The sequence below is a fragment of the Blastococcus sp. SYSU D01042 genome (assembly GCF_054050515.1).
The window spans coordinates 277704-334958 of sequence record NZ_JBJGZM010000003.1; the positions used below are offsets into that span (position 1 = coordinate 277704).

The following is a 57255-nucleotide window of genomic DNA, read 5'->3' on the forward strand; positions in this document are numbered from 1 at the left end:
GACCGGAGCCCGTGCCGCAGCCGACGGCACCCCCACCGAGGTCTGGCACCGGATCTCCACGCCGGCCTCCACGATGGGTCCCTGGTTGCCCGAGGGCGCCCTCGGCGCGGCGCTGGCCGAGGGGCTGGCGAGGGTGGAGCAGTCGCTCACCGCGTCGGTCGGCAGCGAGCACCCGTTCGTGCGCGAGGCGGCGGGCCACCTCATGGCAGCCGGCGGCAAGCGGTTCCGGCCGATGCTCGCGCTGCTGGCCGCCCAGCTGGGCGACGCCCGCCGGCCCGAGGTCACCTCCGCCGCGGTGGTCTGCGAGCTCACCCACCTCGCGACGCTCTACCACGACGACGTCATGGATGAGGCGTCCGTGCGGCGCGGGGCCCCCAGCGCCAACAGCCGGTGGAGCAACAGCATCGCCATCCTCACCGGGGACCTGCTCTTCGCGCGGGCCTCGGACCTGCTGGCCGACCTCGGCCCCGAGGCGGTCCGCATCCAGGCGCGCACCTTCGAGCGGCTGGTCACCGGGCAGATCCGCGAGACCGTCGGCGCGCAGCCCGGCGACGACCCGGTCGACCACTACCTCGAGGTGCTGGCGGACAAGACCGGCTCGCTGGTCGCGACGTCGGTGCGCTTCGGCGCCTCCTTCGCCGGCGTCGACGCCGGCCTGGTGGAGGAGCTCACCGCCTTCGGCGAGGAGGTGGGTGTGGCCTTCCAGCTCTCCGACGACCTCATCGACATCGTCAGCGTCGAGGGCGCCTCCGGGAAGCGTCCGGGCACCGACCTGCGCGAGGGCATCGCCACCCTCCCGGCGCTGTTCGCCCTCGCCGGTGACGACCCCGCCGAGGCGCGGCTGCGCGAGCTCGTCGCCGCCCCGGTCACCGACGACGCCGAGCACGCCGAGGCGCTCGAGCTGCTCCGCTCGTCCCGGTCGCTGCAGCGGGCCGCCGGCGTCACGCGCGAGTACGCCGAGCGGGCCCGCGCCCGGCTGGTCGCCGTCCCGGAGGGCGAGGTCCGCGAGGCGCTGTCCGCGCTGTGCGACTACGTGGTGACCCGCACCAGCTGAGGAAGGACCCCCGTGCCCCCCACCGCTCGCAGGCTCGCGGCGGGCCCCTGCACGGGGGCCGTGATGGTGCTGCTGCTCGTGACCGGCTGCCAGGCCTCGCCGGACGACGACGCCCCGCCGCCCCCGGCCACTGCGCCGGAGGGGTCGGCCGCCCTGCAGGTGGAGGTGGTCGTGGACGGTCTCGACAACCCCTGGGACGTCGTCCAGGCGCCCGACGGCACGCTGCTGGTCGACGAGCGCGCCGGGGGCTTCACCGCCGTCCTGCCCGACGGGGCCGTGCGCGGGGTGCGGGCCGACCTCGACGACCTGTTCGTCGACGGGGAGACCGGGCTCATGGGGCTCGCGCTCGACCCGGCCTTCGAGGACAACCGCCGGCTGTACAGCTGCCAGGGCGACGACGCGGGCGCCATCCAGGTCGTGGCATGGACGGTGGCGCCCGACTGGTCGGCGGCCGAGCGGGTCGCCGACCCCCTGGTGGGGGGACTGCCGCTGAACGAGTCGTCCGGCCGGCACGGCGGGTGCCGGCTGCTGTTCGCCCCCGACGGTGCCCTGCTGGTCGGTACCGGCGACACCGCCGACGGGTCCGTGCCGCAGGACCCGGACTCCCTCGGCGGCAAGGTGCTCCGGGTGGATGCGGCCACCGGTGCCCCCGAGGTGTGGACGCTCGGGCACCGCAACGTGCAGGGCCTGGCCGTGCGGCCCGGCGGGGAGCAGGTGTTCGCCGTCGAGCACGGCCCCGACCGCGACGACGAGGTGAACCTGCTGCGGGCCGGCGGCAACTACGGGTGGGACCCCGACGGTGGCGGGTCCTACGACGAGAGCGTGCCGATGACCGATGCGGGCATCCCCGGCGCCGTCCCGGCCGTGTGGTCCTCGGGTACCCCGACGCTGGCCACCAGCGGGGCCACCTTCCTCGACGGGGATGGCTGGAGCGGCTTCGACGGCCTGCTGCTCGTGGCGCTGCTCAAGGGCCAGGGCGTCCTGGCCCTCCGGCTGGACGACGCCGGGGAGGTCGTCGAGGAGTTCCGGGTGCCGGAGCTCGAGGGGTACGGCCGCATCCGGTCGGTGCGCCAGGGGACCGACGGCCTGCTGTACGTCACCACCGACAACGGAGACGGCGGGGACTCGCTACTCCGGGTGACGCCTCGCGCCTGACCTCGTCCGGCGTGCGCGAGCGGCGCGCGACAGCTGCCCGGGGATGCGCCGCGGCCGCCAGGGTCTCGCCTGCTGACTCGCTCGCCCGCCCCGTCGCGGGCTCGACCTGGGGGTTCTCCATGCGCCGCATCCGCGCACTGCTCGTCGTCCTCGCCGCACTGGCCGTGTCCCTGACCGGCCTGTCCAGTGCCTCCGCGGCGCCGACGGCACCGGCTCCGCCACGCGCCCCGGAGATCGGCTTCGTCACGCCGATCGCCTGGACGACGCCGTGGAAGGCCGACAGCGTGCAGGTGCTCGGCACCTACCGCTGCTGGGGCGGCGAGCCGATCCACCTGTGGGTGTCGGTGAAGCAGGGCGGCCCCAACCCCACGGTCGAGGGCAGCAGCACGACCGTCGACGCCTGGTACGACACGAACATCTCCCAGGACGTCGCGGTGACCTGCAACGGCCGCTGGCAGACCAAGCTCGTCACCCTCGGACGGCACCCCGTCGCGAACTACCCCGGCGACTTCGCCGACCCGCAGGTGCCTCCGCCGCCGCCCACCCGGCCGCTCGGCTACCTGAAGAACGGCAAGGCGTGGCTGCAGTTCTGCCTGGTCGCCGGCGAGGAGCCCGGCGGACTGCTGGCCTCGAAGAACACGTGGGTCCAGGTGGTCGGCGCCGGCCGGCGCTGAGGACGGTCGTCGCGAGGGCCCGTCCCGGCAGGGGCGGGCCCTCGCCGCGTGCTCACGGCGCGGCGGGGGCCGTGCGGCCGGCCACCCGTGCGGGGACGGAGGTCCCCTCGGGCAGGAGCGGGCACGGCTGCGGCTCGCCGAGCACCGTGGTCACCGGGAGGACCCCGGCCCACACCGGAGCGGCCAGGTCGCGCTCGTCGTCCCCGGGCGGGCCGGTGCGGATCTTGACGCTGGCCTCCGCGAGGTCGAGCGCGAGCACCGCCGTCGCCGCGAGCTCCCGGCGGTCGGGCAGCCGGGTCGCCGCCCAGGAGCCGGGGGCGAGCTGCTCGGTCAGCACCTCGAGCCCGAGCAGCTTCTCGTCCGGGTCGGTCACCGCCCGGGGCGTCCCGTGCACCACCGCGCACCGGTAGTTGACCGAGTGGTGGAACGCCGACCGGGCGTAGACCACGCCGTCGAGGTGCGTCACGGTGAAGCACACCGGGCCCCCGGTCGCCGCGCGCAGCGTCGCCGCGCCGGTGGAGCCGTGCAGGTAGAGCGTGTCCCCGTCCCGGCCGTACCCGGTGGGCAGCACCACCGGCGCCCCGTCCAGGACCACCGCGAGGTGCCCGACCAGCCCGGCGTCGAGCACCGCGTACAGGTCGGCCCGGTCGGTGCGGGCGCGCCTGGCACCCCGGCGGACGGTGCTCCGGTCGGTGGGGGACAGGGGTGCGGTGCTCGGCATGCGCCCATCGTGCGGTCCTCGGTGGCCTCCCGGAACAGCCAATCCGCTAGCGTTCCAGCAGGCCACCGAGCGTGCGACCCCGACGGAGGAGGACCGTGACCGGCATCCCGCCCGTCGTGCTGGACCGCGGCTCGGGCACCCCGCTCGCCGCCCAGCTCGCCGACGCGCTGCGCGCGGCCGCCGCCGGTGGCGTGCTCCGCCCCGGCGACCGGCTGCCCTCCACCCGCGAGCTGGCCGCGGCGCTGCGGGTGAGCCGCACCGTCACCAGCGCCGCCTACGACCAGCTGCTCGCCGAGGGGTGGGCCGGCGGACGCCGCGGGGTGGGCACCTTCGTGCTGGGCGCCGTGCCGTCGTCCCCGGCGGCCCCGGGACCCCGCCCGTCGGCGGACGCCCCACCGGCCGAGCTCGTGGACCTGCGCGCCGGGTCGCCGTGCTTGGAGGTGCTGGACCGGGCGGCGTGGCGGCGGGCCTGGCGGGCGGCGGGCGACCTGGCCCCCGACGCCCGCCCGGACCCCGCCGGTGACCCGGGCTTCCGGCTGGCCGTCGCCGACCACCTGCTGCGGCACCGCGGCCTGGTGGCCGGGCCCGACGACGTGCTCGCGACGGGCGGCACCTCGGCGGCGGTGGCCGAGGTGGCCCGCCTCCTGCCCGGGGGCAGCCGCGTGGCCGTGGAGGACCCCGGCTACTCGCGGGCGGTGGCCGCGCTGCGCGAGGCGGGCCTCGAGGTCGTCCCCGTGCCGGTCGACGAGGACGGCCTGGTCGTCGACGCCCTGCCGGGCGGGCTCGCGGCGGTGTACTGCACGCCGGCGCACCAGTTCCCGACCGGCCGCCGGATGACCGCCGCGCGCCGGCTGGAGCTGGTCACCCGCGCCCGCACCGAGGGCTGGTGGGTGCTGGAGGACGACTACGACGGGGAACTGCGCTTCGACGTCGCCCCGCTCCCGCTGCTCGGTGCGCTGGGCCCGGACGTCGTGGTGCACCTGGGCACCACCAGCAAGATCCTCACCCCGACCCTGGGCGTGGGCTGGCTGGTCGCCCCGGCGTCGCTGCGCGCCGAGCTGGTGGCCCGCCGGACCGCGACCGCCGTCCGACCGGCGCGCGCCGGGCAGCGGGTGCTCACCGCGCTCGCCGGCTCCGGTGACCTGGCTCGCCACCTGCGCCGGTTGCGCCGGGAGATGGCCGGCCGGCGGGAGCGCGTCCGCGCCGCCGTGCACGCCGCGGGGCACGCCGCCGACGGCGATCCGGCGGGCGCGCACGTGGTGGTGCCGCTGCCGGACGTCGCGGTCGAGCGGGCGGTGCTGGCCGCCGGGGCGGGCCGGGGTCTGGCGCTGGACGGGCTCGGCCGGCACCACCAGGGCGACGTCCCCGGCCGGCGGGCAGGGCTGGTGCTGGGGTTCGCCGCGCCGCGCCGGGAGGAGCTCGACGAGGCGCTCCCGGTGCTCACCGACCTGCTCCGGACGCACCGCGGGCCCGCCTCCCGGTAGGAGACGGGCCCGCGGGGACGCGGTGTTCCCCTACCCGACGGTCCAGGTGTCGCCGCCACCGAGGAGGGAGTCCAGGTCGGCGGTCTGCTGCACCCGGGCGGTGTCGAGCTGCTCGGTCATCATCCCGTCGTACGTCGGCTTCTCCACCGAGCGGAACACGCCCATGGGCGTGTAGCGCAGGTCCTGCGAGGACAGCCGCGACAGCGCGAACGCGTACGCCGGGTTCTCCCGCTGCGCGTCGTGCACCACGATGTCGGCGGCGTCGACCTGGTTGGTCTCGGCGATCCGCAGGCCACCGAAGTCGTCGCGCACCACGCAGGCGGCACCGTCGGGACCGAAGACCAGCGGCTTGCCGTGCTCGAGGGGGATCGACCACTGGGTGCCGGTGGTCGGGTCCTTGAGCAGCTCGAAGGCGCCGTCGTTGAAGATGTTGCAGTTCTGGTAGATCTCGACCAGCGACGTCCCCTTGTGCTCCGCCGCCTGGCGCAGCACGTCGGTGAGCCCCTTGCGGTCGGAGTCCATGGCGCGGCCGACGAAGGTGGCGTCGGCGCCCAGGGCCAGCGAGATCGGGTTGAACGGGTGGTCCAGCGAGCCCATCGGCGTGGACTTGGTGACCTTCCCGACCTCGGAGGTGGGGGAGTACTGGCCCTTGGTCAGCCCGTAGATCCGGTTGTTGAACAGCAGGATCGTCATGTTCACGTTGCGGCGCAGCGCGTGGATGAGGTGGTTTCCACCGATGGACAGCGAGTCGCCGTCACCGGTGACCACCCACACCGACAGGTCCGGCCGCGAGGCGGCCAGGCCGGTCGCGATCGCCGGGGCGCGCCCGTGGATCGAGTGCATGCCGTAGGTGTTCATGTAGTACGGGAACCGCGACGAGCAGCCGATCCCCGAGATGATCACCATGTCCTCGCGCGCGATGCCGAGGCTGGGCAGGAAGCTCTGGACCGCGTTGAGGATGACGTAGTCACCGCACCCGGGGCACCAGCGCACCTCCTGGTCGGTCTTGAGGTCCTTCGCCTTGAGGTCGGTCTTCTTCTCGCCCGACAGCTCCACCGAGGTGGCGACGGCGGCCGAGATCGGGTTCCCCGGCATCCCGAGGTCGTGCACGTGCGTGTCCAGCGTGGTCACTGCATGGCTCCGTTCACTGCGGCGCCGTTCGGTGCCGCGTCGGTGCTGGTGGTGTCGGTGCTGCCGGTGTCGATGGCGTCCTGGATCACCGCGGCGAGCTCGGCGGAGCGGAAGGGCATCCCGCTCACCTGGGTGTGGCTCTGCACGTCGACCAGGTACTTCGCGCGCAGCAGCAGGGCGAGCTGCCCCAGGTTCATCTCCGGGCAGACGACCCGGTCGTACCGGGCCAGGACCTCGCCGAGGTCGGCCGGGAACGGGTTGATGTGCCGCAGGTGGATCTGCGCCACCTTGCGGCCCGAGGCCCGGATCCGCCGGCAGGCGGCACCGATCGGCCCGTAGGTCGAGCCCCAGCCGATCACGGCGACCGACGCGTCGCCGTCCGGGTCCTCGACGTCGGTCGGGCCGATGGAGGCCGCGATGCCGTCGATCTTGGCCTGCCGGGTGCGGACCATGAAGTCGTGGTTCGCCGGGTCGTACGAGATGTTGCCGTTGCCGTCGGCCTTCTCCAGCCCGCCGATGCGGTGCTGCAGCCCCGCGGTCCCCGGCACCGCCCACGCGCGCGCCAGGGTCTCCGGGTCGCGCTGGTAGGGGTGGAACTCCGGGGTGCCGTCGGTGGACGCGGCGTTCGGGCCGGTGGCGAAACCGACCGTGCCCGAGAGGTCCGGCAGGGAGTCGGCCGAGGGCACCGCCCACGGCTCGGCCCCGTTGGCCAGGTAGCCGTCCGAGAGCAGCATGACCGGCGTGCGGTAGGTCAGCGCGATGCGCGTGGCCTCCACCGCGGCGTCGAAGCAGTCGCCGGGCGAGCGGGGCGCGACGACCGGCAGCGGCGCCTCGCCGTTGCGGCCGAACATCGCCTGCAGCAGGTCCGACTGCTCGGTCTTCGTGGGCAGGCCGGTCGAGGGGCCGCCACGCTGCACGTCGACGATGAGCAGCGGGAGCTCGGTCATGACCGCCAGGCCGATGGTCTCGGCCTTGAGGGCCACCCCGGGCCCGGACGTCGTCGTCACGCCCAGCGCGCCGCCGAAGGAGGCGCCGAGCGCCGCCCCGATGCCGGCGATCTCGTCCTCGGCCTGGAAGGTGCGGACGCCGAAGGCCTTGTGCTTGGACAGCTCGTGGAGGATGTCCGACGCCGGGGTGATCGGGTACGCGCCCAGGAAGACCGGGAGGCCCGAGCGCTGCCCCGCCGCCACGATGCCCAGCGCCAACGCCTGGTTGCCCGAGATGTTGCGGTACACGCCCGCCGCCATCGGCGCCGGCTTGATCTCGTACGAGACGGCGAAGGCCTCGGTGGTCTCGCCGTAGTTGTAGCCCGCCCGGAACGCGGCGATGTTGGCCGCGGCGATCTCGGGCTTGCGGCGGAACTGGCGCTCGAGGAAGCGCACCGTGCCCTCGGTGGGGCGGTGGTACATCCAGCTGAGCAGGCCGAGCGTGAACATGTTCTTGCTGCGCTCGGCCTCCTTCTTGCCGAGGCCGGAGTCGGCGAGCGCGTCGAGCGTCATCGAGGTCAGCGGCACCGGCACGGTCTGCCAGCCCTCGAGCGAGCCGTCCTCGAGCGGGTTGGTCGCGTAGCCGACCTTCGCCAGGTTCCGGGGGGTGAACTCGTCGGAGTCCAGGATGAGCAGGCCGCCGCCGGGCAGGTCGGACAGGTTCGACTTCAGCGCCGCCGGGTTCATCGCCACCAGGACGTCGGGGGCGTCCCCGGGGGTCATGATGTCGTGGTCGGCGAAGTGCAGCTGGAAGGACGAGACGCCCGGCAGGGTCCCCGTGGGCGCCCGGATCTCGGCGGGGAAGTTCGGCAGCGTCGACAGGTCGTTCCCGAAGGACGCCGTCTCGCTGGTGAACCGGTTGCCGGTCAGCTGCATGCCGTCGCCGGAGTCACCGGCCAACCGGATCACGACGCGGTCGAGCTCGACCACGCTCTTCACCAGGCCGCCGGGGGCCGAGGTGGCGACCGGGGCGTGCACGTCGTCGAGGGGCGCGCCGTTGGTCGGCGGGGTGCTGGCAGTCATCAGTGGTGTACCTCCACCGGCCGAGGTTACGTGCGCGGAACCGTGCGGGGTACGGATACCCGAAGGCGGTTCCACATTCTGGGTCGACAACCACCCCGGCGGGCTGCGCATTCCTCCCGTCGGGCGCGGGAACGGCTCTCCCCGCGGCACCGTTGGGCAGGTCGTGCAGCGCTGGAACAACGGACTCAAGACCGCCGTCCTGCTCGGGCTCATGGGCGGGCTCATCCTGGCCGCCGGTGCGCTGATCGGCGGCCGCGGCGGGCTCCTCGTCGCCCTCGTGATCGCCCTCGGGGTCAACGGCTACGCCTACTTCAACTCGGACAAGCTGGCGCTGCGGGCCATGCGCGCCTTCCCGGTCACCGAGACCCAGGCGCCGCAGCTGTACGCGATGGTGCGCGAGCTGGCGACCGAGGCGCGGCAGCCGATGCCGCGGCTCTACGTCAGCCCGACCGACCAGCCCAACGCCTTCGCCACCGGCCGCAACCCGCGCAACGCCGCGGTCTGCGTGACCCAGGGCATCCTCGAGCTGCTCGACCGGCGCGAGCTGCGCGGCGTCCTGGCCCACGAGCTCTCGCACGTCTACAACCGCGACATCCTGATCAGCTCGGTCGCCGGCGCGATGGCCACGGTGGTCACGTACCTGGCGCACATGGCGATGTTCGCCTCGCTCTTCGGCGGCCGCGGCGGCGACGACCGGGGCGGCGGCAACGCGCTCGGCGGGCTGCTGCTGGTCTTCCTCGGCCCGCTGGCGGCCGGCCTGGTGCAGATGGCGGTCAGCCGGAGCCGCGAGTTCCAGGCCGACGCGACCGGGGCGGAGCTGTCCCAGGACCCGCTGGCGCTGGCCTCGGCGCTGGCCAAGATCGAGCGGGGCGCCGGCCGGCTGCCGCTGCCCCAGGACGACCGGCTGGTGACCCAGAGCCACCTCATGATCGCCAACCCGTTCCGGGGGCAGGGCATGGCCTCGATGTTCGCCTCGCACCCGCCGATGCCCGAGCGGATCGCCCGCCTCGAGCAGATGGCCCGCGACCTCGGCCAGCGCTGACCGTCAGCGCGCGGGCTGGAACAGCTCGACCGGGTTCCCGCAGGGGTCCTCGACCAGCACCTGCCGCCCGCCGGGGCCGTCGAGGACCTCGTTGCGGAACGGGACGCCGGCCGCGGCCAGCCGGTCCACCTCGGCGTCGATGTCGTCCACGACCAGGTGGATGCGGTTCCAGCCACCCGGGGCCGGGACCCGGCCGTCGGGCATCGGCCGCCCGGCCGAGCTGACCGGGCCGCTGACCAGCAGGCGCAGCGAGCCGCGCACCAGCTCGGCGACGGCGGGGCGGGCGTCGAAGCCCACCTCGAAGCCGAGCAGGTCGCCGTAGAAGGCGACGGCGGCGCCCACGTCGTCGACCAGGTAGCGGACGCTGCCGAGCTCTCGTGCGGGTGCGTTCACGGTGGTGCCTCCTCTGCTGCCGTCACGTCGCGGCGGTCCGCGACGTCATCGGGGTGACGGGTGTCGGCGGGAGGATGTGACGCGTGAGCGGAGAGGCCGGAGCGCAGGGCCGGCTCCTGGCCGAGGAGTTCGAGGCGCACCGCGCGCACCTGCTGGCGGTCGCGCACCGGCTCCTGGGTCCCGGGGGCGAGGCGCAGGACGCGGTGCAGGAGGCGTGGCTGCGCCTGCACCGGAACGGCGCCGACGGGATCGACAACCTCGGCGGCTGGCTGACGACGGTCGTCGCGCGGGTGTGCCTGGACGTGCTCCGGCGCCGGGCCACGCGCCGTGAGGAGCCGCTGGACCTGCACGTCGTGGAGACCGCCGGAGGTCCCGATCCGGAGAGCGAGGCGGTGCTGGCCGACTCGGTGGGCCTCGCGCTGCTCGTCGTGCTCGACGTCCTGACGCCGCCGGAGCGGCTCGCCTTCGTGCTGCACGACCTCTTCGCGGTGCCCTTCGACGAGGTGGCAGCAGTGCTCGGCCGCAGCACCAACGCCGCCCGCCAGCTGGCCAGCCGGGCCCGGCGCCGGGTCCGCGAGGTCGGCCCGGGTGCGGGCGACCCCACGGACTCGGGCCGGCGCGAGGGCGCGGTGCGTGCGTTCCTGGCCGCCGCGCGCGGCGGGGACCTCGGCGGGCTGCTGGCCGTCCTGGACCCCGACGTCGTGCTGCGGGCCGACACCGTCGTCCCGGCGCTGGGCGGGGTCGAGCGGTTGCGTGGCCGCGAGCAGGTCGCCCGGGCGTTCCTCGGCAGGGCGCAGGCCGCGCAGGCCGCGTTCGTCGACGGCGCCCCCGGCGCCGTCTTCACCCCCGACGGTCACGTCCGGGCGGCGCTGGAGTTCGTCGTGCGGGAGGGCCGCATCACCGCGATCGAGGTGGTGTCCGACCCGGCGGTCGTGGAAGCGCTCGACGTCGGCCTGCCCTAGACCGGCCCCGTCCCGGGAGCGGCTGACGACGCTCCCGGGACGTGCGGCTCAGCGGTAGTTGTCGAACTGCAGCGCGACGTCGAGGTCGGCGCCGCGGAGCAGCTGCTGCACCGCCTGCAGGTCGTCGCGCTTCTTGCCGCTCACCCGGAGCTGGTCGCCCTGGATCTGGGCCTGCACGCCCTTGGGGCCCTCGTCGCGGATCAGCTTGGCGATCTTCTTAGCGACGTCGGACTCGATGCCCTGCTTGATGCGGGCGGAGATCTTGTAGGTCTTGCCCGAGGACTGGGGCTCGTCGGCGTCGAGCACCTTCAGGGAGATGTTCCGCTTGATCAGCTTCTCCTTGAAGACCTCGAGGGCGGCGGAGACCCGCTCCTCGGTGTCGGCCTGGAGGGACACGCCCTCCTCGCCGGCCCAGGCGATCGTGGCGTTCGTGCCCCGGAAGTCGAAGCGCTGCGACAGCTCCTTGGCGGCCTGGTTCAGGGCGTTGTCGACCTCCTGCCGGTCGACCTTGCTGACCACGTCGAAGGACGCGTCGGCCATGGGAACTCCCCTCCTCGTGCGGTGGCGGCCCGGGGCTCCGAGATCCGCGACCACAGTCTTGTATTCTGCTCCGGTACCACTGCACGGCGGGTTGCCCGAGTGGCCAATGGGAGCGGACTGTAAATCCGTCGGCTTAGCCTTCGAAGGTTCGAATCCTTCACCCGCCACGCCGGTACGGACGGCCCTCGACCACCCGGTCGGGGGCCGTCCGCCGTTCAGCCCAGCGTCGGGGCCCGCGCACTGGCGGTGGCGGTGCGCTCGAGCTGCTGCCCGCCGAGGAACAGCCAGCCGAACGCGATGTCGACGTACCGGGTGCAGCGGACGGTGACCTCCGCGCCGTCGGTGTCGGCCGACCACGCGTCCAGCGCGGAGGCGCCCGCGGTCAGCTGGTCCGCGACGGCTGCCTGCGCGGTGGCCAGGGTGACGGGGAGCCGGTCGTCGATCCCGCCGGCGTAGACGGCGGCCTCGTCGGCGCGGTTCGCCGCCGCGAGGGCCGCGCCGTCGCACACCGCCTGCACCTCCTGCTGCTCCAGGAAGGCGTCGGAGGCGGCGATCGCGCCGAAGGTCATGAGCGCCGCGACCAGCCAGCAGACGAGCACGAAGGGCAGCGTCGAGCCCCGCTCCGCGTCGCCCCCGCCCTCCCGCACGCCGGGCAGCGTACGAGGACCGGGCCGTCGTCCACGACCTGTGGACAGCACCTGTGGACGCTGTGGACACCCGATCGGGTGGCGGCCCGAGGACGCCGCCGGCCCTGTGGACGGCGGCCGCGCGCGGTCGGCTCCCGCGGCCACACTGCGCCGGTGAGCATCGAGCTGCCCGTCGAGGAGGTCCGCGACCTCGGGCGCGTGCTGGCCGGCCGGGCCGCCGCGGCCGAGGAGGTGCGCCTCCGGCTGGTCGACGACGGCGACGTCGACGGCCCGATGGGGACGGCGGTGGCGCGGCTCCTCGACGGCCACGCCGTCCTCGCCGCGGCGCTGGCGGCCGAGCTGGACGCGCTCGGCGCGGCCGTCACCGGCGTCGCCGATTCGTGGGTCGCCCTGGACGCCGCGCTCCTGCCGGGCGGGCCGGCACGGTGACCGGGCTGCTGCCCGACCCCGTGCCGCTCGACCCGCCCCCGGGGGACCCGCGCGCGCTCGACGACCTGGCGGGCCGGCTGGGACGTGCCGGGGCTCTCCTCGGTGAGCTGGGGGACCAGGTGTCCGGGGACGCCGGCGCCGCGCCCTCCTGGGCCGGCCGGGACGCGACGGCGGCCCGCGACCGGGTGCGGCAGGCCGGCGGTCTCGCGCGCGAGGCGGCCGGAGCGCAGGTGCGCGCCGGCGCCCGCCTGGCGCTGCACGCGGACCGGCTCGCGGACGCGCGCCGGCGGCTGGCCCGGCTGCGGCAGGCGCAGGAGGAGGACTACGGCGCGGCGGCGGCGCGGCTGGGCGGCGTCCTCGACCCGGCCGACTCGGGCGGGGGGCCGGGTGCCCTCGAGGCGCTGCACGCAGCCGAGTCCGCCCGGCGCCGCGTCGCCGGCGCGATCCGGGAGGAGGTCGCGCGGGACGCCGCCGCGACGGCGGCATTGCTGGACGGCTGCGGTCCCCTGGCGGGAGCCGGCGGCTCGGGTGGCCCGGAGGACACCGGCCGGCACCTCGCCGAGCTGCTCCCCGGCTGGGGCGAGGCGGAACTGGAGCAGCGCGGTCGCGACCTGGCCGCCGTCCTCCGGGCCGGCGACGCCGTGGCCGGGGAGGCGGCGGCCCGCGCGCTGCTCCCGCAGTCGGGGGAGGAGGCGGTCGCCGCGGGGGTGCTCACCGGGCTCGGCGCCGCCGGGTTCCGCGACGTGCTGCGCCGGCTCGGTGCGGGTGAGCTGTCCGAGCGCAGCGCCACGGCCCGGCTGCTGTCCGCCGTGCTGGGCGCTCCGGTACCGCCCGCGCACGCCGCCGCGGTGGCCCGCGTCCGCGACGCCCGGCACGTCGACCCCGGCGAGCTCCGCACCCTCGATGCGGACCTCGTGGCGCTGGGCATGGGGGTGGTGCTGGCCGCGGCACGTGCTGACCGCTCGCCCGGACCGCCGCTGACGACCGTCCGGGAGTGGGGGCGGCAGATCATCGCCCGCGAGCGGGCCACGGGTGGCGAGCGGATCGTGGACCGGGTGCGGCTGCCGCCGTCCGACGCGCGGCCGGGCGATCCGGTGCAGGAGGTGCTCGAGCGGCTCTCCCGTGCGGACGCGGCGGGGCCCGCCGCCACCCTGCTCCGGGCGCAACCGACCTGGTCGCTGCTGCTGGCCCGTCCGTGGGACGACGGCGGTGCGTCGCTCGGGGCGGTGGTCGAGCGCGCCGGCGGGGGCCCGGCGCCGGCCGCGGACGTCGCCCTGCGCTCGGGGCTGCGCGCGCTGGCCGCCGGGCTGGGGGACGACGGCGACCCGGCCGCGTGGACGGTCGACCGGGCGACGGCCGCGGCGATCGCACCAGCCCTCGCCGGCGCGGTGGCCGCCCGGCCCGACGTGGTGGTGCGGCCGCTGCAGGCGGCGGCGGACGGGGCGCCGGGACAGCGGTCGCTGCTGCGGGGGCTCGGTCACCTCAGCGCCCAGCCGACCGCGGCCGCCGTGCTCGACCGGGGTCTGGCCGGGGCGGCTCCGGTCGTGACCGCCGGCTGGACGGCGGCGCGGGAGTACGGGCAGCGCCTCGAGCACGCCCTGGACGAGTTCGCGGCGCAGGAGCAGGCCGAGCGGCGGATGCACCTCACCGACACGGTCAAGGAGGCGCTGTCGCTGCTGCCCGGGGGCGGTCGGGTGGTGGTCCCGCTGGTGGCGGTCGGTGCGGTCCTGGCCGACCTCGACGGGACGTGGGACGAGTCGGTGGACCGCGGCGGGCGCTTCACGGCGGCGGACGCCGTCCGCGCGGCCGGCGGCGGGCCCGCGACCGAGCAGGCCTACCGGGACGTGGCGGCGCTGCTCGGGACGCCGCACCCGCCCGCGTCACCGCCGGTCGACTGGCGCGGGCTCGCGGGGGACGTGCTGCCCGGCCGGCGGCGGTCCGCCGACATCCTCGACCGCACCGGCGACACCGTCCAGGACATCGTCGACGACATCGTGGAGGACCGTCGCGAGGGGCCCGTTCCCCCGAAAGACTGACGATGCGTCGATCGCCGCGCACGCAGAGTCACGACACTCATGATCGTCACTCTGTCGTGATCTTCGATGCTTGCCTCGGACGAGTGACGGGCAGCAATGTCCCCAGCGCGGTCCGTACCGAACGACGCCCTGTTCCCGCGCGTAAGTGACTGCCGCAGACCAGTCATTCATGCCTTTGAGGAGACGTCATGGCCAGCAACACGCAGCGTGGGTTCCGGTGGGGTCGCGGCTTCCGGTGGGGCTGCTGATCCACCGCTGAGGAACCGGCCCGCGCCGGCCCTCTCGTAGTCCCTGCGGGGCAGCCGGTCGTCGACCGGCTGCCCCGCGGTCGTTCGGCGGTCGTCCGGGTCATCCGTGCGGCCGCCACGACCTTCTGACCCGTCGGGGTCAGAGACGGGGTCGATCGGCGTCCTCCGCTGTTAGCCTTCGCGCGCCCATCTCCCCAGGGAAACGCAGGTGACAGTGGCCGAGCACGATCCCCGCGCGCCGCAGCGGCCGCCGGTGCTCCGCAGCGTCTGGGCGCCCGCGTGGCTCGCCCTGACGGCTGCCGTGCCGCTGAGCTTCCTCGTGCTGCCCGGGGGGCGCGCCTCCGCGTCCGTGCTGACGGTCCTGGTCGTCTTCCTGGCCTTCGTGGCCGCCGAGTCGGTCGCCCTGCACTTCGAGATCCGCCGGCACAGCTTCGACTGCTCGGCCAGCGAGCTGGCCTTCGTCATCGCCCTGGTCGAGCTGGGTGGTGTGTGGACGGCGGTGGCGCGCGTCGCCGCGGTCGGGCTCGTGCTCGCGGTCCAGCACCTGCCGGCGGCCAAGATCGCCTACAACGTCGCGGTCGCCACCATCGAGGTGTGCGTGGCCGTCGCCCTGCTCGGGGTCCTGCCCGTCGGCGGCATCACCGAGCCGGCCACGTGGCTGTCCTACCTGGTGGCCATCGCCGCCGCCGACGTCGTCGGCGCGCTGCTCGTGATGGGCGCCATCACGGCCATGCACGGGAACCCCGGCCGCTCGATCTGGACGGGTGTGTTCGCGCCGGTCGTACTGGTCGGCCCGGTCGCCGTCCTCGCCGGCCTGTCGATCCTGCTGCTGGTGGACGCGACGGCCTGGACCTGGCTGCTGATCGCCCCGCTGGCCGCGGCGCTGGTGCTGGTCTACCGGCGGTTCGCCACGGTCACGCGGGAGGGGCAGTCCCTCGAGCGCGTCTACGGCTTCGCCCGGCAGGTGGAGCAGGTCGTCGCCGACGAGGCCGGCACGATGCAGATCGTCCGGTCGCTGCGCGAGCTGCTCAACGCCGAGCGGGTGGCGATGTGGCTGCCCGCCTACCTGGACGAGCCGCCCCGCCTGGTGGTGGCCACCGAGAGCGGCGGCGTCTGGTACGACGGCCCGGGCGATCCCGACGACGTCTTCCGCCGGGCGGTCACCGCCGCCGGCGGGCCGATCCTGGTCTCCGCCGGCCGGGCCGACGGCGAGGAGGCCGCCGGCCTCGCCCGCCGCGGGGTGTCCGAGCTGCTCGCCGCCCCGCTGGCGACGGCGGCCGGCGAGCCCGGTTACCTCGAGATCTGCGACCGCAGCAGCGACGTCGTCTCCTTCGCCGACAGCGACCGCGCCGCGATGGACTCGATGCTCACGCACGTCAACGCGGCCATCCGGCACCAGCAGCTGCTCACCCAGATCCGCTACGACGCCGACCACGACCGGCTCACCGGGCTGCCCAACCGGCAGCGGCTGGCCGCCGAGATCGACGCCCTGCTCGCCGCGGACCCGGCCGACCCGGCCGGCGGGCGGGCCGGGCTCATCCTCGCCGCGCTGGGGAACTACACCGAGGTGACCGACACGCTGGGCCACGCCGCCAGCGACGAGCTGCTCATGGTCACCGCCGGCCTGCTGCGCGAGCACGCCCCGCCGCAGGCGGTGCTGGCCCGGATGGAGAGCGAGCGGTTCGCCGTCCTCCTCCCGGGGCTCTCGCTCGCGGCGACCGAGCGCGCCGCCCGCCGGTTGCGCGAGGCGGCCGCCACCCGCGTGCGCGTGGCCGGCCTCGACCTGGAGGTCACGCTGACGATCGGCGTCGCCTCGGCGCCGGTGCACGGCACCGATTCCGGCACGCTCATGCAGCGGGCCGACGTCGCGCTGCTCGCCGCGTCCGACTCCGGCGGCGTGGCCAGCTACCACCCGGTCCTGGACCAGCAGAGCCTGCGCCGGCTGCAGCTGGGCACCGAGATCGAGCAGGCGATGGCCGACGGACAGATCAGCGTGGTCTTCCAGCCGATCATCGACGCGCAGACCTCCGACATCGTCTCGGTGGAGACGCTGGTGCGCTGGGCGCACCCGCGCTACGGGTCGATCTCGCCGGACGACTTCATCCACCTGGCCGAGCAGATCGGCCGGATCGGCGCGGTCACCGACCACGTGCTGGACCTGGCGCTGGCGCGCTGCCGGCGCTGGCTGGACCAGGACATCGCGCTCTCGGTGGCGGTCAACCTGTCCGTGCACTGCCTGACCGAGCCCGACCTGGTCGCCCGCGTGCGCGGCGCCCTGCAGCGGCACGGCGTCCCCGGCGAGCTGCTGACGCTGGAGCTCACCGAGGGCAGCGTGGTCGACGACTCCGTCCGCGACAGCAGCGTGCTGGCCGACCTGCACGACCTCGGTCTGCGGCTGTCCATGGACGACTTCGGCACCGGTTACTCCTCGCTCTCCCAGCTGCGCCAGCTGCCGATCGACGAGGTCAAGATCGACAAGTCCTTCGTGCTCGGCATGTCGACCAGCCAGGGGGAGGCGTTCATCGCCCGCTCGATCATCGAGCTGGCGCACAACCTGGGCCTGCGCGTGGTGGCCGAGGGCGTGGAGGACGAGATGACCCGCAACCTGCTGACCCAGATGGGCTGCGACAAGCTGCAGGGCTTCCTGGTCAGCCGGCCGCTGCCCGACGACCGGCTGGAGAACTGGCTCCTGGCCCGCACCGGCGTCCGGACGGCGACGCCCGGCGCGGCCCACCGCCGGTTGTTCGTCCGCGGCTGAGCCCCGGTCCGGCGGGTCCCTGCGGGAGCCGCGGAGGCGTCGGGTACAGTTCTCGACGGCTCCCCGAGCACGCCCCTTTAGCTCAGTCGGCAGAGCGTCTCCATGGTAAGGAGAAGGTCTACGGTTCGATTCCGTAAAGGGGCTCTGGAACACGTAAGCCGACCTTCCGGTCCAGTCGCCAGACCAGGCCGCAGGTCGTCCCGGCGGTGTAGCTCAGCCTGGTAGAGCAAGCGGCTCATAATCGCTGTGTCACCGGTTCAAGTCCGGTCACCGCTACTCCCGACGGACCCCGCACCCCGGGGTCCGTCGTCGCGTCGGCCCGGCCGGCGCGGCAGCAGGGCCCGGACCCGGGCCCGGCAACGACAAGGCTAGGAGCGCCCCGTGGCAGCCACCGACATCCGCCCGAAGATCACCCTGGCCTGCCAGGAGTGCAAGAACCGCAACTACATCACCCGCAAGAACCGGCGTAACGACCCCGACCGGCTCGAGCTGATGAAGTACTGCCCGCGCGAGCGCAAGCACACGCTGCACCGCGAGACCCGCTGACGGTCCGCGGCTGAGCGAGAGGGCGGGAGCATGGCGCTGGACCGGGCACTGGTCGGGCGCAGCTACCCGCCCTCTGCCGTCTACGAGGTCGGTCGCGCGAAGATCGCCGAGTTCGCCACCGCGGTCGGCGAGCCCTCCCCGGTGCACCGCGACGTCGAGGCCGCCCGCGCCGCCGGGCACCCCGACGTCATCGCCCCGCCGACCTTTGCGATCGTGGTGAGCCTGGAGGCGGCCATGGTCGTCCTCCAGGACCCCGACGTGGCCATCGACTACGACCGCGTCGTCCACGGCGAGCAGCGCTTCACCCACCACCGGCCCGTCCGGGCCGGGGACCGGCTGGTGGCGACGACGACGATCGACGCGGCCCGCACCGTCGCCGGCAACGACCTGCTCACCGCCCGCGTGGACCTCGCCACGGAGGACGGCGAGGCGGTCTGCACCGCGACGTCGATGCTGGTGGCGCGGGCGTGACCGGGGGCGTCCGGCTCGCCGACGTGGCCGTCGGCACGGAGCTGCCCGAGCAGCAGTTCCGCCTCACCCGCGCCGACCTGGTCCGCTACGCCGGCGCCTCGGGGGACCACAACCCCATCCACTGGAGCGACCGGGTGGCGACGTCGGTCGGCCTGCCGGGGGTCATCGCCCACGGCATGCTCACCATGGCGCTCGCCGGCCGCGCGGTCACCGCCTGGACCGGCGACCCCGCCGCGCTGGTCGAGTTCCAGGTCCGCTTCGGCCGACCCGTCGTCGTCCCCGACGACGACGCCGGTGCCGAGCTGACCGTGCGCGGCACCGTCGGCGCGCTGCTCGACGAGGGGCGCGTGCGGGTCGACCTCAGCGTGCTCAGCGGCGGCGAGAAGGTCCTGTCGCTGGCCCGCGCCGTCGTCCGCCTCGGATGAGGGCACCGCGGCGGGTCGCCGCGCTCATCGGGCTCGCCGCCCTCGCGCTGTCCGGCTGCACGTCCTTCGCCGGCACGCTGACCGCGCCCGCCGCGACGACGCCGGACGCCGGCCCCCAGGCCGCTGCCGACCCCTGCGCCGAGCGCGCCGAGCCCGATCCCGACCGCCCGGAGATCGCGCTCGACATGCGCCTGTCCGACGACCTGCGCACCGTGACCGGCACCCAGACGGTGCGCTTCACCCCCGACCTGGCGGTCGACGAGCTGGTCTTCCGGCTGGTGCCCAACGGCCCCGAGCTGGCGGCCACCGGTGCCCGCCTGGTGGTGGACGCGGCCCGCGGCGACGACGTCGAGGGCTCGGGCTACGAGCCGCTGGGCGGCGAGGGGCCGGGCGGGGCCTACGTCGTCGCGCTGGCCGAGCAGCTGGCGGCGGGGGAGACCACCGAGGTGGCGCTGGACTTCACGCTCACGATCGGCGCGGGCGGCTTCGACCGCGTCGGCGCCGCCGAGGAGGTCACCTGGTGGGCCAGCGGCACGCCGCTGCTGGCCTGGGAGCCGGGCACGGGCTGGGCGCGCGACCCGTTCGTCGCCGTCTCGGGCGAGACGACCACCACCCCCGCAGCCGACACCACGATCAGCGTCTCCGTGCCGGGCGACCTCGCCGTGCTCATGACCGGCGACCAGGCGGCGCCCACCGCCCCCGACGCCCAGGGCCGGCGCACCTGGACCTCCACCGAGCCGGCGGCCCGGGACGTCAGCGTCGCCGTCGGCCGGTTCGCCACCGCCGAGGACACGACGCCCGGCGGCGTCCGGGTCACGGTGGGGGTCACGCCCGGGGTCGACGCCGAGCCGCAGGACCTCCTCGAGGCCACGACCGAGGCGATCGAGGACCTCGAGGAGTTCCTCGGCCCGTTCCCGTACCGGACGCTCACCGTGCCGCTGCTGCCCGACTACGGCGGCGGCATCGAGTACCCGAGCTCGATCCTGCAGGCCTCGCCGAGCCGCGAGGTGCTGGTGCACGAGGTCGCGCACATGTGGTTCTACGGGATGGTGGGCAACTCGCAGTTCCGCGACCCGTGGCTGGACGAGGCCTTCGCCACGTGGGCCGAGGCCGTCGTGAACCGCTCCTCGGCGCGGGACCTCGAGCCCGCCCTCGGGGTCGTGGGCGACGTCGGCGACCCGATGGACGCCTTCCGCACCCAGCAGCAGTACGGCGCCCGCGTCTACGGCAAGGGCGGCGCGGCGCTGCTGGAGGCGCGCGAGCGCGCCGACGCGGACGTGTTCGACGCGGCGGTGCGCTGCTACGTCGCCGCCACCGCGTGGGCGGTCGCCACCCCGGAGGACGTCGCCGAGGCCCTCGCGGACCTGCCGGAGGCCCGCGAGGTGCTCGTCGAGGCCGGCGCGCTGGACGCCGGCTGACCGGTCAGGCGGAGGTGGTGAGCAGCCGCTGCATGCGGCTGACGCCCTCGACCAGGTCCTCGTCGCCCAGGGCGTAGGACATCCGCAGGTACCCCGGCGTGCCGAAGGCCTCGCCGGGGACGACGGCCACCTCGGCCTGCTCGAGGACCAGCTCGGCGAGCTCGACGCTGGACCCCGCGGTGCGGCCCCCGATCGACCGGCCGAGCAGCCCCTTCACCGACGGGTACACGTAGAAGGCACCCTGCGGCTCGGGGCAGGCGACGCCCGGGATCTCGCGCAGCATCGAGACGATCAGCTGCCGGCGGCGGTCGAAGGCCTCGCGCATCGCGGCGACGGCGGACAGGTCGCCGGTCAGGGCGGCGACCGCGGCGGCCTGCGACACGTTCGCGACGTTCGAGGTCGCGTGCGACTGCAGGTTCGTGGCCGCCTTGACGACGTCGGCCGGGCCGACGATCCAGCCCACCCGCCAGCCGGTCATCGCGTAGGTCTTGGCGACGCCGTTCACCACGACGCAGCGGTCGGCCAGCTCGGGCACGACGACCGGCATGGAGGGGGCGGTGGCCCCGCCGTAGGTCAGGTGCTCGTAGATCTCGTCGGTGAGCACCCACAGGCCGGCGTCCAGCGCCCAACGGCCGATCTCCTCGACCTGCTCGGCGGGGTAGACCGCACCGGTCGGGTTCGAGGGCGAGCAGAACAGGAGCAGCTTGGTGCGCGGGGTGCGGGCCGCCTCGAGCTGGGCGGCCGAGACCAGGTAGCCGCTCTGCTCGTCGGCGACCACCGGCACAGGCACGCCGCCGGCCAGCCGGATCGCCTCCGGGTAGGTGGTCCAGTACGGGGCGGGGAGCAGCACCTCGTCGCCGGGGTCGAGCATGGTGGCCAGCGCCTCGTAGACGGCCTGCTTGCCGCCGTTGGTCACCAGCACCTGGCCCGCGGTGACCTGCAGGCCGGAGTCGCGCGCCGTCTTGGCGACGATCGCCTCCTTGAGCGCGGGCAGCCCGCCGGCGGGGGTGTACCGGTGCATGGCCGGCTGCCGGGCCGCGGCGACGGCGGCCTCGACGATGTAGTCCGGCGTCGGGAAGTCCGGCTCGCCGGCACCGAAGCCGATGACCGGCTTGCCGGCCGCCTTGAGCGCCTTGGCCTTCGCGTCGACGGCCAGGGTCGCCGACTCGGCGATCCCGGCGATGCGGCGGGAGATGCGGCGCTGCGCGGGCGGCAGCTCGGTGGACGGGGCGGACGACTCCGGCGACACGGTGGTCATGGCCCCTATCGTGTCAAAGGTCGGCGGTTCGCGAGCGGGCCGCCCGCGGCCGGTCCGGGGACGTTGGCCCCGGCGCCGCGCGGTCCCGTACACTCGCCTCCTGGGGCAGTCGACCCCGCCACCGGCGTGCCCCGGAACCTCCCGAGGTCCGGCGCTGCCATGGCGTGGACGGGGTCCTCCAAGGGGTGTAGCTCAATTGGCAGAGCAGCGGTCTCCAAAACCGCAGGCTGCAGGTTCAAGTCCTGTCACCCCTGCCACCGCAGGACGAACGAGCACGGCCGACCGCCCCCGCCGGGGACGGCACCACGACGAGGCGAGCGAGGCGCAGTGAGCGAGAAGCCGGAACGCGAGGACGATGCTCCCGCCGCGTCCGACGCCGAGCTGACCGACGAGCAGCTCGACCGCGAGGCGCCGGGCGTCGACGACGCCGGTGAGCTCGAGGCGGCCGAGGACGCGGTCGCCGCCGAGGCGTCGGCCGAGGAGGACAAGGTCGTCGCCACCCCGGCCCGTCGCCGCGGTGGTCGCATCACCGCCGGCGAGGACGACGACGAGCCGGCCGGGTCGCGCCGTGCCGCCCGGTCGGCGTCCCGCCCCGCCGGTCGCGAGGGCGGCGGCACCCGGTCGCGCGCCGAGGCCGAGCGGGCCCGCGCCGAGGAGATCCGGCAGAAGCGGTCCATCGGCCGCTTCCTGCGCGAGGTCGTCGCCGAGCTGCGCAAGGTCATCTGGCCGGGCCGGCGCGAGCTGATCACCTACACGACCGTGGTCATCGTCTTCGTGGCCTTCATGGTCGCCCTGGTGGCCGGGCTGGACCTGCTCTTCTCCCGGGGCGTGATCGCCGTCTTCGGCTGACCTCCGCCCCGCCCGCACGCCACCTGACAAGGAAGTTGAACCTGTGACCGACCCCCGCGAGCCCTTCGAGACCGACAGCGCGGTCGAAGGCATCGACCTGGACGACGCCCGCTTCGAGCAGCGCGGCACCGCCGACGTCGAGACCGGCGTCGGCGGGACCGGCTCCGCCGAGGGTTCCAGCGACACCACCGACCTGGCGATCGACGACGACGCCGAGCTCGCCCCGGGCGACGAGGTGGCCGACGCGACGCCCGAGATCGAGGCGGGCGACCCCGACACCCTGGCCAGCGACCCGCTCGCCGAGCCGGACACGTCCTCCGACCTGCCCGCCGTGGACGAGGACGAGGACCCGGCCGAGGCCATGAAGAAGGCGCTGCGGATCGCGCCCGGCGACTGGTACGTCGTGCACAGCTACGCCGGCTACGAGAACAAGGTGAAGACCAACCTCGAGGCGCGCATCCAGTCCCTCGACGTGGAGGACTACATCTACCAGATCGAGGTGCCCACCGAGGAGGTCACCGAGATCAAGAACGGCAAGCGCGCGCAGGTCAACCGCAAGGTCCTGCCGGGCTACCTGCTCGTGCGCATGGAGCTCAACGACGAGTCGTGGGGCGCCGTCCGTAACACCCCCGGGGTCACCGGCTTCGTGGGCGCGACGTCCAAGCCCTCGCCGCTGACGCTGGACGAGGTCGTCAAGATCCTGGTCCCGGCCACCGCGCCGCAGGCCGCCCGCACCGGCGGGGGAGAGGCGGCTCCGGCCGCCGCCGCGCCGGCCGCGCTCGTGGACTTCGAGGTCGGCGAGTCGGTCACCGTCATGGACGGGCCGTTCGCGACCCTGCCCGCCACCATCAACGAGATCAACGCCGAGCAGCAGAAGCTGCAGGTGCTCGTCTCCATCTTCGGCCGCGAGACGCCCGTCGAGCTGTCGTTCAACCAGGTCAGCAAGATCTGACGCCTCGCGGCGCCAGCTGATCCACCACCGATAGAAGGAAGTCATGCCCCCCAGGAAGCGGTTGACCGCGGTCATCAAGCTCCAGATCAACGCCGGTGCGGCCACCCCCGCGCCGCCCGTGGGTCCGGCGCTGGGCCAGCACGGCGTCAACATCATGGAGTTCTGCAAGGCCTACAACGCCGCGACCGAGTCGCAGCGCGGCAACGTGATCCCGGTCGAGATCTCGGTCTTCGAGGACCGGTCGTTCACGTTCGTCACCAAGACCCCGCCGGCCGCGCGCATGCTGCTCAAGGCCGCCGGCGTCGACAAGGGCTCGGGCGAGCCGCACAAGACGAAGGTCGCCACGGTCACCCGTGACCAGGTCCGCGAGATCGCCACCACCAAGATGGCCGACCTCAACGCCAACGACCTCGACCAGGCCGAGAAGATCATCGCCGGCACCGCCCGGTCGATGGGGATCACCGTCACCGGCTGATCCTGCTCCACCCCAGAACACGTGGGAGGGCCACGCCTGGCCCGTCAACCACACGATCCCCGGCTCCGTCCGGGCGAGAGGAACCACCATGGCGAAGCACGGCAAGAAGTTCCGGGCCGCGGCCGAGAAGGTCGACCGGGACAACCTCTACTCCCCGCTCCAGGCCGCCGCGCTGGCGAAGGAGACGTCGACGACGTCCTACGACGCCACCGTCGAGGTCGCCCTGCGCCTCGGCGTCGACCCGCGCAAGGCCGACCAGATGGTCCGCGGCACGGTCAACCTGCCCCACGGCACCGGCAAGACCGCCCGCGTCATCGTCTTCGCGACCGGTGACAAGGCCGCCGAGGCCGAGGCCGCCGGCGCCGACGTCGTCGGCTCGGACGACCTGATCGAGCGCATCCAGGGCGGCTTCCTGGACTTCGACGCCGCCATCGCGACGCCGGACCAGATGGCCAAGGTCGGCCGGATCGCCCGCATCCTCGGCCCCCGCGGCCTGATGCCGAACCCGAAGACCGGCACCGTGACCCCCGACGTCACCAAGGCCGTCAACGACATCAAGGGCGGGAAGATCAACTTCCGCGTCGACAAGCAGGCCAACCTGCACCTGGTGATCGGCAAGGCGTCCTTCGACCAGGAGAAGCTGGTCGAGAACTACGCCGCCGCCCTGGACGAGGTCCTGCGGGCCAAGCCGTCCTCGGCCAAGGGTCGGTACGTCAAGAAGGTCACCATCTCGACGACGATGGGCCCCGGCATCCCGGTCGACCCGAACCGCACCCGCAACATGCTCGTGGACGAGCCCAGCCAGTAACGGCGCACGTCCCCGGAGGCCCCGCAGCGCACCGCGCTGCGGGGCCTCCGCGCGTCCCGGGGCGCCCGGCGCCGGCGTCCCTCCGCGAGATCTGCACACTCGGGGGCATCAGCGCTCGGAAGACCCCGAGTGTGCAGATCTCGTGGCCGGCTGCCGGCAGTCCCCGTGCATCGCGTACTCTTGCTCCTGTTCCCCCCAAGACCGTTGGTCGTCGCACGTCCGCGTGCGATCGAAGGTCCCGGAGTTCCGGGCGACCCGCGCAGGAGGACGGTCCGACCGGCAGGCACCCGTGCCCGCCTCTCGCCCCGTGCGCCTGCGCCGGGGCGTTCCTCGTCTCCGGGGCCATCCGATCGCCCGCGTTCGCGCGATGGCCGGTGGTCGCCCGACAGACGAGAGGAGGCCCATGCCCACGCAGGCGAAGGCCGCGGTGATCGACGAGATCACCGAGCGGTTCCAGAACTCGAGTGCGGCGGTGCTCACCGAGTACCGCGGGCTGACCGTGGCGCAGCTGACCGAGCTGCGCCGTTCCCTCGGTGCGGGCAGCAGCTACGCCGTCGTCAAGAACACCCTGACGAAGCGGGCGGCGGACTCGGTCGGTTTCTCCGACCTGGGCCCGCTGCTCAACGGCCCCACCGCGATCGCCTTCATCGAGGGCGACCCGGTCGAGGGCGCCAAGGCGCTCCGCGACTTCGCGAAGGCCAACCCGCTGCTCGTCGTCAAGGGCGGCGTGGTCGACGGACGCACGGTCGACGCCTCCGAGGTCACCCGCCTCGCCGACGTCGAGCCCCGTGAGGTCCTGCTGGCCAAGCTGGCCGGCGCGATGAAGGGCAACCTGACCAAGGCCGCCGGCCTGTTCCAGGCCCCGCTGTCGCAGGTCGCCCGCCTCGCCGCGGCGCTGCAGGAGAAGAAGGCCGCCGACGCTCCGGCCGGCGAGGCTCCTGCTGCCGACGACGCCACTGCTGCTGACACCACCCCCGAGACCGACAGCGCTGCCGCCGACGCGGCCAGCGACGACTGACCCAGAAGGAGATCGACATGGCCAAGCTTTCCAGCGCTGAGCTGCTCGACGCGTTCAAGGAGATGACCCTCCTCGAGCTGTCCGACTTCGTGAAGCAGTTCGAGGAGACCTTCGAGGTCACCGCGGCTGCCCCCGTGGCCGTCGCGGCCGCCCCGGCCGCCGGTGGCGGCGGTGGCGCTGCCGAGGCCGCTGCCGAGCAGGACGAGTTCGACGTCATCCTCGAGAGCGCCGGCGACAAGAAGATCCAGGTCATCAAGGAGGTGCGCGGCCTGACCTCGCTCGGCCTCAAGGAGGCCAAGGACCTGGTCGACAACGCGCCGAAGCCGGTCCTCGAGAAGGTCGCCAAGGACGCTGCGGACAAGGCCAAGGCCGCCCTCGAGGGCGCCGGCGCCACCGTCACCGTCAAGTAAGGGACCTCGCTGTCCCCCGCGCCTCGCACGCTCGGCGCGGGACCCTGCAGCGAAGCCGCGAGAACCCGCCGGTCCACGACCGCCGGGTAGCACCACCCCGCACCACGGCAGGGGCCGTCCTCCGAACGGAGGGCGGCCCCTGCTGCGTCCCGCGGCCCGGCGTCCCCCGGTCGGCGGAAAGACGAGACCCGGGTCACGGCAACCGCGTGACACACGTAACCTCTCCGCGGCGAGGTCGTTACTGACCAGTAGTGCTGCGGCTCGGGACGCTCCCGGCAGCTCGGAGCCGGAACGGGGAGGGTGGACGTGGGCGTCGCAGTCGAGGTCGAGGGCCTGACCAAGTCGTTCGGCAGCCAGAACATCTGGAGCGACGTCACGCTCACCCTGCCGCCCGGTGAGATCTCGGTGCTCCTGGGCCCCTCGGGCACCGGCAAGTCGGTCTTCCTCAAGTCGCTGGTCGGGCTGCTCAAGCCCGAGCGCGGGTCGATCGTCATCAACGACACCGACATCGTCCGGACCAGCGAGCACCGGCTCTACGAGATCCGCAAGCTCTTCGGCGTCCTGTTCCAGGACGGCGCGCTGTTCGGCTCGATGAACCTGTTCGACAACATCGCCTTCCCGCTGCGCGAGCACACCCGCAAGAGCGAGTCCGAGGTCAGGCGCATCGTCCTCGAGAAGATGGACATGGTCGGCCTGCAGGGCGCCGAGGGGAAGCTGCCCGGCGAGATCTCCGGCGGCATGCGCAAGCGCGCCGGGCTGGCCCGCGCGCTGGTCCTGGACCCCGAGATCATCCTCTTCGACGAGCCGGACTCGGGCCTGGACCCGGTCCGCGTCGCCTACCTCAACCAGCTGATCGTCGACCTGAACGCGCAGATCGACGCCACCTTCCTCATCGTCACGCACGACATCGGCACCGCCCGCACCGTGCCGGACAACCTCGGCCTGCTGTTCCGCCGGAACCTGGTCATGTTCGGTCCCCGCGAGCAGCTGCTCACCTCGCAGGAGCCCGTCGTCCGCCAGTTCCTCAACGGCCGGCGCGAGGGGCCGATCGGCATGAGCGAGGAGAAGGACGTCGCCCAGGTCGAGGCGGAGATGGCCGCCCTGGAGGCCCGCGGCGGCGACGCGCACAACGGCGTCGGGCCCAAGGGCGCCTCCGGCGGCGACGCCGTCCCGCCGCAGCTCGAGCCGACCGAGGGCCTGCCCGAGCGCAAGGGCGCGCTGCGCCGCCAGGAGCGGGTGGCCCGGATGCTGCACGAGTTCGACGGCGAGACCGCGGCCGCCATCCGCCGCTCGCTGCCCGAGCACCTGCTCGCGCACGCCGACGCCGGCGTCTTGCGGCCCACGGCCGGCACCGGCGGGCGGCACTGGGCCGCCGAGCCCGACGCCGGGGCGTCGACCGCGACGACCGTCCTGCCGCGCCGGGAGGACCACGGGTGACGGCCACCGAGGAGCCGAAGGCACCGGGGCTGCTCGACGGGAAGTACTCGCCCACCCGGCCGCTGGCCGCGAGCGGCAACCTGTTCGCCTTCGCCCTGGACGTGCTGCGGGCGCTGCCCAAGCGCCCGTTCCAGCTGCGCGAGTTCATCCAGCAGACCTGGTTCGTGGCCAGCGTGACCATCCTGCCCACGGCCCTGGTCGCGATCCCGTTCGGCGCGGTCATCGCGCTGCAGCTGGGCTCGCTGACCCGGCAGCTGGGTGCCCAGTCGTTCACCGGGTCGGCGTCGGTGCTCGCCGTCCTGCGCGAGGCCAGCCCGATCGTGACCGCGCTGCTCATCGCCGGGGCCGGCGGCTCGGCGATCTGCGCCGACCTGGGGGCGCGCAAGATCCGCGACGAGATCGACGCGATGGAAGTGCTGGGCATCAGCCCCATCCAGCGGCTGGTCGTGCCCCGCGTGCTCGCCTCGATGCTCGTGGCGGTGCTCCTCAACGGCCTGGTGAGCGTCGTCGGCGTCGCCGGCGGCTACTTCTTCAACGTGGTGCTCCAGGGCGGCACGCCGGGGGCCTACCTGGCGTCCTTCAGCGCCCTGGCACAGGTGGAGGACTTCTGGTCCGGTGAGCTCAAAGCGCTGGTCTTCGGGCTGATCGCCGGCATCGTCGCCGCCTACAAGGGGTTGCGGGCCGGAGGTGGGCCCAAGGGCGTCGGTGACGCGGTGAACCAGTCCGTCGTCATCACCTTCCTGCTGCTGTTCGCGGTCAACTTCGTCATGACGGCGCTGTACTTCCAGCTCGTCCCGCCGAAGGGCTCGTGATGGCGCTGCTCTCGCCGGTCGACCGGCTGCGCGTCCGCACGCGGCGCATCGTGCGCACCGTCTACGGCCGTCCCATGGCCGCGCTCGAGGACCTCGGCGACCAGCTCGGCTTCTACGGCCGGGCGCTGGCCTGGACCCCGCGCACGCTGCGCCGCTACAAGAAGGAGGTCATGCGGCTGCTGGCCGAGGTCACCTTCGGCAGCGGCGCGCTCGCGGTCATCGGCGGCACGGTCGGCGTCATCGCGTTCCTGTCCTTCTTCACCGGCACCGAGGTCGGCCTGCAGGGGTACGCGGCGCTCGACCAGCTGGGCACCTCGGCGTTCACCGGGTTCCTCTCCGCGTACTTCAACACCCGCGAGATCGCCCCCCTGGTCGCCGGGCTGGCCCTGTCGGCCACCGTCGGCTGCGGCTTCACCGCGCAGATCGGCGCCATGCGGATCAACGAGGAGATCGACGCCCTCGAGGTCATGGGGGTGCCCTCGCTGCCGTTCCTGGTCACCACCCGCATCGTGGCCGGCTTCGTCGCCGTCGTCCCGCTGTACGTGCTGGGCCTGCTCAGCAGCTACTTCGCGACCCGGACCATCACCACCCAGGCCTACGGGCAGTCGCCCGGCACCTACGACCACTACTTCAACCTCTTCCTGCCCCCGCAGGACGTGCTGTGGTCCTTCCTCAAGGTGCTCGTCTTCGCCGTCGTGATCATCCTGAGCCACTGCTACTACGGCTACCGCGCCAGCGGCGGTCCCGCGGGCGTGGGCCTCGCGGTGGGCCGCGCGGTGCGCTTCTCGATCGTGGCCGTGATGGTCATCGACCTGTTCCTGTCGCTGGCCATCTGGGGCTCGACGACGACCGTCCGGATCGCGGGGTGAGGCGGCGGTGAGCAGGAAGATCCGGATGCGGGTGCAGGGCTTGGCGTTCCTCGTCACCATCGCGCTGCTGCTCGGGCTGGCGGTGGCGACCTACAACAAGGCCTTCACCGAGGTGGCCCGCGTGACGCTGGAGACCGACACCATCGGCAACCAGCTGCAGACGGCGTCGGACGTGAAGGTCCGCGGCGTGATCGTCGGCGACGTGCGCGAGATCGACGCGAGCGCCGACGGCGCCACCATCGAGCTGGCCATCAAGCCGGAGTACCTGGACCAGATCCCCGCCGACGTGACCGCGCGGCTGCTGCCCAAGACGCTGTTCGGTGAGCGGTTCGTCGCCCTCGAGATCCCGGAGGAGCCTTCGGGGGAGACGCTGGCCGACGGCGCGGTCATCGGGCAGGACCGCAGCGAGAACGCCATCGAGCTGCAGCGGGTGGTCGACGACCTGCTGCCGCTGCTCCAGGCCGTCGAGCCGCAGGACCTCTCCTACACGCTGGGCGCGGTGGCCGAGGCGCTGCGCGGCCGCGGCGACGCGCTCGGCGCCAACCTGGCGGCGGTCGGCCGCTACACCGGGGAGCTGAACACCGTCCTGCCCGACCTGCAGGCGGACATCTCCGGGCTGGCCGACTTCGCCGACACCTACGAGTCGGCCGCCGACGACCTGCTCGGCGTCCTCGACAACCTTGCCGTCACCAGCCGCACCCTGGTCGACCAGCGCGAGCAGCTGCGGCGCACCTTCACCGTCGGCGACAGCGCGGGCCGGGTCACCGCGGGCTTCCTCGAGACCAACGAGCGGAACCTCATCTCGCTGGCCGAGACCTCGCGGCCGGTGCTGAGCACCCTCGCCGAGTACTCGCCGGTCTACCCGTGCCTGCTCGACGGGCTGGCCCGCTCGGTCCCGCGGTACAGCGAGGTCCTGGGCGGCGACGGCGACCCGTACCTGGATCTGAACCTCACCGTGACGCTGCCCCCGCGCAACCCCTACGTGCCCGGCGACCAGCCGGCGTACATCGACCAGTCCGGTCCGGACTGCCAGGGGCTCGACGACATCGACGCGCTCATCGCCGCGGCCGAGCGCGGCGAGTTCTACTGCCCCAGCCCGCCCGCCGACGGCGTGCAGAGCCGGGACAACCCGTCGACGGGCAACCCGGTCTGCCTCGGCGGCAGCGGGCCCGACGACATCCCCGCGGGTGCGGGCGAGCCCAACCCCCAGGCCGGCACCTCGCTGCCCAGCGGCCTGGCCGGATCGACAGCGGAGCTGGATTTCGTGCGCGGCATCCTCGCCTACCAGACCGGCGCGCAGCCGGGCGAGGTCTCGGACCTGGCGGCCTCCCAGATGGCGCCGCTGCTGCGGGGCACCCAGGTGGCGCTCCGATGAGGGGCCTGGTCGCGCCGCTGGTCAAGCTGGTGGCCTTCGCGCTGGTCACCGTGCTGGCCAGCTACGTGCTGATCACGACGATCACCAACGCGGGGTACGGCGAGCAGGTCGCCTACCGCGCGGAGTTCACCGACGTCGCGGGTCTCGTCGAGGGCGACGAGGTGCGCATCGCCGGCGTGCGCGTCGGCCAGGTCAAGGGCATCGGCCTGACCGAGGCGACCGACCGCCCGCTGGCCGAGGTGGAGCTGGAGGTCGACGCCGACATCCCGCTCCCGGCGACGGTCGAGGCGACCATCCGCTACCGCAACCTGGTCGGCCAGCGGTACGTCGCGCTCGCGGAGGGCGACGGCGCGGGCGGCCGCACCCTGGAGCAGGGCGGGCTGATCCCGGCCGCCCGGACCCGCCCGGCGCTGGACCTGACGACGCTCTTCGGCGGCTTCCGGCCGCTGCTCCAGGCGCTCTCGCCGGAGGACATGAACCGGTTGTCCTTTGAGATCATCCAGGTGTTCCAGGGCGAGGGCGGCACGGTCGAGAGCCTGCTCGGCCACGTCGCCTCGCTGTCGGACTCCCTGGCCGACAAGGACGCCGTCATCGGCAGCGTCATCGACAACCTGTCGACGGTGCTCGGCTCGGTGGCCGCCCGCGACGAGCAGCTGTCGGGCCTGATCGTGAGCCTGCAGCAGTTCGTCACCGGCCTGGCGGGCGACCGCGAGGTCATCTTCGACTCGCTGCAGACGATCGACGAGCTGGCCGTCGCCACCACCGGGCTGCTCGAGGACGCGCGGCCACCGCTCGCGGCCGACATCCAGGCCCTCGGCGACCTCGCGGGCGAGCTGGCCGACACCGGTGACGTGCTCGAGGGCTTCCTCCAGCTCGCGCCGACCAAGATCGACCTGATCACCCGCACGGCGATCAACGGCAGCTGGTTCAACTTCTTCGTCTGCGGGGCCGGCGGCTTCATCACCCTCCCGGTGACCGACCCGCTCACCGGCGAGCAGACCGGCGTGAACCTCCCGGCCGGCGGGCTGGACAACGGCGAGCGGGGGTGCGGCGGCTGATGGCACGCACCTCCAAGCCCTTCCGCGACCGCAACCCGGTCACCATCGGCGCGGTCAGCCTCACGGTGATCGCGGTGCTGGTCTTCCTGGCGTTCAACGCCCAGTCGCTGCCCCTGATCGGCGGCGGCACGGTCTACCGCGCCCAGTTCTCCGAGGCCGCCGGCCTGCGGGCCGGCGACCCGGTGCGGGTGGCCGGCGTCAAGGTCGGGAGCGTGGAGAGCCTCGCGCTCGAGGACGGCGCCGTGACCGCGGAGCTGCGGGTGACCGACGCCTTCGTCGGCGACCGCTCCGAGGCGGCCATCAAGATCGAGACCGTGCTGGGCGCCAAGTACGTCGCCCTGGTGCCGCGCGGGTCCGGTGAGCTCGACCCCGACGACCCGATCCCGCTGGAGCGCACCGCGTCGCCCTACGACGTCGTCGAGGCCTTCGCCGACCTGTCCACCACGGTCGAGGACCTCGACACCGCGCAGCTCGCCAGCTCCTTCGAGGTGCTCGCGGAGACCTTCGCCGAGACGCCGGAGGAGGTGCGCACCTCGCTCGAGGGCCTGGCCCGGCTGTCGGACACCATCGCCTCGCGCGACGCCCAGCTCGAGCAGCTGCTCACCGCGACCCGCACGGTCACCGAGGTGCTGGCCGACCGCAACGGCGAGTTCACCCAGCTGATCGTGGACTCGAACACGCTGCTCACCGAGGTCCAGGAGCGGCGGGCGCTGATCGACTCCATCCTCACCAGCACCCAGGAGCTGTCGCTGCAGCTCTCTGGCCTGGTGGCCGACAACCGCGAGGCGCTCACCCCGGCGCTGCAGCAGCTGGCGACGGTCACCGACATCCTGGCCCGCAACCGCGACAACCTCGCGCAGACGGTGGACAACCTGGCGCCGTTCGTCCGGGTGTTCACCAACACCCTGGGCAACGGGCGCTGGTTCGACAGCTTCGTGGACAACCTGCTGCCCGGCGTCGTCGGCAGCGTCATCTGCGGCGGACCCGGCGTCGTCGGGCTGCCCCTGAGCTGCGCGGAGGGCGACTGATGAGCGGCTCGCTGCAGCGCGGCGTCGCCCTGGCGGCCGCGCTCGTGCTGGTGGTCGCGCTGGGCTGGACCGTCCTGCGCCCGGCCGGCCAGTTCGGGGTGACGGCCTGGTTCGACCGGACGGTCGGGCTCTACGAGGGCTCCGACGTCCGCATCCTCGGCATCGAGGTCGGCGAGATCACCGACGTGACGCCGGTGGGCGACCGGGTGCGCGTGGAGATGATGATCTCCGAGGACTACGACATCCCGGCCGACGCCGCCGCGGTCGTGCTGGCCCCCTCGCTGGTGTCGGACCGCTACGTGCAGTTCGCGCCCGTCTACTCCGGCGGCCCGACGATGGAGCACGGCGCCGAGGTGCCCCTCGAGCGGACGGCCACGCCGGTCGAGCTCGACCGGGTGTACGGCGCGCTGGACGAGCTCTCGGTCGCGCTCGGGCCCGACGGCGCGAACGCGAACGGGGCGCTGTCGGACCTCGTCGACGTCGGTGCGGCGAACCTCGACGGCAACGGCGACGCGCTCAACCGGACGCTCACCGGCTTCTCCCAGGCCGTCGAGACGCTGGCCCGCAACCGCGACGGGCTGTTCGACTCGGTGGACAACCTGCAGACCTTCACCAGCGCGCTGGCCACCATCGACGCCTCGGTGGGCCAGTTCAACACCAACATGGCCGCCGTCGCCGACCTGCTGGAGCAGGAGCGGGCCGACCTCGCCCGGGCCGTCGAGCTGCTCTCCGCGGCGCTCGGCGACGTCGCCGGGTTCGTGCGGACCAACACCGACCTGCTGAGCACCAACGTCGACAAGCTCGCCGACGTCACCCTCGCGCTGGTGCAGCAGCGCGCCGCCCTGGCGGAGGTGCTCGACGTCGCCCCGGCGGCGCTGGGCAACCTCGCGCACGCCTACAACCCCGACTTCGGGACGCTGGACACCCGGGACAACTCCCTGGCCGGCACCAGCCCCGAGGTCATCGTCTGCCAGCTCCTGTCCTCGACCAGCCGGCTCCAGCTCGACCTGGACGTGCTGCCGGCCGTCGGCCTGCAGCTGCCGTTCGTCGAGCAGGTCTGCAGCCGGCTGCTCTCCGGCGACGCGGACGCCGACGGCTCCTACGACGACCTCAACGGCAACGGGGTGCCCGACCTGCAGGAGCTGCTCACGGCCCTGTTCGGCGGCGCGTCGGCGCCTCCCGGCGGCCCGCTGCTCGGCCTGCCGCAGCTCGCGGGGGCCCAGCAGTGACCCGCCCGCTGACGCGCGTGGCGGCGCTCGGCCTCGGTACGGTCCTGCTGGCCGGCTGCGGGGGCTTCCGCGGCGCCTACTCGATCAGCCTCCCCGGCGGTGCCGACGTGGGGGAGGACCCGTACTCGGTCACCGTGCAGTTCCTCGACGTCCTGGACCTGGTGCCGCAGTCCGGCGTCCGGGTGGCCGACGTGCCCGTCGGCCGGGTCGACGAGATCGAGCTGAACGACGACTGGACCGCCGAGGTGACCGTCACCGTCAACGGCGACGTCGAGCTGCCGGCGAACGCCGTCGCGATGATCCAGCAGACCTCGCTGCTGGGGGAGAAGTACGTCGAGCTGGCCGCGCCCGGCACCGAGCCGCCCCGGGGACGGCTGGAGGACGGCGCGGTCATCGCGCTGGACCGGACGAACCGCAACGTCGAGGTCGAGGAGCTGCTCGGCGCCCTGTCGCTGGTGCTCAACGGCGGCGGGCTCACCCAGCTGCAGACGATCGCCTCGGAGCTGGGCCAGGCCCTCGAGGGCCGGGAGTCGGCGATCAAGGACACGCTGGACCAGCTGGACGTCCTCATCGGCGGGCTGGACGAGCAGAAGGCCGAGATCAACCGGGCCCTGGACAGCGTGAACGCGCTGGCCGCGTCGCTGGCCGAGCGCACCGGCACCATCGAGACGGCGCTGGACACCATCGGCCCCGGGCTGGACGTGCTCACCGAGCAGCGCGGCCTGCTGGTGCAGATGCTCGAGAGCCTGTCCCGCCTCGGCGAGGTCGGCACCCGGATCATCGACCGGTCCGCGGCGAACACCGTCGCGGACCTGGAGCTGCTCCAGCCGGTCCTCACCCAGCTCGCCGCCGCGGGGCCCGACCTGGCCGGCTCGCTGGACCTGCTGCTGACCTACCCGTTCCCCGCCAGCGCGGTGATCGGGGACGGCAGCGGCGGGGACGTCCCGCTGAACTACCGGCGCGACCAGCGCACGGGCGGCTACGGCCTGTTCGCCAACATGACCGCCACGCTGGACCTCGACCTCACGCAGGTCCTCTGCCGGTACGTGGTCGACCCGCTGTCCGGCGCGCTGGAGACGCTCGAGCCGCAGGACCTCGCCGGCGACCGGTGCGGCACGCCGGGCACGCCGCCGGCGAACCAGGGCGTGGGCGCCACCGGGGCCGGGGGCGCCGCGCCGGCCGGTGGCACCGCACCCGGCGCGTCGGTCCTCAGCATCCTGCCGGGCGAGATCGTCGGGCAGCTGCCCACCGCCGAGTCCCTGGGTGGCCTGCTCGGCTTCCCCCAGTTCGCGGGAGGACAGCCGTGATCACCCGCACCACGAAGATCCAGCTGCTGGCGTTCCTGACGCTCGCCGTCCTGGCCACCTCCTACCTGGGCTACCGGTACGTCGGCCTGGACCGGCTGGTCCTGGGCAGCGGCTACGAGGTGGCGGCGGAGTTCGAGGACTCCGGCGGCATCTTCGTCAACGCCGAGGTCACCTACCGCGGCGTCGCGGTGGGACGGGTCAGCGACATGGAGCTGATCGACGACGGCGTCCGCGTCGTCCTCACCATCGACCCGGACGCCGAGCCGATCCCGGCGGACGCGGCGGCCGTCGTCGCCAACCGCAGCGCGGTGGGGGAGCAGTACGTCAACCTCGAGCCCGACGACGACGCCGGCCCGTTCCTGGAGGAGGGCTCGGTCATCCCGCGGGACCGTACCTCGGTCCCGGTCCCGGTCGAGCAGCTGCTGCTGAACGTCGACCGCCTGGTGGGTTCCATCGACGAGGAGAACCTGCGCACCGTCGTCGACGAGCTCGGCCGGGCCTTCGCCGGTGCCGGCGACGACCTGGGCCGGCTGATCGACAACGGCGACCTGCTGCTCGCCCGCGCCGAGGAGTCGCTGCCCGAGACGCTGTCGCTGATCACCGACGGGCGCACCGTGCTGGACACCCAGGTGGCCAGCCGCTCGGCGATCCAGCAGTGGGCGGCCGACCTCCGCCTGGTCTCGGACACCCTCGTCGAGAGCGACCAGGACATCCGCGACCTGCTGGTCGACGCGCCCGACGGCGGACAGGCACTGCAGGACCTCGTCGAGCGGGCCGGCCCCGGTCTGGGATCGCTGGTGCGCAACGTCGACATCCTCAACGGCGTCACGATCCCGCGGCTGGACGGCGTCGAGCAGATGCTCGTCACCTACCCCGACGTCGTCTCCGGCGGCTTCAGCGTCGTCCGCAACGACGGCGGGGTGATGCGCGCCCACTTCGGCTTCGTCCTCAACGCCGGCGAGCCGGCGGCCTGCACCAGCGGCTACACGTCGACGGGCGCGGCCGGCAGCCCCGCCGCGGTGGCGGCGCTCGACGTCGACCAGGTGGGCTGTGCGGTCGTGAACGGCGCGGACCCGGACCCCTCCGACGGCGTCGACGAGAACGGGTCGAACATCCGCGGCGAGCAGAACATCGGCCGATCGGGTGGTGTCGGGGGCGCCGGGCCGCAGAGCGGCCTCGCCGGGGCACCTCCGCTCGGTACGGTGATCGGCGGCCTCGTGGACGGGGTCGGCGGCCTGCTCGACGACGTGCTCGGCAACCTGCTGGGCGCCAGCCCCTTCGCGCGCACCACGGGCTGAGGCGCGCATGCCGCCGGTGCAGGAGCGAGACGACGAGGAGACACCCGGGTTGACCAGCGACGCGCGCCCGCTCGTGCGGGAGGACGAGGACACCGCGGTGCCCGCGCCCCCCGGGCGGGACGAGGACACCCCGGCCCCGGGCGACGCCGCGCCCCGGTCGCGCGGGCGGATCAGCCTGCCGCTGGTGCCGGTCCTCGCCGCGCTGCTGGTGGTCCTGCTCGCCGTCGGTGGCTGGCTGTGGCTCACCCGGCCCGAGCCCTCGGCGGTGACGACGGCGGACTACGTCGACGTGCTCCAGGCCGCCCGCTCCGGCGTCGTGGACCTGACCTCGTTCGACCACCTGACGATCGACGACGACATCGCCCAGATCCGGCGGGTGGCCACCGGTGACCTGCTCGACGAGTCGGTGGCCGAGCTCGAGGCGCAGCGCGACCGGTTCACCGAGGTGCAGGCGGTCGTCAGCACCGAGGTCATCGGCGCCGCCGTCACCCGCGCCGACGACGCGACCGGGACGGTGCTGCTGGTCATCCAGGCCACGCAGCGGAGCGCGGCCGACGAGCGGCCGCAGGTCGTCAAGTACCGGATCCAGGTGGAGCTGCAGAAGGTGGACGACCGTTGGCTGCTGTCCGGGATCGCGGGGTTGTGAGGGCATGACCGAGACCCCCGACGACCGCCCCCGCCCGACCCCCCGGTCCCGTCCTGCCTCCACGCCCCGGCCGACGCCCGGCGCGCGCCCCAGCCCCCGCCCGCGGGTGGCCGGCAGCCGCCGCGAGCGGGAGGAGGCCGACCGCCCCGTCCCCGCCGGCACGGATGCCCCCGCGACCGGTCGGGCCGCCGCCCGGGCCGCCCGCGCCGCGGCCCCGGACGGCGTGACCGGCCGCCGGAGCGGCCCGCGCCGCGCGGCGGAGGACAGCGCCCCGGAACGCCGCCGGTTCCCCGTGCTGGTCGCGCTGCTCGCCGTGCTGTGCCTCGCCGCCGCGGTCGGCGTCGGCGTCCTCACCTGGCAGCGGCTGCAGCCCACCCACGTCGACGACGGGATCTTCGCCGCCGCGCGCAGCTCGATCGAGGACCTCTACGCCTACGACTACGAGGACCCCGACGGCAGCCTGGACCGCAAGCTCGCCGTCCTCACCGGCGAGCTGCGCGAGACCTACGAGACCGAGCTCGCGCAGGGCGGGATCCTCGACACCTACGAGCAGGTCTCGGCCACGACCAGCTACGAGGTGCTCGACGTCGGCCTGCAGCAGGTCAACGACGCCCAGGACACCGCCACGGTCGTCGTCTTCGGGCGCTACCTGACGAAGTCCGTCACCAGCGGCAACGGCGCCGCGCCCCCGGGGTCGGAGTGCGAGGTCACCCCGGAGGGGGCGCAGTCCTGCGTGCAGACCATCCAGGTGGGCATGGTCCAGGTGGACGGCGACTGGAAGATCAGCGAGCTCACCCAGCTGACCACCAGCTGAACGGTGCGGGGCCCTCCCCCCGGCGTGGCGGTGGGACCTGTCGGTGGCGGCTGGCATCATGTGTGCACCGCGCCGGTTCGCGGACCGCGCCGCCCCGTGTGGCGCCGGTCGCACCGGTACCCCTGACGTGGACATCGCGCAACAGCAGGGGTAGGGTCTCCTGTTGCGCTGCCCTCTGACTGCCTGCCCGCTGAGACGGGTCACGACGGGTGCCCGGGAACCTACCGGGTGGACCCTCGCTGACACGTCGACCCGGGCGTTTCGCGGCCGTCGCGGACAGCCTCGCCATTACCGACGACGACCCAGGACGACCCGCACCCCCGCCCGCACGTCGTGAGGTCCTTGGAAGGACGCATCTTGGCAGGCTCTCGCCCCACCAGCATCAACCCCAGCACCACCGAGTCCGGCACCACCAGCACCACCCCGGCGCCGCAGGACGGCCCCCGCACCGGCGAGGCCGACCAGGCGAAGATCCCCGGCGCTCCGCTGCGCGTCTCCTTCGCCAAGATCTCCGAGCCGCTCGCGGTCCCGGACCTGCTGGCCCTGCAGACGGCCTCCTTCGACTGGCTGATCGGCAGCCCCGAGTGGCGCGCCACGCTCTCCCCCGAGGAGCAGGAGTCCGCCGTCGGCGGCCTCGCCGAGATCCTCGAGGAGATCTCCCCGATCGAGGACTTCAGCGGCTCGATGTCGCTGTCCTTCTCCAACCCGCGCTTCGAGGACGTCAAGGCGTCGCTCGAGGAGTGCAAGGACAAGGACATGACCTACGCGGCGCCGCTGTTCGTCACCGCCGAGTTCATGAACAACACCACCGGCGAGATCAAGAGCCAGACGGTGTTCATGGGCGACTTCCCGATCATGACGAACAAGGGCACGTTCGTCATCAACGGCACCGAGCGCGTCGTCGTCTCGCAGCTCGTCCGCAGCCCCGGCGTCTACTTCGACAAGTCGCTGGACAAGACCTCGGACAAGGACGTCTTCAGCGCCAAGGTCATCCCCAGCCGCGGTGCGTGGCTGGAGTTCGACGTCGACAAGCGGGACACCGTCGGCGTCCGCATCGACCGCAAGCGCCGCCAGCCGGTGACCGTGCTGCTCAAGGCCCTGGGCTGGGGTGAGGACCGGATCCGCGAGCACTTCCAGTGGTCGCCCACCGTCCTGGCCACGCTGGAGAAGGACCACATCGCCGGGCAGGACGAGGCCCTGCTCGACATCTACCGCAAGCTGCGCCCGGGCGAGCCGCCGACGCGTGAGTCCGCGCAGGCGCTGCTGGAGAACCTCTTCTTCAACCCGAAGCGCTACGACCTCGCGAAGGTCGGCCGCTACAAGGTCAACAAGAAGCTCGGCGTCTCGGTGGCGCAGGGGACCAGCACGCTGACCGAGGACGACATCGTCGCCACCATCGAGTACGTCGTGCGCCTCCACGCCGGCGAGCCCGACCACGGCGTCGACGACATCGACCACTTCGGCAACCGCCGCCTGCGGACCGTCGGCGAGCTGATCCAGAACCAGATCCGGGTCGGCCTCTCCCGCATGGAGCGCGTCGTCCGCGAGCGGATGACGACCCAGGACGTCGAGGCGATCACGCCGCAGACCCTGATCAACATCCGGCCGGTCGTCGCCTCCATCAAGGAGTTCTTCGGCACCAGCCAGCTGTCGCAGTTCATGGACCAGACCAACCCGCTCGCGGGCCTGACCCACAAGCGCCGCCTGTCGGCGCTGGGCCCGGGTGGTCTGTCCCGCGAGCGCGCCGGCATGGAGGTCCGGGACGTCCACCCGAGCCACTACGGCCGCATGTGCCCGATCGAGACGCCGGAAGGCCCGAACATCGGCCTGATCGGCTCGCTGTCCTCGTTCGGCCGGGTCAACGCGTTCGGCTTCATCGAGACGCCCTACCGCAAGGTCGAGAACGGGCAGGTCACCGAGCAGATCGACTACCTGACCGCCGACGAGGAGGACCGCTTCGTCGTCGCGCAGGCCAACAGCCCGCTCGACGCCGCCGGCCGCCTCGCCGAGGAGCGCGTCCTGGTCCGCACCAAGGGCGGTGAGGTCGACTACCTCGCCCCCGAGAACGTGGACTACATGGACGTCTCGCCGCGGCAGATGACCTCGGTCGCCACGGCGATGATCCCCTTCCTCGAGCACGACGACGCCAACCGCGCGCTCATGGGCGCCAACATGCAGCGCCAGGCCGTGCCGCTGCTCCGCTCGGAGGCCCCGCTCGTGGGCACCGGCATGGAGCTGCGCGCCGCCGTGGACGCCGGCGACGTCGTCGTGGCGGAGAAGGCCGGTGTGGTCGAGGACTCCACCGCCGACTACGTGACGGTCATGGCCGACGACGGCACCCGGCAGACCTACCGGCTGCTGAAGTTCCGCCGCTCGAACCAGGGCACCTCGATCAACCAGACCCCCGTCGTCGACGAGGGCCAGCGCGTCGAGGTCGGCCAGGTCATCGCCGACGGCCCGTGCACCGACCAGGGCGAGATGGCGCTGGGCAAGAACCTGCTCGTCGCCTTCATGCCGTGGGAGGGCCACAACTACGAGGACGCGATCATCCTGTCGCAGCGCCTCGTGCAGGACGACGTCCTGTCCTCGATCCACATCGAGGAGTTCGAGGTCGACGCCCGCGACACCAAGCTCGGTGCCGAGGAGATCACCCGGGACATCCCGAACGTCTCCGAGGAGGTCCTCGCCGACCTCGACGAGCGCGGCATCATCCGCATCGGTGCCGAGGTCGTCCCCGGCGACATCCTCGTCGGCAAGGTCACGCCCAAGGGCGAGACCGAGCTGACCCCCGAGGAGCGCCTGCTGCGCGCCATCTTCGGCGAGAAGGCCCGCGAGGTGCGCGACACCTCGCTCAAGGTCAAGCACGGTGAGTCCGGCAAGGTCATCGGCGTCCGCGTGTTCTCGCGCGAGGACGGCGACGAGCTGCCCGCCGGCGTCAACGAGCTGATCCGGGTCTACGTCGCCCAGATGCGCAAGATCTCCGACGGCGACAAGCTCGCCGGGCGCCACGGCAACAAGGGCGTCATCTCGAAGATCCTGCCGCAGGAGGACATGCCGTTCCTCGAGGACGGCACCCCGGTGGACATCGTCCTGAACCCGCTCGGCGTGCCCGGCCGCATGAACGTCGGCCAGGTGCTGGAGACCCACCTCGGGTGGATCGCCAAGCAGGGCTGGGAGGTCAACGGCGACCCGGACTGGGCGAAGAACCTGCCCGAGGCCGCCAAGGCCGCCGCCCCCGGCACCCGGACCGCCACGCCGGTGTTCGACGGCGCCAAGGAGGACGAGATCATCGGCCTGCTCGGCTCGACGATCCCGAACCGCGACGGCAACCGGATGGTGCAGGAGACCGGCAAGGCGCGGCTGTTCGACGGTCGCTCCGGGGAGCCCTTCCCCGAGCCGATCTCGGTGGGCTACGTCTACATCCTGAAGCTGCTCCACCTCGTGGACGACAAGATCCACGCCCGGTCGACCGGCCCGTACTCGATGATCACGCAGCAGCCGCTGGGTGGTAAGGCGCAGTTCGGTGGCCAGCGCTTCGGCGAGATGGAGTGCTGGGCGATGCAGGCCTACGGCGCGGCCTACGCGCTGCAGGAGCTGCTCACCATCAAGTCCGACGACATCCTCGGCCGCGTCAAGGTCTACGAGGCGATCGTCAAGGGCGAGAACATCCCCGAGCCGGGCATCCCCGAGTCGTTCAAGGTGTTGCTCAAGGAGCTGCAGTCGCTGTGCCTCAACGTCGAGGTGCTCTCCGGTGACGGGCAGGCCATCGAGCTGCGGGACACCGACGACGAGGTGTTCCGGGCCGCGGAGGAGCTGGGCATCGACCTGTCCCGCCGCGAGCCCTCCTCGGTGGAAGACGTCTGATCGTGACCGTCGGCCGGCCCCGGGCGACCAGGGCCGGCCGGCTCCCCACATTTCACACAGCAGCGAAGAACTAGCCCCGGAAAGGGGTCATCAACTTGCTCGACGTCAACTTCTTCGATGAGTTGCGCATCGGCCTGGCCACCGGCGACGACATCCGCCAGTGGTCGCACGGTGAGGTGAAGAAGCCCGAGACCATCAACTACCGGACGCTGCGTCCGGAGAAGGATGGCCTCTTCTGCGAGAAGATCTTCGGTCCCACCCGGGACTGGGAGTGCTACTGCGGCAAGTACAAGCGCGTCCGCTTCAAGGGCATCATCTGCGAGCGCTGCGGCGTCGAGGTGACCCGCGCCAAGGTGCGCCGTGAGCGGATGGGCCACATCGAGCTGGCCGCGCCGGTCACCCACATCTGGTTCTTCAAGGGTGTCCCCTCGCGCCTGGGCTACCTGCTCGACCTGGCGCCCAAGGACCTCGAGAAGATCATCTACTTCGCGGCCTACATGATCACCTCGGTCGACGACGAGGCGCGCCACCGCGACCTCCCGACCATCGAGGCCGAGATCAGCGCCGAGAAGTCGAACCTCGAGGGCCAGCGCGACGCCAACGTCGAGGCCCGCCAGCAGAAGCTGGAGGCCGACCTGGCCGAGCTCGAGGCCGAGGGTGCCAAGTCCGACGTCCGCCGCAAGGTGCGCGAGGGCGGCGAGCGCGAGATGCGCCAGCTGCGCGACCGCTCGCAGCGGGAGATCGACCGCCTCGACGAGGTGATGGACACCTTCCGCAAGCTCGAGGTGAAGCAGCTCATCGCCGACGAGGGCCTCTACCGCGAGCTGCGCGACCGCTTCGGTGAGTACTTCGAGGGCGGCATGGGTGCCGCGGCGCTGCAGAAGCTGCTCGCCGGCTTCGACCTCGACGCCGAGGCCGCCTCGCTGCGCGAGACCATCCGCAGCGGCAAGGGCCAGCGCAAGCTGCGCGCGCTCAAGCGGCTCAAGGTCGTCGCGGCGTTCCAGCAGACCCGCAACTCGCCCATGGGCATGGTGCTGGACTGCGTCCCGGTCATCCCGCCGGACCTGCGCCCGATGGTGCAGCTCGACGGTGGCCGCTTCGCCACCAGCGACATGAACGACCTGTACCGCCGCGTGATCAACCGGAACAACCGGCTGAAGCGTCTGCTCGACCTCGGCGCCCCCGAGATCATCGTGAACAACGAGAAGCGGATGCTCCAGGAGTCCGTGGACGCGCTGTTCGACAACGGCCGTCGCGGCCGGCCGGTCACCGGCCCGGGCAACCGCCCGCTGAAGTCCCTGAGCGACCTGCTCAAGGGCAAGCAGGGCCGGTTCCGCCAGAACCTGCTCGGCAAGCGCGTCGACTACTCCGGCCGTTCGGTCATCGTCGTCGGCCCGCAGCTGAAGCTGCACCAGTGCGGTCTGCCCAAGCAGATGGCGCTGGAGCTCTTCAAGCCCTTCGTCATGAAGCGGCTGGTCGACCTCAACCACGCGCAGAACATCAAGTCCGCCAAGCGGATGGTCGAGCGTGCGCGCCCGGTCGTGTGGGACGTGCTGGAGGAGGTCATCACCGAGCACCCGGTGCTGCTGAACCGCGCGCCGACGCTGCACCGCCTGGGCATCCAGGCCTTCGAGCCGCAGCTGGTCGAGGGGAAGGCCATCCAGATCCACCCGCTGGTCTGCACCGCGTTCAACGCGGACTTCGACGGCGACCAGATGGCGGTGCACCTGCCGCTGTCGGCCGAGGCGCAGGCCGAGGCCCGCATCCTGATGCTGTCCAGCAACAACATCCTGAGCCCGGCCGACGGTCGTCCGATCACCGCGCCGACCCAGGACATGGTGCTGGGCCTGTACCACCTGACGACCCTGGTGCCCTCGCGGCACGAGGCCGACGGTGGCCGGCCGGCGGCCTTCGGGTCCGCGGCCGAGGCGGTCATGGCGTTCGACAAGGGCGCCCTGGCCCTGCAGGAGCGCGCGCTCATCCGCCTCGACGAGGTGTTCGGCGTCGACAACGGCAAGGTCAACGAGGCCTGGGAGCAGCCCGAGGACTGGACGCCGGGGGCTCCGGCCCTGGTAGAGACCTCGCTGGGCCGGGTGCTGTTCAACGAGGCCCTGCCCGAGGACTACCGCTTCGTCAACTACCAGGTGCCGAAGAAGGAGCTCGGGGCGATCGTCAACGACCTCGCCGAGCGCTACCCCAAGGTGCAGGTGGCGGCGACGCTGGACGCCCTCAAGTCGGCCGGCTTCCGCTGGGCGACCCGGTCGGGCGTCACGATCGCCATCGACGACGTCGTCACCCCGCCGGCCAAGCGCGAGATCATGGACCGGCACGAGGCCGAGGCCGCCAAGATCGAGAAGCAGTACGAGCGCGGTGTCATCACCGACTCCGAGCGTCGTGGCGAGCTGATCGAGATCTGGACCCGCGCGCGGGCCGAGGTCTCCCAGGCGATGGTGGACAACTTCCCGACCACCAACCCGGTCTGGGTCATGGTCAACTCCGGCGCCCGCGGCAACATGATGCAGATCAGCCAGATCGCCGGTATGCGCGGTCTGGTCGCCAACCCGAAGGGCGAGATCATCCCGCGGCCGATCAAGGCCAACTTCCGGGAGGGTCTGTCCGTGCTGGAGTACTTCATCTCCACGCACGGCGCCCGCAAGGGCCTCGCGGACACCGCCCTGCGGACCGCCGACTCCGGGTACCTCACCCGTCGTCTGGTGGACGTCTCGCAGGACGTCATCATCCGCGAGGAGGACTGCGGCACCGAGCGCGGCGTCGTCATGCCGATCGGCACCCTGGTGGATGGCGTCGTCACCCGTGACGCGCACGTCGAGACCAGCGTCTACGCCCGCGCCCTGGCCGCCGACGTGGTGGCCGAGGACGGGACGGTCATCGCCCCGGCGAACGCCGACCTGGGCGACGTCCTCATCCAGACGCTCGTCGACGCCGGCGTGGCCGAGGTCAAGGTCCGCTGCGTCCTGACCTGCGAGTCGCTGCTCGGCACCTGCGCGACCTGCTACGGCCGGTCGCTGGCCTCGGGCAAGCTGGTGGACGTCGGCGAGGCCGTCGGCATCATCGCCGCCCAGTCCATCGGTGAGCCCGGCACGCAGCTGACGATGCGCACCTTCCACACCGGTGGTGTGGCCGGTGCCGACATCACGCACGGTCTGCCGCGTGTGGTCGAGCTCTTCGAGGCCCGCGTGCCCAAGGGCAAGGCGCCCATCGCCGAGCTCGCCGGCACCGTCCGGATCGAGGACAGCGAGCAGTTCCGCAAGCTGACCATCACCCCGGACGACGGCTCGGACGAGGTCGTCTACGAGAAGCTGTCGCGTCGCTCGCGGCTGCGGGTCGAGGACGGCGCGCACGTCGAGGTCGGCGAGCAGCTGACCGAGGGTGCGGTGGACCCGCACGAGGTGCTGCGGATCATGGGCCCGCGCGAGGTGCAGCTGCACCTGGTCCGCGAGGTCCAGGAGGTCTACCGCTCGCAGGGCGTGTCGATCCACGACAAGCACATCGAGGTGATCATCCGCCAGATGCTGAAGCGGGTGACCATCATCGACTCGGGCGCCACGGAGTTCCTGCCGGGTGCGCTGGTCGAGCGGACGCTGTTCGAGACCGAGAACCGCCGCGTCGTCGCCGAGGGCGGCGAGCCGGCCTCGGCCCGTCCGGTGCTCATGGGCATCACGAAGGCCTCGCTCGCGACCGAGTCGTGGCTGTCGGCCGCCTCCTTCCAGGAGACGACGAAGGTCCTCACCGACGCCGCGATCCAGGGCAAGAGCGACAGCCTGCTCGGGCTCAAGGAGAACGTGATCATCGGAAAGCTGATCCCGGCGGGTACGGGCATCAGCCGCTACCGGAACATCACGGTCGAGCCGACCGAGGAGGCCCGGGCCGCCGTCTACACCATGGCCGGGTACGACGACGGGCAGTACTACAGCCCGGACGTCTTCGGTCAGGGCACCGGCGAGGCCGTGCGTCTCGAGGAGTACGACTGGCGCCAGTGACGCCAGGTAAGCAGTGACGAAAGGGCCCCCGGATCGGAACTCGATCCGGGGGCCCTTCCGTGTCCCGACCCCGTGCTGGGATCAGGTGCCCTGATCGTGGCGTGTCCTCCCTCAGCGCAGACGGTGAGGGAGGACGCGCTGCGGTGAGGGAGGACGACTGCAGGTGCTAGTTGCTCAGCTTCTTCATGGTCTCGACCGTCTTGAGGCGGCCCTCGGGGCTGCCGTCGAGGGCCTGGATCATCAGCGTGGTGACGCCGGCCTCGGCGAACGCGGCGATCCGCTCCGCGACGTAGGACTCGGGGCCGATGAGCGAGGTCGCCTTCACCAGCTCGTCGGGCACGCGGGCGGCGGCCTCGTCCTTCTTGCCGTCCAGGTACAGGTCCTGGATGACCTTGGCCTCGGCCTCGAAGCCGTAGCGGACGGCGAGGTCGTTGTAGAAGTTCTTGCCTCGGGCCCCCATGCCGCCGATGTACAGGGCCAGTCCCGGGCGGACCTGGTCCAGCAGGGCCGCCTCGTCCAGGTCGTCGCCGATCGCGACCGGCACCCCGGTGATGACCTGCAGCTCACCGAGCTCGGGGTCGCGCTTGGCCTTGCCGGCGGCGAGCGCCTCGCCCCACACCGCCGAGGCGCGCTCGGGCATGAAGAAGATGGGCTCCCACGCCTCGGCGATCTCCGCGGCCATCTCAACGTTCTTCGGGCCCAGCGCGGCCAGCATCACCGGGATGCGCTCGCGCACGGGGGTGTTGATGAGCTTCAGCGGCTTGCCCAGGCCGGTGCCCTGGTCGGCGGGCAGCGGGATGTCGTACTTCTTGCCGTGGTGCTCGACGCGCTCACGGCGCCACACCTTGCGGCAGATCTCCACGACCTCGCGGGTGCGCTGCAGGGGAGCGTCGTAGGGGACGCCGTGCCAGCCTTCGATCACCTGCGGGCCGGAGGCGCCGAGGCCCAGGGTGAAGCGCCCGCCGGAGACGAAGTCCAGGCCGGCCGCGGTCATGGCGGTGAGCGCCGGGGTGCGGCTGTAGAGCGGGAAGATGGCGCTGAGCAGCTCGACGCGCTCGGTCACGGCGGCGAGGTAGCCGAGCTGGCTCACCGCGTCGAACGTGTAGACCTCGGCGACCGCGGCGATGTCGAGCCCTGCCGACTCGAGGTCGCGGATCTCGGCGGCGGTCTGGCTGAACCCACCGCTGTAACTGGCTTGGGTGCCGATGCGCACGTGCCCTCCTCAGGTGTCCGGGCCCGCGGCGGTGCGGCGCCCCTGGGGGCACGCTATCGGCCCGTCACAAGGGGCGGACGACGCCGATCACCTCGGTGACGACCCGGACGCCGTCGACGTCGCCGGGCACGCGGGGCGCGGCCGAGGGGTCGTTCACGTCCACCTTGACGACGTAGCCACCGGCCCGGCGCGCCAGACCGATGCCCACGACGCCAGGGTCGTCGGACAGGCGCGCGGTGAGCGCGCTCTTCGCGGCTCGTGCCGCCGCCCGGTCGGTCATGGCTCCATGGTGCCCCTGCGGCGCGCCGAGGGACAGCCGTCCGCGCGAGGACCGCCCCTCGGGGGCGGTCTCAGCGGGCGGTGAAGGGCGCCGGGTCCCGCCACCACTCGGCGCCGAGCACCTGCAGCACGGTGACCAGCGGGTTGGCGAAGGTGACGCCCGAGCCGCCGGCGCCCCCGGTGCTGCTGCCGGCGAACAGCAGGGCCATCGGCGCGCGGTCCCGGCTGCGCCAGATGACCGAGCCGCTGTCGCCGCCGGCGCTGAACCCGCCGGTGAGGCCCTGGATCTCGATCTGGTCGTCGAAGCGGTGCACCACGTCGTCGTACTGGACGGCGACGGCGTCCACCTCGACGGCGGTGACCACCCCGCGCGTGTGGCCCGTCGTGCGGCCGATCTTCTCCACGGTGTCGTCCGGGTCGACGTCGACGGCCGCCAGCACCTCGCCACCGAGCGGTCCTCCGGGCAGGTTGCCGGGCTCGGCCTGGACGCCGGTGTCCAGGAGCGCCAGCGCGGCGTCCACGAGGTTGCGCCCGCCGTCGACGAAGCGCTCGAAGGCGGTGAGGGTGGCCACCCGGTCGGCCGCCGTGCCGCCGTCGGCAGGACCCGGCTGGAGCACGGGGTCACCGATCGCCGCCGCGTCGCTCGCCGCGAGGACGTGGTTGTTCGACAGCACCGCCGGTCCGCCGGCGGTCCGGACGAAGCCGCCCAGGGTGCCGGCCGTGACGGCGGGATGGGCCACGGACAGCCCCGGGCGCAGCGGGCGGACCCGGGCCTGCAGCTCGGCTGGGGTGGGGGAGCGCAGCGCCCGCACCGGCCCGATGACCCGCACGTCCACCTGGTCCGCCGCCGCCCGGCCCAGGTCCGGCAGCAGCGCCCGGTCGCCCTCCCGCTGGAGCCGCACCGCCACGCGGGCACCCGCGGCGCCGGCGGGGGTGAGCCCGACCGCCACCCAGGGCCACGCCGCGTCCGTCCCGGTGTCGGCGGCGGTGACCGGCGTCGACGGCAGCTGCTCGAGGATGCGGGCCTTGAGCTCGCGGGCGGAATCAGGGTGCACGGCGGATCTCCTGGGGGCGGGGGAGCGGGACGTGCCGGGACGGTAGGACGCGGGTACGACGGCTTTCCCGCCCCGCCGTCGGCCTACTCCCGCGGAGCGCGGCGAGCCGGTACCGTCCTCCCAGCCCGCAGCGGGACGCCCGGAGACGGTGCGCCCACCGGGAAGAGAACCGGGCGGCGTGCCGTTGCCCGGAGAGCCGCCCGCCTCAGGTGGGCGGTGGCCGGCCTCCGGCCGTGCGTGTGAGGGACCCGGCTTTGACCGGCCCTCCGGGCGCGGGTATCGTGGTCAGCCGTGCCCAGGATGCCCTGGGCCAGCTCCCGTTCGCGGTGCGCCTGGGTGACGAAGTCGGTCACCGGGGACCGCCCTCCGGCCCAGCCGGGAGGTGGCGGCGCCGAGTCGCGAGGGGCAACCGAGTTCGGTCCGGCACGGACCGGTCCCGGGAAGGGCGACACGCCCGACCGCGGGGGCCGGACAGTGCCTCGCGGCCGGAGCGGGCCAGGACTCCTCCGGGGCCGGGCGCCCGTGCTCGACCAGCAAGCCCAGTCGTCAGCAACACCCACAGAGCACCACCCAGCGCAGGTAGGAGATCCAGGCCACCCATGCCCACGATCAACCAGCTGGTCCGCAAGGGCCGCGAGGACAAGGTCACGAAGACCAGCACTCCGGCGCTGAAGGGTTCGCCCCAGCGCCGCGGAGTGTGCACGCGCGTCTACACGACGACGCCGAAGAAGCCGAACTCGGCGCTGCGCAAGGTCGCTCGCGTCCGCCTCACCAGTGGCATCGAGGTCACCGCCTACATCCCGGGCGTCGGCCACAACCTGCAGGAGCACTCGATGGTGCTCGTGCGCGGCGGTCGTGTGAAGGACCTGCCGGGTGTGCGCTACAAGATCATCCGCGGCTCGCTGGACACGCAGGGTGTCCGCAACCGCAAGCAGGCTCGCAGCCGCTACGGCGCGAAGAAGGAGAAGAGCTGATGCCGCGCAAGGGCCCCGCCCCGAAGCGTCCGCTGGTCGCCGACCCGGTGTACCAGTCGCCGCTGGTCACCCAGCTGGTGAACAAGGTGCTCGTCGACGGCAAGCGCTCGGTCGCCGAGGCGATCGTCTACGGCGCCCTCGAGGGCGCCCGCGCCAAGACCGACACCGACCCGGTCGTCACGCTCAAGCGCGCGCTGGACAACGTCAAGCCGGCCCTCGAGGTCCGCAGCCGCCGCGTCGGTGGCGCGACCTACCAGGTCCCGGTCGAGGTCCGCGCCTCCCGCAGCACCACGCTGGGCCTGCGCTGGCTGATCCAGTACAGCCGCGCCCGTCGTGAGAAGACGATGACCGAGCGCCTGATGAACGAGCTGCTCGACGCCAGCAACGGCCTCGGTGCCGCCGTCAAGCGGCGCGAGGACACCCACAAGATGGCCGAGTCGAACAAGGCCTTCGCGCACTACCGCTGGTAACCACCGCACCAGCGCCCGCCGTCGGCGGGACCACCGGGACGCGCTCACGAGGCCGCAGTCCCGGGCACCCGCCACACGGACCAGATCCAAGAGGAGAAGCAATGGCCAGCAACGAGGCCCAGCTCCGCAAGACCCGCAACATCGGGATCATGGCGCACATCGACGCCGGCAAGACCACCACGACCGAGCGCATCCTCTTCTACACCGGCATCACGTACAAGATCGGTGAGGTCCACGACGGCGCGGCCACGATGGACTGGATGGAGCAGGAGCAGGAGCGCGGCATCACCATCACGTCCGCCGCGACGAAGTGCTCCTGGAACGGCCACGACATCAACATCATCGACACCCCCGGGCACGTCGACTTCACCGTCGAGGTGGAGCGGTCGCTGCGGGTGCTCGACGGTGCGGTGGCGGTCTACGACGGCGTCGCCGGCGTGGAGCCGCAGACCGAGCAGGTCTGGCGCCAGGCGGAGAAGTACGGCGTCCCGCGCATGTGCTTCGTGAACAAGCTCGACCGCACCGGTGCCGACTTCTTCCGCTGCGTGGACATGATGGTGGAGCGCCTCGGCGCCAACCCGCTGGTCCTCCAGCTGCCGATCGGTGCCGAGTCCGACTTCATCGGCGTCATCGACCTCGTCGAGATGCGCGCGCTCACCTGGCGCGGCGAGACCAAGATGGGCGAGGACTACTCGGTCGAGGAGATCCCGGCCGAGCTCGCCGACCAGGCCGCCGAGTACCGCGAGAAGCTGCTCGAGAACATCGCGGACTTCGACGACTCGCTCATGGAGGACTACCTCGGTGGCGAGGAGATCGCGGTCGACCGCCTGAAGGCGGCCATCCGCAAGGCCACCATCGGCGGCCAGGTCAACCCGGTCCTCACCGGCACCGCGTTCAAGAACAAGGGCGTGCAGCCCCTGCTCGACGCCGTCGTCGACTACCTGCCCAGCCCGCTGGACATCGAGGCGATCGTCGGCACCGCGCTCGACGGCGAGACCGAGGTCCTGCGGCACGCCGACGAGGACGAGCCGTTCTCGGCGCTGGCGTTCAAGATCCAGACCGACCAGCACCTGGGCAAGCTCACCTACGTCCGCGTGTACTCCGGCCGGCTCGACGCGGGCTCCGCGGTGCTCAACAGCACCAAGGACCGCAAGGAGCGGATCGGCAAGATCTACCAGATGCACGCCAACAAGCGCGAGGAGCGCGAGGGCGTCGGCGCCGGTCAGATCGTGGCGGTCAACGGCCTCAAGCAGACGACGACCGGTGACACCCTCTGCGACCCGCAGAAGCCGGTGATCCTCGAGTCGATGTCCTTCCCCGCTCCCGTCATCTCGGTCGCCATCGAGCCGAAGACGAAGAGCGACCAGGAGAAGCTCGGCACCGCGATCCAGAAGCTGGCCGAGGAGGACCCGACCTTCCAGGTCAAGCTGGACGAGGAGACCGGCCAGACGGTCATCTCCGGCATGGGCGAGCTCCACCTGGAGATCCTCGTCGACCGCATGCGCCGCGAGTTCAACGTCGAGGCCAACGTCGGCAAGCCGCAGGTCGCCTACCGCGAGACGATCCGCAAGGGCGTCGAGCGCTACGACTACACCCACAAGAAGCAGACCGGTGGGTCCGGCCAGTTCGCGAAGGTGCAGATCGCCCTCGAGCCGCTCGAGATGAGCGCCGACTCGGCGACCTACGAGTTCGAGAACAAGGTCACCGGTGGTCGCATCCCGAAGGAGTACATCCCCTCGGTCGACCAGGGCATGCAGGACGCCATGCAGTACGGCGTGCTGGCCGGCTACCCCATGGTGGGCGTCCGGGCGCTGCTCCTCGACGGGCAGTACCACGAGGTCGACTCCTCGGAGATGGCCTTCAAGATCGCCGGATCGATCGCCTTCAAGGAGGCGGCACGCAAGGCCAGCCCGGCCCTGCTGGAGCCGCTCATGGCGGTCGAGGTGACCACGCCCGAGGACAACATGGGCGACGTCATCGGCGACCTCAACTCCCGCCGCGGCACCATCCAGGCGATGGAGGAGCGCTCCGGCGCCCGCGTCGTCCGGGCACTGGTCCCGCTGTCGGAGATGTTCGGCTACGTGGGCGACCTGCGCAGCCGCACCCAGGGACGGGCGAGCTACTCGATGGTCTTCGACTCGTACGCCGAGGTCCCGGCCAACGTCGCCAAGGAGATCATCGCCAAGGCGACCGGCGAGTAGTCGCACGACCGGTCGCGGGCCCAGCCCGCGGCTGGCGGGCCCCGCCCGAAACCCCCCCCAGAGCACGCACCACCTGCGTAACCACGAGGAGAGGAACCCAGTGGCCAAGGCCAAGTTCGAGCGGACCAAGCCGCACGTCAACATCGGCACCATCGGGCACATCGACCACGGGAAGACGACGCTGACCGCGGCGATCACCAAGGTCCTGCACGACAAGTACCCGGACCTCAACGAGGCGTCCGCCTTCGACCAGATCGACAAGGCGCCCGAGGAGAAGGCCCGCGGCATCACGATCTCGATCGCGCACGTGGAGTACCAGACGGAGAACCGTCACTACGCGCACGTCGACTGCCCCGGTCACGCCGACTACATCAAGAACATGATCACCGGTGCCGCCCAGATGGACGGCGCGATCCTGGTGGTCGCGGCGACCGACGGCCCGATGCCGCAGACCAAGGAGCACGTCCTCCTGGCCCGCCAGGTCGGCGTCCCCTACATCGTGGTGGCCCTGAACAAGGCCGACATGGTGGACGACGAGGAGATCCTGGAGCTCGTCGAGCTCGAGGTCCGCGAGCTCCTCAGCGAGTACGAGTTCCCGGGCGACGACGTCCCCGTGGTCCGCGTCTCGGCGCTCAAGGCGCTCGAGGGCGACGCCGAGTGGGGCGACAAGCTCATGGAGCTGATGAACGCCGTCGACACCGCGATCCCGGAGCCGGAGCGCGACATCGACAAGCCGTTCCTCATGCCCGTCGAGGACGTCTTCACCATCACCGGTCGTGGCACGGTCGTCACCGGCCGCGTCGAGCGTGGCATCGTCAAGGTCTCCGAGGAGATCGAGATCGTCGGTATCCGCGAGAACTCGACCAAGACCACGGTCACCGGCGTCGAGATGTTCCGCAAGCTGCTCGACCAGGGCCAGGCCGGTGACAACGTCGGTCTGCTCCTCCGCGGCATCAAGCGCGAGGACGTGGAGCGCGGCCAGGTCGTCGTGAAGCCCGGCTCGATCACCCCGCACACCAACTTCGAGGGTTCGGTCTACATCCTCTCGAAGGACGAGGGTGGCCGTCACACGCCGTTCTTCAACAACTACCGTCCCCAGTTCTACTTCCGGACGACGGACGTCACCGGTGTCGTCACCCTGCCCTCGGGCACGGAGATGGTCATGCCCGGCGACAACACCGAGATGACGGTGGAGCTCATCCAGCCCATCGCCATGGAGGAGGGCCTCAAGTTCGCCATCCGCGAGGGTGGTCGGACCGTGGGCGCCGGCCGGGTCACCAAGATCCTCAAGTAACACCCCCCCTGGTGGGCGGCGGCCGCAGGCCGGCCGCCGCCCACCACCGGGTCCCGCTCGACCGGGGCCCACCCCCGGGTCAGCAGACCCACTCGAACTTTCACAACCGATCGGCAGGAGCAGAAGACAGCGATGGCGGGACAGAAGATCCGCATCCGGCTGAAGGCCTACGACCACGAGGCGATCGACGCCTCGGCGCGACGCATCGTGGAGACGGTCACCAAGACCGGAGCGCGAGTGGTCGGCCCGGTGCCGCTGCCGACGGAGAAGAACGTGTACGCGGTGATCCGTTCGCCGCACAAGTACAAGGACTCGTTCGAGCACTTCGAGATGCGCACGCACAAGCGGCTCATCGACATCCTCGACCCGACGCCGAAGACGGTCGACGCGCTCATGCGCATCGACCTGCCGGCCTCGGTCGACGTCAACATCCAGTAAGGGCAGTCAGCAGACATGGCGAGCACATTTCGTGGTCTCCTCGGCGAGAAGCTGGGGATGACCCAGGTCTTCGACGAGAACAACCGCCTCGTGCCGGTGACCGTCGTCAAGGCGGGCCCCTGTGTGGTGACCCAGGTCCGCACCCCCGAGGTCGACGGCTACTCGGCCGTCCAGCTCGGGTTCGGCGAGATCGACCCGCGCAAGGTGAACAAGCCCGAGGGCGGGCACTTCACCAAGGCGGGCGTCACGCCGCGGCGGCACCTGGTCGAACTCCGCACCAAGGACGCCGGCGAGTACACGGTCGGCCAGGAGCTGACCGCCGACGTGTTCGACGGCGTGGCCAAGGTCGACGTCATCGGCACCAGCAAGGGCAAGGGCACCGCCGGTGTCATGAAGCGCCACGGCTTCCGCGGACTGGGTGCCGGGCACGGCGTGCAGCGCAAGCACCGCTCCCCGGGTTCCATCGGTGGCGCCTCGACCCCCGGTCGCGTGTTCAAGGGCCTGAAGATGGCCGGCCGCATGGGCCACGTGAAGACGACGACGCTGTCGCTGGTCGTCCACAAGGTGGACACCGAGCGCGGTCTGCTGCTGATCAAGGGCGCCATCCCCGGCCCGAAGGGCGGCCTCGTGCTCGTCCGTTCGGCCGTCAAGGGCGGCCCCGTGGGGAGTGACACCAAGTGAGCCAGTCCATCGAGACGCGCACCGACCGCCAGGTCGACGTGCGCACCCCGGCGGGGGAGACCTCCGGCAGCGTCACGCTGCCCGGTGAGCTCTTCGACGCCGACGCGAACGTCTCGCTGATGCACCAGGTGGTCGTGGCGCAGCTCGCCGCGGCCCGCCAGGGCACGCACTCGACGAAGACCCGAGCCCAGGTCAGCGGCACCGGCGCCAAGCCGTACCGCCAGAAGGGCACCGGCCGGGCCCGCCAGGGCTCGCTGCGCGCGCCGCAGTTCTCCGGCGGTGGCATCGCCCACGGCCCGGTGCCGCGCGACTACACCAAGAAGACGCCCAAGAAGATGAAGGCTGCCGCTCTCCGCGGCGCCCTGTCCGACCGGGCGCGCGAGGGCCGCGTGCACGTCGTGTCGGCGTTCGTCGACGGCGACGCCCCGAAGACCAAGGCCGCCCTGGCGACGCTCACCGCGATCACCACGGCCACCAAGGTCCTCGTGGTCCTCGACCGCGACGACGTCCTCAACTGGGTCAGCCTGCGCAACCTGCCGCAGGTGCACCTCATCGAGGCCGGCCAGCTGAACACCTACGACGTGCTGGTGGCCGACGAGGTCGTCTTCACCGAGACCGCGCTGGCCGAGTACGTGGCCGGGCCGGCCAAGGGCAAGAGCTCCGGCGCCGACCTGCCCGACCTCGCCACCCGCGAGATCCCGGGTGGCATCCCGTCCATCGCCCCCGCCGCCGGCGAGGGCACCGTCGAAGAGACCACCGAGGAGCAGGCATGAGCGTCCGCGACCCCCGGGACGTCCTGCTCTCCCCGGTCATCTCCGAGAAGAGCTACGGGCTGCTCGACAGCAACCAGTACACGTTCATCGTGCTGCCCGAGGCCAACAAGACGCAGATCAAGATCGCGGTCGAGCAGATCTTCGACGTGAAGGTCATCGGCGTGAACACGATCAACCGCCAGGGCAAGCGCAAGCGCAGCCGTGGCACGCAGATGGGCAAGCGCAAGGACACCAAGCGCGCCATCGTCTCCGTCGCCCCGGGCGACCGCATCGAGATCTTCGGGGGCCCGGGCGCCTGACGGCACCCGGACCTACACGGACCAGAGATATAGACAGGGACTGAGTCAGCAATGGCTATCCGTAAGTACAAGCCGACGACGCCGGGCCGCCGCGGCTCCAGCGTCGCCGACTTCGCCGAGGTCACCCGCGACCATCCCGAGAAGTCGCTGGTCCGGCCGCTGCACGGCCGCGGTGGGCGCAACGTCCACGGCAAGGTGACCGCTCGCCACCAGGGTGGCGGCCACAAGCGCGCCTACCGGCTGATCGACTTCCGCCGGGCGGACAAGGACGGCGTGCCGGCCAAGGTCGCGCACATCGAGTACGACCCGAACCGCACCTCGCGCATCGCGCTGCTGCACTACGCCGACGGGGAGAAGCGCTACATCATCGCCCCGGCCCGGCTCAAGCAGGGCGACACGGTCGAGTGCGGCCCCGCGGCCGACATCAAGCCGGGCAACAACCTGCCGCTGCGGAACATCCCCGTCGGCACGGTCGTTCACGCCATCGAGCTCCGCCCCGGTGGCGGCGCGAAGATCGCCCGGTCGGCGGGCACCAGCGTCCAGCTGGTCGCCCGTGAGGGCCGGTTCGCCCAGCTGCGCATGCCGTCGGGCGAGATCCGCAACGTCGACGTGCGCTGCCGCGCAACCGTCGGCGAGGTGGGCAACGCCGAGCAGTCGAACATCAACTGGGGCAAGGCCGGCCGCATGCGGTGGAAGGGCAAGCGCCCGACCGTCCGCGGTGTCGCCATGAACCCGGTCGACCACCCGCACGGTGGTGGTGAGGGCAAGACCTCCGGTGGTCGCCACCCGGTGAACCCCAAGGGCAAGCCGGAAGGCCGGACGCGCAAGCGGAAGGCCAGTGACGCCCTGATCGTGCGCCGCCGGCGCGCCAACAAGAAGCGCTGAGCGGGATAGGAGCCGACAGAGATGCCACGCAGCCTGAAGAAGGGCCCGTTCGTCGACGACCACCTGCTCAAGAAGGTGGACGCCCAGAACGAGAAGGGCACCAAGAACGTGATCCGCACCTGGTCACGTCGTTCGACGATCATCCCGGACATGCTCGGCCACACCCTCGCGGTGCACGACGGCCGCAAGCACGTGCCGGTGTTCGTGACCGAGGCGATGGTCGGGCACAAGCTCGGCGAGTTCGCGCCCACGCGCACGTTCCGCGGGCACATCAAGGACGACCGCCGCTCGCGGCGGGGCTGACCAGGTAGAGAGAGATTCAGATGACTTCCCAGTTGGGACAGGAGGCGCCGGTCGCCCGGGCTACGGCCCGGTTCGTCCGCGTGACCCCCATGAAGGCCCGCCGGGTGGTGGACTTGATCCGCTACCTGCCCACCGACGAGGCGCTGGCGCTCCTGCGCTACGCCCCGCAGAGCGCGAGCGAGCCGGTGGCCAAGGTGGTCGCCAGCGCCGTGGCCAACGCCGAGCACAACCTCCAGCTCGACCCGGCCGCGCTGGTCGTCAGCGCCGCCTACGTCGACGAGGGCCCCACGCTCAAGCGGATCCGTCCGCGTGCGCAGGGCCGGGCGTTCCGCATCAACAAGCGGACCAGCCACATCACCGTCGAGGTCAGCGAGGTCGCGACCAGCGCCGAGCTGGCGCAGAAGTCGCGCAAGGCCCGCCGGGAGACCGGCATGACCGGCCCCGCGACCCAGCAGTCCAGCAGCAACACGAGGGGAGGGACCCGCTAGTGGGTCAGAAGGTCAACCCGCACGGGTTCCGGCTCGGGATCACCACCGACTACAAGTCCCGGTGGTACGCGGACAAGCTGTACAAGGACTACGTCAAGGAAGACGTCGCGATCCGCAAGCTCATGTCCAAGGGCATGGAGCGGGCCGGCATCTCCAAGGTGGAGATCGAGCGCACGCGTGACCGCGTCCGCGTCGACATCCACACCGCCCGCCCGGGCATCGTCATCGGCCGCCGCGGCGCCGAGGCCGAC

At 72.6% G+C, this 57255-nt stretch carries 54 protein-coding genes and 4 tRNA genes (2 of these 58 running past the window's edge); 48 read left to right on the plus strand and 10 right to left on the minus strand.

The genetic code is table 11. The features are described from left to right. The 3 genes from ACI79H_RS07985 to ACI79H_RS07995 form a co-directional block, all read left to right on the plus strand. Positions 1–1054: the 3' portion of a polyprenyl synthetase family protein gene (locus tag ACI79H_RS07985; protein ID WP_456553850.1), read on the plus strand. It extends 2 nt beyond the left edge of the window; the window shows 1054 of its 1056 coding nt (coding positions 3–1056); only part of the start codon is in view: it crosses the left edge, with 1 base visible at position 1; it ends in the stop codon at positions 1052–1054. 12 nt (positions 1055–1066) lie between these two features. After that, a complete protein-coding gene (locus ACI79H_RS07990; protein ID WP_456553851.1) occupies positions 1067–2209 on the plus strand; it encodes a PQQ-dependent sugar dehydrogenase in 1143 nt (380 codons plus the stop codon). 119 nt (positions 2210–2328) lie between these two features. Next, on the plus strand, positions 2329–2883 hold the full coding sequence (locus tag ACI79H_RS07995) for a hypothetical protein (RefSeq protein WP_456553852.1): 555 nt from the start codon (positions 2329–2331) through the stop codon (positions 2881–2883). Positions 2884–2935: 52 nt separating this feature from the next. On the opposite strand, the gene ACI79H_RS08000 is transcribed toward ACI79H_RS07995, so the two are convergent. After that, positions 2936–3604 carry a pyridoxamine 5'-phosphate oxidase family protein gene (locus ACI79H_RS08000; RefSeq protein WP_456553853.1) on the minus strand — a complete coding sequence of 223 codons (669 nt, stop codon included), beginning with the start codon at positions 3602–3604 and terminating at the stop codon, positions 2936–2938. Positions 3605–3699: 95 nt separating this feature from the next. Here ACI79H_RS08000 and pdxR point away from each other — a divergent pair, with 95 nt between their 5' ends. Further along, positions 3700–5088, plus strand: a complete 1389-nt coding sequence (gene pdxR / locus ACI79H_RS08005; RefSeq protein ID WP_456553854.1) for a MocR-like pyridoxine biosynthesis transcription factor PdxR — start codon at positions 3700–3702, stop codon at positions 5086–5088. A gap of 30 nt (positions 5089–5118) precedes the next feature. Here the strand turns inward: pdxR and ACI79H_RS08010 are convergent, their stop codons facing one another. Together ACI79H_RS08010 and ACI79H_RS08015 are read right to left on the minus strand one after the other, a co-directional pair. Next, positions 5119–6219: a 2-oxoacid:ferredoxin oxidoreductase subunit beta gene (locus ACI79H_RS08010; protein WP_456553855.1), complete on the minus strand. Its 1101-nt coding sequence runs from the start codon at positions 6217–6219 to the stop codon at positions 5119–5121. After that, the gene (locus tag ACI79H_RS08015) at positions 6216–8228 is read right to left on the minus strand and encodes a 2-oxoacid:acceptor oxidoreductase subunit alpha (RefSeq protein WP_456553856.1); all 2013 of its coding nucleotides are present in this window, start codon (positions 8226–8228) and stop codon (positions 6216–6218) included. The genes ACI79H_RS08010 and ACI79H_RS08015 overlap by 4 nt, the downstream gene beginning before the upstream one ends. Before the next feature lie 163 nt (positions 8229–8391). On the opposite strand from ACI79H_RS08015, the gene htpX reads away from it, so the two are divergent. Beyond that, the gene (gene htpX, locus ACI79H_RS08020; protein ID WP_456553857.1) at positions 8392–9270 is read left to right on the plus strand and encodes a zinc metalloprotease HtpX; all 879 of its coding nucleotides are present in this window, start codon (positions 8392–8394) and stop codon (positions 9268–9270) included. A gap of 3 nt (positions 9271–9273) precedes the next feature. Here the strand turns inward: htpX and ACI79H_RS08025 are convergent, their stop codons facing one another. Then, entirely contained in the window at positions 9274–9663 is a 390-nt protein-coding gene (locus tag ACI79H_RS08025) for a VOC family protein (RefSeq protein WP_456553858.1), read from the minus strand. Between the two features lie 83 nt (positions 9664–9746). Between ACI79H_RS08025 and ACI79H_RS08030 the strand changes: the two genes are divergently transcribed. After that, entirely contained in the window at positions 9747–10625 is an 879-nt protein-coding gene (locus tag ACI79H_RS08030; protein WP_456553859.1) for a sigma-70 family RNA polymerase sigma factor, read from the plus strand. A 48-nt stretch (positions 10626–10673) separates the two neighbouring features. Here ACI79H_RS08030 and ACI79H_RS08035 read toward each other — a convergent pair whose 3' ends face one another. Next, the gene (locus ACI79H_RS08035) at positions 10674–11165 is read right to left on the minus strand and encodes a YajQ family cyclic di-GMP-binding protein (RefSeq protein WP_456553860.1); all 492 of its coding nucleotides are present in this window, start codon (positions 11163–11165) and stop codon (positions 10674–10676) included. Positions 11166–11250: 85 nt separating this feature from the next. On the opposite strand from ACI79H_RS08035, the gene ACI79H_RS08040 reads away from it, so the two are divergent. Next, a tRNA-Tyr gene (locus tag ACI79H_RS08040) sits at positions 11251–11332 on the plus strand. 48 nt (positions 11333–11380) lie between these two features. Here ACI79H_RS08040 and ACI79H_RS08045 read toward each other — a convergent pair. Continuing rightward, positions 11381–11812: a pilus assembly protein TadG-related protein gene (locus tag ACI79H_RS08045; protein WP_456553861.1), complete on the minus strand. Its 432-nt coding sequence runs from the start codon at positions 11810–11812 to the stop codon at positions 11381–11383. Between the two features lie 153 nt (positions 11813–11965). Here ACI79H_RS08045 and ACI79H_RS08050 point away from each other — a divergent pair, with 153 nt between their 5' ends. The 9 genes from ACI79H_RS08050 to ACI79H_RS08090 all read left to right on the plus strand — a co-directional run bounded on the left by ACI79H_RS08050 (position 11966) and on the right by ACI79H_RS08090 (position 20143). Further along, positions 11966–12241 (plus strand): hypothetical protein, encoded by a 276-nt coding sequence (locus ACI79H_RS08050; RefSeq protein ID WP_456553862.1) that lies wholly within the window; start codon positions 11966–11968, stop codon positions 12239–12241. Then, on the plus strand, positions 12238–14277 hold the full coding sequence (locus ACI79H_RS08055; protein WP_456553863.1) for a hypothetical protein: 2040 nt from the start codon (positions 12238–12240) through the stop codon (positions 14275–14277). Before ACI79H_RS08050 ends, ACI79H_RS08055 begins: the two co-directional genes overlap by 4 nt. 462 nt (positions 14278–14739) lie before the next feature. Then, entirely contained in the window at positions 14740–17283 is a 2544-nt protein-coding gene (locus tag ACI79H_RS08060) for a putative bifunctional diguanylate cyclase/phosphodiesterase (protein WP_456553864.1), read from the plus strand. Positions 17284–17354: 71 nt separating this feature from the next. Beyond that, positions 17355–17427, plus strand: a tRNA-Thr gene (locus ACI79H_RS08065). A 58-nt stretch (positions 17428–17485) separates the two neighbouring features. Next, a tRNA-Met gene (locus ACI79H_RS08070) sits at positions 17486–17559 on the plus strand. Positions 17560–17664: 105 nt separating this feature from the next. Further along, positions 17665–17829, plus strand: a complete 165-nt coding sequence (gene rpmG / locus ACI79H_RS08075) for a 50S ribosomal protein L33 (RefSeq protein ID WP_092194908.1) — start codon at positions 17665–17667, stop codon at positions 17827–17829. Positions 17830–17859: 30 nt separating this feature from the next. Next, positions 17860–18300 carry an FAS1-like dehydratase domain-containing protein gene (locus ACI79H_RS08080; RefSeq protein WP_456553865.1) on the plus strand — a complete coding sequence of 147 codons (441 nt, stop codon included), beginning with the start codon at positions 17860–17862 and terminating at the stop codon, positions 18298–18300. After that, a complete protein-coding gene (locus ACI79H_RS08085) occupies positions 18297–18725 on the plus strand; it encodes a MaoC family dehydratase (protein WP_456553866.1) in 429 nt (142 codons plus the stop codon). Before ACI79H_RS08080 ends, ACI79H_RS08085 begins: the two co-directional genes overlap by 4 nt. Continuing rightward, the gene (locus ACI79H_RS08090; RefSeq protein WP_456553867.1) at positions 18722–20143 is read left to right on the plus strand and encodes a M1 family aminopeptidase; all 1422 of its coding nucleotides are present in this window, start codon (positions 18722–18724) and stop codon (positions 20141–20143) included. The genes ACI79H_RS08085 and ACI79H_RS08090 overlap by 4 nt, the downstream gene beginning before the upstream one ends. 4 nt (positions 20144–20147) lie before the next feature. On the opposite strand, the gene ACI79H_RS08095 is transcribed toward ACI79H_RS08090, so the two are convergent. Further along, the gene (locus ACI79H_RS08095; protein WP_456553868.1) at positions 20148–21401 is read right to left on the minus strand and encodes a pyridoxal phosphate-dependent aminotransferase; all 1254 of its coding nucleotides are present in this window, start codon (positions 21399–21401) and stop codon (positions 20148–20150) included. A 181-nt stretch (positions 21402–21582) separates the two neighbouring features. Between ACI79H_RS08095 and ACI79H_RS08100 the strand changes: the two genes are divergently transcribed. The 20 genes from ACI79H_RS08100 (at position 21583) to ACI79H_RS08195 (ending at position 45651) form a co-directional block, all read left to right on the plus strand. Continuing rightward, a tRNA-Trp gene (locus ACI79H_RS08100) sits at positions 21583–21658 on the plus strand. A 70-nt stretch (positions 21659–21728) separates the two neighbouring features. Further along, positions 21729–22250, plus strand: coding sequence for a preprotein translocase subunit SecE (gene secE, locus ACI79H_RS08105; RefSeq protein WP_456553869.1), 522 nt, complete (start codon positions 21729–21731; stop codon positions 22248–22250). Between the two features lie 43 nt (positions 22251–22293). Then, entirely contained in the window at positions 22294–23202 is a 909-nt protein-coding gene (gene nusG, locus ACI79H_RS08110) for a transcription termination/antitermination protein NusG (RefSeq protein WP_456553870.1), read from the plus strand. Between the two features lie 43 nt (positions 23203–23245). Beyond that, positions 23246–23677, plus strand: a complete 432-nt coding sequence (gene rplK / locus ACI79H_RS08115; RefSeq protein WP_135161328.1) for a 50S ribosomal protein L11 — start codon at positions 23246–23248, stop codon at positions 23675–23677. Positions 23678–23765: 88 nt separating this feature from the next. Then, positions 23766–24485 (plus strand): 50S ribosomal protein L1, encoded by a 720-nt coding sequence (rplA, locus tag ACI79H_RS08120; RefSeq protein ID WP_456553871.1) that lies wholly within the window; start codon positions 23766–23768, stop codon positions 24483–24485. A gap of 403 nt (positions 24486–24888) precedes the next feature. Further along, the gene (gene rplJ, locus ACI79H_RS08125; RefSeq protein WP_456553872.1) at positions 24889–25503 is read left to right on the plus strand and encodes a 50S ribosomal protein L10; all 615 of its coding nucleotides are present in this window, start codon (positions 24889–24891) and stop codon (positions 25501–25503) included. Between the two features lie 17 nt (positions 25504–25520). Continuing rightward, complete coding sequence (rplL, locus tag ACI79H_RS08130; RefSeq protein WP_456553873.1) at positions 25521–25913, plus strand: 50S ribosomal protein L7/L12; 393 nt, start codon at positions 25521–25523, stop codon at positions 25911–25913. Positions 25914–26219: 306 nt separating this feature from the next. Continuing rightward, on the plus strand, positions 26220–27350 hold the full coding sequence (locus ACI79H_RS08135) for an ABC transporter ATP-binding protein (protein ID WP_456553874.1): 1131 nt from the start codon (positions 26220–26222) through the stop codon (positions 27348–27350). Beyond that, positions 27347–28162, plus strand: coding sequence for an MlaE family ABC transporter permease (locus ACI79H_RS08140; protein ID WP_456553875.1), 816 nt, complete (start codon positions 27347–27349; stop codon positions 28160–28162). Before ACI79H_RS08135 ends, ACI79H_RS08140 begins: the two co-directional genes overlap by 4 nt. Next, on the plus strand, positions 28162–29031 hold the full coding sequence (locus ACI79H_RS08145) for an MlaE family ABC transporter permease (RefSeq protein ID WP_456553876.1): 870 nt from the start codon (positions 28162–28164) through the stop codon (positions 29029–29031). The genes ACI79H_RS08140 and ACI79H_RS08145 overlap by 1 nt, the downstream gene beginning before the upstream one ends. 7 nt (positions 29032–29038) lie before the next feature. Next, positions 29039–30406 (plus strand): MCE family protein, encoded by a 1368-nt coding sequence (locus ACI79H_RS08150; protein WP_456553877.1) that lies wholly within the window; start codon positions 29039–29041, stop codon positions 30404–30406. Continuing rightward, entirely contained in the window at positions 30403–31464 is a 1062-nt protein-coding gene (locus tag ACI79H_RS08155; RefSeq protein WP_456553878.1) for an MCE family protein, read from the plus strand. The genes ACI79H_RS08150 and ACI79H_RS08155 overlap by 4 nt, the downstream gene beginning before the upstream one ends. Further along, on the plus strand, positions 31464–32492 hold the full coding sequence (locus ACI79H_RS08160) for an MCE family protein (protein ID WP_456553879.1): 1029 nt from the start codon (positions 31464–31466) through the stop codon (positions 32490–32492). The genes ACI79H_RS08155 and ACI79H_RS08160 overlap by 1 nt, the downstream gene beginning before the upstream one ends. Further along, positions 32492–33721, plus strand: coding sequence for an MCE family protein (locus ACI79H_RS08165; RefSeq protein WP_456553880.1), 1230 nt, complete (start codon positions 32492–32494; stop codon positions 33719–33721). Before ACI79H_RS08160 ends, ACI79H_RS08165 begins: the two co-directional genes overlap by 1 nt. Further along, complete coding sequence (locus ACI79H_RS08170) at positions 33718–35028, plus strand: MCE family protein (protein ID WP_456553881.1); 1311 nt, start codon at positions 33718–33720, stop codon at positions 35026–35028. The genes ACI79H_RS08165 and ACI79H_RS08170 overlap by 4 nt, the downstream gene beginning before the upstream one ends. Beyond that, positions 35025–36326: an MCE family protein gene (locus ACI79H_RS08175; protein WP_456553882.1), complete on the plus strand. Its 1302-nt coding sequence runs from the start codon at positions 35025–35027 to the stop codon at positions 36324–36326. Before ACI79H_RS08170 ends, ACI79H_RS08175 begins: the two co-directional genes overlap by 4 nt. 16 nt (positions 36327–36342) lie before the next feature. Continuing rightward, positions 36343–36972, plus strand: coding sequence for a hypothetical protein (locus tag ACI79H_RS08180; protein ID WP_456553883.1), 630 nt, complete (start codon positions 36343–36345; stop codon positions 36970–36972). A 4-nt stretch (positions 36973–36976) separates the two neighbouring features. Beyond that, positions 36977–37786: a hypothetical protein gene (locus ACI79H_RS08185; RefSeq protein WP_456553884.1), complete on the plus strand. Its 810-nt coding sequence runs from the start codon at positions 36977–36979 to the stop codon at positions 37784–37786. Positions 37787–38143: 357 nt separating this feature from the next. Next, positions 38144–41650 carry a DNA-directed RNA polymerase subunit beta gene (gene rpoB, locus ACI79H_RS08190; protein WP_456553885.1) on the plus strand — a complete coding sequence of 1169 codons (3507 nt, stop codon included), beginning with the start codon at positions 38144–38146 and terminating at the stop codon, positions 41648–41650. A 95-nt stretch (positions 41651–41745) separates the two neighbouring features. Then, a complete protein-coding gene (locus ACI79H_RS08195; protein WP_456553886.1) occupies positions 41746–45651 on the plus strand; it encodes a DNA-directed RNA polymerase subunit beta' in 3906 nt (1301 codons plus the stop codon). 166 nt (positions 45652–45817) lie between these two features. Here the strand turns inward: ACI79H_RS08195 and ACI79H_RS08200 are convergent, their stop codons facing one another. The 3 genes from ACI79H_RS08200 to ACI79H_RS08210 form a co-directional block, all read right to left on the minus strand. Continuing rightward, a complete protein-coding gene (locus ACI79H_RS08200) occupies positions 45818–46864 on the minus strand; it encodes an LLM class F420-dependent oxidoreductase (protein ID WP_456553887.1) in 1047 nt (348 codons plus the stop codon). A 64-nt stretch (positions 46865–46928) separates the two neighbouring features. After that, positions 46929–47144, minus strand: a complete 216-nt coding sequence (locus ACI79H_RS08205) for a hypothetical protein (RefSeq protein WP_456553888.1) — start codon at positions 47142–47144, stop codon at positions 46929–46931. Between the two features lie 70 nt (positions 47145–47214). Continuing rightward, positions 47215–48198, minus strand: a complete 984-nt coding sequence (locus tag ACI79H_RS08210) for a hypothetical protein (RefSeq protein WP_456553889.1) — start codon at positions 48196–48198, stop codon at positions 47215–47217. Between the two features lie 599 nt (positions 48199–48797). On the opposite strand from ACI79H_RS08210, the gene rpsL reads away from it, so the two are divergent. From rpsL to rpsC, 12 genes are all read left to right on the plus strand, one after another. Continuing rightward, positions 48798–49172, plus strand: coding sequence for a 30S ribosomal protein S12 (gene rpsL / locus ACI79H_RS08215; protein ID WP_224499980.1), 375 nt, complete (start codon positions 48798–48800; stop codon positions 49170–49172). Then, the gene (gene rpsG, locus ACI79H_RS08220) at positions 49172–49642 is read left to right on the plus strand and encodes a 30S ribosomal protein S7 (RefSeq protein ID WP_091929116.1); all 471 of its coding nucleotides are present in this window, start codon (positions 49172–49174) and stop codon (positions 49640–49642) included. The genes rpsL and rpsG overlap by 1 nt, the downstream gene beginning before the upstream one ends. Before the next feature lie 101 nt (positions 49643–49743). Continuing rightward, a complete protein-coding gene (gene fusA / locus ACI79H_RS08225) occupies positions 49744–51843 on the plus strand; it encodes an elongation factor G (RefSeq protein ID WP_456553890.1) in 2100 nt (699 codons plus the stop codon). Between the two features lie 100 nt (positions 51844–51943). Further along, the gene (tuf, locus tag ACI79H_RS08230) at positions 51944–53137 is read left to right on the plus strand and encodes an elongation factor Tu (RefSeq protein ID WP_200490201.1); all 1194 of its coding nucleotides are present in this window, start codon (positions 51944–51946) and stop codon (positions 53135–53137) included. Between the two features lie 132 nt (positions 53138–53269). Further along, positions 53270–53575 (plus strand): 30S ribosomal protein S10, encoded by a 306-nt coding sequence (rpsJ, locus tag ACI79H_RS08235; RefSeq protein WP_014377994.1) that lies wholly within the window; start codon positions 53270–53272, stop codon positions 53573–53575. A gap of 15 nt (positions 53576–53590) precedes the next feature. Next, positions 53591–54256 (plus strand): 50S ribosomal protein L3, encoded by a 666-nt coding sequence (gene rplC, locus ACI79H_RS08240; protein ID WP_456553891.1) that lies wholly within the window; start codon positions 53591–53593, stop codon positions 54254–54256. Beyond that, a complete protein-coding gene (gene rplD / locus ACI79H_RS08245) occupies positions 54253–55029 on the plus strand; it encodes a 50S ribosomal protein L4 (protein WP_456553892.1) in 777 nt (258 codons plus the stop codon). Before rplC ends, rplD begins: the two co-directional genes overlap by 4 nt. Next, positions 55026–55328 (plus strand): 50S ribosomal protein L23, encoded by a 303-nt coding sequence (gene rplW / locus ACI79H_RS08250; RefSeq protein WP_456553893.1) that lies wholly within the window; start codon positions 55026–55028, stop codon positions 55326–55328. Before rplD ends, rplW begins: the two co-directional genes overlap by 4 nt. A 51-nt stretch (positions 55329–55379) precedes the next feature. Then, complete coding sequence (gene rplB / locus ACI79H_RS08255) at positions 55380–56213, plus strand: 50S ribosomal protein L2 (RefSeq protein ID WP_456553894.1); 834 nt, start codon at positions 55380–55382, stop codon at positions 56211–56213. A gap of 21 nt (positions 56214–56234) precedes the next feature. Further along, positions 56235–56516 (plus strand): 30S ribosomal protein S19, encoded by a 282-nt coding sequence (gene rpsS / locus ACI79H_RS08260; RefSeq protein ID WP_029340037.1) that lies wholly within the window; start codon positions 56235–56237, stop codon positions 56514–56516. A 20-nt stretch (positions 56517–56536) separates the two neighbouring features. Continuing rightward, on the plus strand, positions 56537–57004 hold the full coding sequence (rplV, locus tag ACI79H_RS08265) for a 50S ribosomal protein L22 (protein WP_456553895.1): 468 nt from the start codon (positions 56537–56539) through the stop codon (positions 57002–57004). Then, positions 57004–57255 carry the beginning of a 30S ribosomal protein S3 gene (gene rpsC, locus ACI79H_RS08270; RefSeq protein WP_456553896.1) on the plus strand. Its footprint extends 687 nt past the window's final position, so only the first 252 of its 939 coding nucleotides appear in the window; the start codon lies at positions 57004–57006; the stop codon falls past the right edge of the window. Before rplV ends, rpsC begins: the two co-directional genes overlap by 1 nt.

Excerpts from the sequence above, each read along its gene's own strand:
- ACI79H_RS07995 (WP_456553852.1), top strand. The coding sequence starts at position 2,329 with ATGCGCCGCATCCGCGCACTGCTCGTCGTCCTCGCCGCACTGGCCGTG.
- ACI79H_RS08000 (WP_456553853.1), bottom strand. The coding sequence starts at position 3,604 with ATGCCGAGCACCGCACCCCTGTCCCCCACCGACCGGAGCACCGTCCGC.
- ACI79H_RS08015 (WP_456553856.1), bottom strand. The coding sequence starts at position 8,228 with ATGACTGCCAGCACCCCGCCGACCAACGGCGCGCCCCTCGACGACGTG.
- ACI79H_RS08035 (WP_456553860.1), bottom strand. The coding sequence starts at position 11,165 with ATGGCCGACGCGTCCTTCGACGTGGTCAGCAAGGTCGACCGGCAGGAG.
- ACI79H_RS08080 (WP_456553865.1), top strand. The coding sequence starts at position 17,860 with ATGGCGCTGGACCGGGCACTGGTCGGGCGCAGCTACCCGCCCTCTGCC.
- ACI79H_RS08090 (WP_456553867.1), top strand. The coding sequence starts at position 18,722 with ATGAGGGCACCGCGGCGGGTCGCCGCGCTCATCGGGCTCGCCGCCCTC.
- ACI79H_RS08095 (WP_456553868.1), bottom strand. The coding sequence starts at position 21,401 with ATGACCACCGTGTCGCCGGAGTCGTCCGCCCCGTCCACCGAGCTGCCG.
- rplK (WP_135161328.1), top strand. The coding sequence starts at position 23,246 with ATGCCCCCCAGGAAGCGGTTGACCGCGGTCATCAAGCTCCAGATCAAC.
- rplA (WP_456553871.1), top strand. The coding sequence starts at position 23,766 with ATGGCGAAGCACGGCAAGAAGTTCCGGGCCGCGGCCGAGAAGGTCGAC.
- rplJ (WP_456553872.1), top strand. The coding sequence starts at position 24,889 with ATGCCCACGCAGGCGAAGGCCGCGGTGATCGACGAGATCACCGAGCGG.
- rplL (WP_456553873.1), top strand. The coding sequence starts at position 25,521 with ATGGCCAAGCTTTCCAGCGCTGAGCTGCTCGACGCGTTCAAGGAGATG.
- ACI79H_RS08145 (WP_456553876.1), top strand. The coding sequence starts at position 28,162 with ATGGCGCTGCTCTCGCCGGTCGACCGGCTGCGCGTCCGCACGCGGCGC.
- ACI79H_RS08155 (WP_456553878.1), top strand. The coding sequence starts at position 30,403 with ATGAGGGGCCTGGTCGCGCCGCTGGTCAAGCTGGTGGCCTTCGCGCTG.
- ACI79H_RS08160 (WP_456553879.1), top strand. The coding sequence starts at position 31,464 with ATGGCACGCACCTCCAAGCCCTTCCGCGACCGCAACCCGGTCACCATC.
- ACI79H_RS08165 (WP_456553880.1), top strand. The coding sequence starts at position 32,492 with ATGAGCGGCTCGCTGCAGCGCGGCGTCGCCCTGGCGGCCGCGCTCGTG.
- ACI79H_RS08185 (WP_456553884.1), top strand. The coding sequence starts at position 36,977 with ATGACCGAGACCCCCGACGACCGCCCCCGCCCGACCCCCCGGTCCCGT.
- ACI79H_RS08205 (WP_456553888.1), bottom strand. The coding sequence starts at position 47,144 with ATGACCGACCGGGCGGCGGCACGAGCCGCGAAGAGCGCGCTCACCGCG.
- rpsL (WP_224499980.1), top strand. The coding sequence starts at position 48,798 with ATGCCCACGATCAACCAGCTGGTCCGCAAGGGCCGCGAGGACAAGGTC.
- rpsG (WP_091929116.1), top strand. The coding sequence starts at position 49,172 with ATGCCGCGCAAGGGCCCCGCCCCGAAGCGTCCGCTGGTCGCCGACCCG.
- fusA (WP_456553890.1), top strand. The coding sequence starts at position 49,744 with ATGGCCAGCAACGAGGCCCAGCTCCGCAAGACCCGCAACATCGGGATC.
- rpsJ (WP_014377994.1), top strand. The coding sequence starts at position 53,270 with ATGGCGGGACAGAAGATCCGCATCCGGCTGAAGGCCTACGACCACGAG.
- rplC (WP_456553891.1), top strand. The coding sequence starts at position 53,591 with ATGGCGAGCACATTTCGTGGTCTCCTCGGCGAGAAGCTGGGGATGACC.
- rplW (WP_456553893.1), top strand. The coding sequence starts at position 55,026 with ATGAGCGTCCGCGACCCCCGGGACGTCCTGCTCTCCCCGGTCATCTCC.
- rplB (WP_456553894.1), top strand. The coding sequence starts at position 55,380 with ATGGCTATCCGTAAGTACAAGCCGACGACGCCGGGCCGCCGCGGCTCC.
- rpsS (WP_029340037.1), top strand. The coding sequence starts at position 56,235 with ATGCCACGCAGCCTGAAGAAGGGCCCGTTCGTCGACGACCACCTGCTC.
- rplV (WP_456553895.1), top strand. The coding sequence starts at position 56,537 with ATGACTTCCCAGTTGGGACAGGAGGCGCCGGTCGCCCGGGCTACGGCC.